The sequence below is a fragment of the Cellulosimicrobium sp. BMG9.23 genome (assembly GCF_059159985.1).
The window spans coordinates 226861-283194 of sequence record NZ_JBZGBZ010000004.1; the positions used below are offsets into that span (position 1 = coordinate 226861).

At 72.9% G+C, this 56334-nt stretch carries 53 protein-coding genes and 2 pseudogenes (2 of these 55 cut by a window edge); 24 read left to right on the forward strand and 31 right to left on the reverse strand.

The genetic code is table 11. The annotated features are described in order from the left end of the window. The 5 genes from AC4H2G_RS07665 to AC4H2G_RS07685 form a co-directional block, all read right to left on the reverse strand. A protein-coding gene (locus AC4H2G_RS07665; protein ID WP_494365164.1) for an MFS transporter crosses the window boundary here: on the reverse strand, nt 1–871 show its 5' portion. 374 nt of this gene lie to the left of the window's left edge; the window shows 871 of its 1245 coding nt (coding positions 1–871); the start codon lies at nt 869–871; the stop codon falls past the left edge of the window. A gap of 113 nt (nt 872–984) precedes the next feature. Next, entirely contained in the window at nt 985–1701 is a 717-nt protein-coding gene (locus AC4H2G_RS07670; protein ID WP_494365165.1) for a metal-dependent transcriptional regulator, read from the reverse strand. A gap of 33 nt (nt 1702–1734) precedes the next feature. Then, nucleotides 1735–2436, reverse strand: coding sequence for a YceI family protein (locus tag AC4H2G_RS07675; protein ID WP_494365166.1), 702 nt, complete (start codon nt 2434–2436; stop codon nt 1735–1737). Between the two features lie 58 nt (nt 2437–2494). Further along, a complete protein-coding gene (locus AC4H2G_RS07680) occupies nt 2495–4273 on the reverse strand; it encodes a metallophosphoesterase (RefSeq protein ID WP_494365167.1) in 1779 nt (592 codons plus the stop codon). Nucleotides 4274–4325: 52 nt separating this feature from the next. Beyond that, entirely contained in the window at nt 4326–5843 is a 1518-nt protein-coding gene (locus AC4H2G_RS07685; RefSeq protein ID WP_494365376.1) for an MFS transporter, read from the reverse strand. A 239-nt stretch (nt 5844–6082) separates the two neighbouring features. Here AC4H2G_RS07685 and AC4H2G_RS07690 point away from each other — a divergent pair, with 239 nt between their 5' ends. Genes AC4H2G_RS07690 through AC4H2G_RS07700 form a run of 3 tightly spaced genes read left to right on the forward strand, consistent with a single transcriptional unit; the run spans nt 6083 to nt 7411 of the window. Continuing rightward, complete coding sequence (locus AC4H2G_RS07690; RefSeq protein ID WP_494365168.1) at nt 6083–6727, forward strand: TetR/AcrR family transcriptional regulator; 645 nt, start codon at nt 6083–6085, stop codon at nt 6725–6727. 31 nt (nt 6728–6758) lie between these two features. Then, complete coding sequence (locus AC4H2G_RS07695) at nt 6759–7019, forward strand: hypothetical protein (RefSeq protein ID WP_494365169.1); 261 nt, start codon at nt 6759–6761, stop codon at nt 7017–7019. Next, nucleotides 7016–7411, forward strand: a complete 396-nt coding sequence (locus AC4H2G_RS07700) for a type II toxin-antitoxin system VapC family toxin (protein ID WP_494365170.1) — start codon at nt 7016–7018, stop codon at nt 7409–7411. The genes AC4H2G_RS07695 and AC4H2G_RS07700 overlap by 4 nt, the downstream gene beginning before the upstream one ends. A 272-nt stretch (nt 7412–7683) precedes the next feature. Here the strand turns inward: AC4H2G_RS07700 and AC4H2G_RS07705 are convergent, their stop codons facing one another. Both AC4H2G_RS07705 and AC4H2G_RS07710 read right to left on the reverse strand, forming a co-directional pair. Next, nucleotides 7684–8196: a hypothetical protein gene (locus tag AC4H2G_RS07705; protein ID WP_494365171.1), complete on the reverse strand. Its 513-nt coding sequence runs from the start codon at nt 8194–8196 to the stop codon at nt 7684–7686. A 206-nt stretch (nt 8197–8402) separates the two neighbouring features. Then, nucleotides 8403–9314: pseudogene (locus AC4H2G_RS07710) on the reverse strand (IS5 family transposase). Between the two features lie 98 nt (nt 9315–9412). On the opposite strand from AC4H2G_RS07710, the pseudogene AC4H2G_RS07715 reads away from it, so the two are divergent. Further along, nucleotides 9413–10308, forward strand: a pseudogene (locus AC4H2G_RS07715) (IS5 family transposase). Here AC4H2G_RS07715 and AC4H2G_RS07720 read toward each other — a convergent pair. From AC4H2G_RS07720 to ku, 5 genes are all read right to left on the reverse strand, one after another. After that, nucleotides 10305–10796, reverse strand: coding sequence for a GNAT family N-acetyltransferase (locus AC4H2G_RS07720; protein ID WP_494365172.1), 492 nt, complete (start codon nt 10794–10796; stop codon nt 10305–10307). The pseudogene AC4H2G_RS07715 and the gene AC4H2G_RS07720 sit on opposite strands and share 4 nt — an antisense overlap. Before the next feature lie 189 nt (nt 10797–10985). Then, on the reverse strand, nt 10986–11405 hold the full coding sequence (locus AC4H2G_RS07725; protein ID WP_494365173.1) for a hypothetical protein: 420 nt from the start codon (nt 11403–11405) through the stop codon (nt 10986–10988). Nucleotides 11406–11880: 475 nt separating this feature from the next. Continuing rightward, nucleotides 11881–13734 carry a hypothetical protein gene (locus AC4H2G_RS07730; RefSeq protein WP_494365174.1) on the reverse strand — a complete coding sequence of 618 codons (1854 nt, stop codon included), beginning with the start codon at nt 13732–13734 and terminating at the stop codon, nt 11881–11883. Nucleotides 13735–13878: 144 nt separating this feature from the next. Next, a complete protein-coding gene (locus AC4H2G_RS07735) occupies nt 13879–14334 on the reverse strand; it encodes a VOC family protein (protein ID WP_494365175.1) in 456 nt (151 codons plus the stop codon). A gap of 111 nt (nt 14335–14445) precedes the next feature. After that, nucleotides 14446–15534 (reverse strand): non-homologous end joining protein Ku, encoded by a 1089-nt coding sequence (gene ku, locus AC4H2G_RS07740; RefSeq protein WP_494365176.1) that lies wholly within the window; start codon nt 15532–15534, stop codon nt 14446–14448. 111 nt (nt 15535–15645) lie between these two features. On the opposite strand from ku, the gene AC4H2G_RS07745 reads away from it, so the two are divergent. Further along, on the forward strand, nt 15646–15966 hold the full coding sequence (locus tag AC4H2G_RS07745) for a DUF1905 domain-containing protein (RefSeq protein WP_494365177.1): 321 nt from the start codon (nt 15646–15648) through the stop codon (nt 15964–15966). Between the two features lie 6 nt (nt 15967–15972). On the opposite strand, the gene AC4H2G_RS07750 is transcribed toward AC4H2G_RS07745, so the two are convergent. After that, complete coding sequence (locus tag AC4H2G_RS07750; RefSeq protein WP_494365178.1) at nt 15973–16623, reverse strand: response regulator; 651 nt, start codon at nt 16621–16623, stop codon at nt 15973–15975. Continuing rightward, nucleotides 16620–17759, reverse strand: coding sequence for a sensor histidine kinase (locus tag AC4H2G_RS07755; protein WP_494365179.1), 1140 nt, complete (start codon nt 17757–17759; stop codon nt 16620–16622). The genes AC4H2G_RS07750 and AC4H2G_RS07755 overlap by 4 nt, the downstream gene beginning before the upstream one ends. A gap of 167 nt (nt 17760–17926) precedes the next feature. Between AC4H2G_RS07755 and AC4H2G_RS07760 the strand changes: the two genes are divergently transcribed. Then, on the forward strand, nt 17927–18880 hold the full coding sequence (locus AC4H2G_RS07760) for an ABC transporter ATP-binding protein (protein WP_494365180.1): 954 nt from the start codon (nt 17927–17929) through the stop codon (nt 18878–18880). Beyond that, nucleotides 18880–19680: an ABC transporter permease gene (locus tag AC4H2G_RS07765; protein WP_494365181.1), complete on the forward strand. Its 801-nt coding sequence runs from the start codon at nt 18880–18882 to the stop codon at nt 19678–19680. Before AC4H2G_RS07760 ends, AC4H2G_RS07765 begins: the two co-directional genes overlap by 1 nt. 45 nt (nt 19681–19725) lie before the next feature. On the opposite strand, the gene AC4H2G_RS07770 is transcribed toward AC4H2G_RS07765, so the two are convergent. Together AC4H2G_RS07770 and AC4H2G_RS07775 are read right to left on the reverse strand one after the other, a co-directional pair. Beyond that, nucleotides 19726–20385 carry a response regulator gene (locus AC4H2G_RS07770; protein ID WP_494365182.1) on the reverse strand — a complete coding sequence of 220 codons (660 nt, stop codon included), beginning with the start codon at nt 20383–20385 and terminating at the stop codon, nt 19726–19728. After that, nucleotides 20382–21593 carry a sensor histidine kinase gene (locus AC4H2G_RS07775; protein WP_494365183.1) on the reverse strand — a complete coding sequence of 404 codons (1212 nt, stop codon included), beginning with the start codon at nt 21591–21593 and terminating at the stop codon, nt 20382–20384. Before AC4H2G_RS07775 ends, AC4H2G_RS07770 begins: the two co-directional genes overlap by 4 nt. 164 nt (nt 21594–21757) lie before the next feature. Here AC4H2G_RS07775 and AC4H2G_RS07780 point away from each other — a divergent pair, with 164 nt between their 5' ends. After that, nucleotides 21758–22177, forward strand: coding sequence for a hypothetical protein (locus tag AC4H2G_RS07780; RefSeq protein WP_494365184.1), 420 nt, complete (start codon nt 21758–21760; stop codon nt 22175–22177). Next, complete coding sequence (locus tag AC4H2G_RS07785; protein ID WP_494365185.1) at nt 22174–23820, forward strand: multicopper oxidase family protein; 1647 nt, start codon at nt 22174–22176, stop codon at nt 23818–23820. The genes AC4H2G_RS07780 and AC4H2G_RS07785 overlap by 4 nt, the downstream gene beginning before the upstream one ends. Nucleotides 23821–23840: 20 nt before the next feature. On the opposite strand, the gene AC4H2G_RS07790 is transcribed toward AC4H2G_RS07785, so the two are convergent. Beyond that, nucleotides 23841–24614, reverse strand: coding sequence for a GTP pyrophosphokinase (locus AC4H2G_RS07790; protein WP_494365186.1), 774 nt, complete (start codon nt 24612–24614; stop codon nt 23841–23843). Between the two features lie 126 nt (nt 24615–24740). Here AC4H2G_RS07790 and AC4H2G_RS07795 point away from each other — a divergent pair, with 126 nt between their 5' ends. Next, a complete protein-coding gene (locus AC4H2G_RS07795; RefSeq protein WP_494365187.1) occupies nt 24741–27383 on the forward strand; it encodes an ATP-dependent DNA ligase in 2643 nt (880 codons plus the stop codon). A gap of 66 nt (nt 27384–27449) precedes the next feature. Here AC4H2G_RS07795 and AC4H2G_RS07800 read toward each other — a convergent pair whose 3' ends face one another. Beyond that, a complete protein-coding gene (locus AC4H2G_RS07800) occupies nt 27450–28142 on the reverse strand; it encodes a GntR family transcriptional regulator (protein ID WP_494365188.1) in 693 nt (230 codons plus the stop codon). A gap of 100 nt (nt 28143–28242) precedes the next feature. On the opposite strand from AC4H2G_RS07800, the gene AC4H2G_RS07805 reads away from it, so the two are divergent. Together AC4H2G_RS07805 and AC4H2G_RS07810 are read left to right on the forward strand one after the other, a co-directional pair. Continuing rightward, on the forward strand, nt 28243–29541 hold the full coding sequence (locus AC4H2G_RS07805; protein ID WP_494365189.1) for a YncE family protein: 1299 nt from the start codon (nt 28243–28245) through the stop codon (nt 29539–29541). Next, nucleotides 29538–30809: an amidohydrolase gene (locus AC4H2G_RS07810; RefSeq protein ID WP_494365190.1), complete on the forward strand. Its 1272-nt coding sequence runs from the start codon at nt 29538–29540 to the stop codon at nt 30807–30809. The genes AC4H2G_RS07805 and AC4H2G_RS07810 overlap by 4 nt, the downstream gene beginning before the upstream one ends. Before the next feature lie 96 nt (nt 30810–30905). Here the strand turns inward: AC4H2G_RS07810 and AC4H2G_RS07815 are convergent, their stop codons facing one another. The 3 genes from AC4H2G_RS07815 to AC4H2G_RS07825 all read right to left on the reverse strand — a co-directional run bounded on the left by AC4H2G_RS07815 (nt 30906) and on the right by AC4H2G_RS07825 (nt 35462). Continuing rightward, nucleotides 30906–31766: an alpha/beta hydrolase gene (locus AC4H2G_RS07815; RefSeq protein ID WP_494365191.1), complete on the reverse strand. Its 861-nt coding sequence runs from the start codon at nt 31764–31766 to the stop codon at nt 30906–30908. 11 nt (nt 31767–31777) lie between these two features. Continuing rightward, entirely contained in the window at nt 31778–32602 is an 825-nt protein-coding gene (locus AC4H2G_RS07820; RefSeq protein WP_494365192.1) for an alpha/beta fold hydrolase, read from the reverse strand. Nucleotides 32603–32726: 124 nt separating this feature from the next. After that, nucleotides 32727–35462, reverse strand: coding sequence for a helix-turn-helix transcriptional regulator (locus tag AC4H2G_RS07825; protein WP_494365193.1), 2736 nt, complete (start codon nt 35460–35462; stop codon nt 32727–32729). A gap of 197 nt (nt 35463–35659) precedes the next feature. Here AC4H2G_RS07825 and AC4H2G_RS07830 point away from each other — a divergent pair, with 197 nt between their 5' ends. Together AC4H2G_RS07830 and AC4H2G_RS07835 are read left to right on the forward strand one after the other, a co-directional pair. Then, nucleotides 35660–36067: a VOC family protein gene (locus AC4H2G_RS07830; protein ID WP_494365194.1), complete on the forward strand. Its 408-nt coding sequence runs from the start codon at nt 35660–35662 to the stop codon at nt 36065–36067. 45 nt (nt 36068–36112) lie between these two features. Then, entirely contained in the window at nt 36113–37048 is a 936-nt protein-coding gene (locus tag AC4H2G_RS07835; protein WP_494365195.1) for an NADP-dependent oxidoreductase, read from the forward strand. 106 nt (nt 37049–37154) lie between these two features. Here AC4H2G_RS07835 and AC4H2G_RS07840 read toward each other — a convergent pair whose 3' ends face one another. Next, complete coding sequence (locus AC4H2G_RS07840) at nt 37155–37535, reverse strand: cupin domain-containing protein (protein ID WP_494365196.1); 381 nt, start codon at nt 37533–37535, stop codon at nt 37155–37157. A gap of 138 nt (nt 37536–37673) precedes the next feature. Here AC4H2G_RS07840 and AC4H2G_RS07845 point away from each other — a divergent pair, with 138 nt between their 5' ends. Next, nucleotides 37674–38846, forward strand: a complete 1173-nt coding sequence (locus AC4H2G_RS07845) for an aminopeptidase P family protein (protein WP_494365197.1) — start codon at nt 37674–37676, stop codon at nt 38844–38846. Between the two features lie 51 nt (nt 38847–38897). Here AC4H2G_RS07845 and AC4H2G_RS07850 read toward each other — a convergent pair whose 3' ends face one another. Beyond that, nucleotides 38898–40331, reverse strand: coding sequence for an MFS transporter (locus AC4H2G_RS07850; RefSeq protein WP_494365198.1), 1434 nt, complete (start codon nt 40329–40331; stop codon nt 38898–38900). 120 nt (nt 40332–40451) lie between these two features. Between AC4H2G_RS07850 and AC4H2G_RS07855 the strand changes: the two genes are divergently transcribed. The 4 genes from AC4H2G_RS07855 to mqo all read left to right on the forward strand — a co-directional run bounded on the left by AC4H2G_RS07855 (nt 40452) and on the right by mqo (nt 44273). Beyond that, nucleotides 40452–41108 carry a TetR/AcrR family transcriptional regulator gene (locus AC4H2G_RS07855; RefSeq protein ID WP_494365199.1) on the forward strand — a complete coding sequence of 219 codons (657 nt, stop codon included), beginning with the start codon at nt 40452–40454 and terminating at the stop codon, nt 41106–41108. After that, nucleotides 41105–41869: a pyridoxine/pyridoxamine 5'-phosphate oxidase gene (locus AC4H2G_RS07860; protein ID WP_494365200.1), complete on the forward strand. Its 765-nt coding sequence runs from the start codon at nt 41105–41107 to the stop codon at nt 41867–41869. Before AC4H2G_RS07855 ends, AC4H2G_RS07860 begins: the two co-directional genes overlap by 4 nt. Then, the gene (locus AC4H2G_RS07865; protein ID WP_494365201.1) at nt 41860–42657 is read left to right on the forward strand and encodes a maleylpyruvate isomerase family mycothiol-dependent enzyme; all 798 of its coding nucleotides are present in this window, start codon (nt 41860–41862) and stop codon (nt 42655–42657) included. Before AC4H2G_RS07860 ends, AC4H2G_RS07865 begins: the two co-directional genes overlap by 10 nt. A 98-nt stretch (nt 42658–42755) precedes the next feature. Continuing rightward, nucleotides 42756–44273: a malate dehydrogenase (quinone) gene (gene mqo / locus AC4H2G_RS07870; protein ID WP_494365202.1), complete on the forward strand. Its 1518-nt coding sequence runs from the start codon at nt 42756–42758 to the stop codon at nt 44271–44273. A gap of 136 nt (nt 44274–44409) precedes the next feature. On the opposite strand, the gene AC4H2G_RS07875 is transcribed toward mqo, so the two are convergent. Further along, on the reverse strand, nt 44410–44559 hold the full coding sequence (locus AC4H2G_RS07875; protein WP_494365203.1) for a hypothetical protein: 150 nt from the start codon (nt 44557–44559) through the stop codon (nt 44410–44412). 89 nt (nt 44560–44648) lie between these two features. Here AC4H2G_RS07875 and AC4H2G_RS07880 point away from each other — a divergent pair, with 89 nt between their 5' ends. Together AC4H2G_RS07880 and AC4H2G_RS07885 are read left to right on the forward strand one after the other, a co-directional pair. Next, the gene (locus AC4H2G_RS07880; RefSeq protein ID WP_494365204.1) at nt 44649–45602 is read left to right on the forward strand and encodes a helix-turn-helix domain-containing protein; all 954 of its coding nucleotides are present in this window, start codon (nt 44649–44651) and stop codon (nt 45600–45602) included. A 135-nt stretch (nt 45603–45737) separates the two neighbouring features. Beyond that, complete coding sequence (locus AC4H2G_RS07885) at nt 45738–46847, forward strand: fatty acid desaturase family protein (RefSeq protein WP_494365205.1); 1110 nt, start codon at nt 45738–45740, stop codon at nt 46845–46847. A gap of 7 nt (nt 46848–46854) precedes the next feature. Here the strand turns inward: AC4H2G_RS07885 and AC4H2G_RS07890 are convergent, their stop codons facing one another. The 6 genes from AC4H2G_RS07890 to AC4H2G_RS07915 all read right to left on the reverse strand — a co-directional run bounded on the left by AC4H2G_RS07890 (nt 46855) and on the right by AC4H2G_RS07915 (nt 52037). Then, on the reverse strand, nt 46855–47697 hold the full coding sequence (locus AC4H2G_RS07890; protein ID WP_494365206.1) for a siderophore-interacting protein: 843 nt from the start codon (nt 47695–47697) through the stop codon (nt 46855–46857). A gap of 183 nt (nt 47698–47880) precedes the next feature. Further along, complete coding sequence (locus tag AC4H2G_RS07895; RefSeq protein ID WP_494365207.1) at nt 47881–48792, reverse strand: RNA polymerase sigma-70 factor; 912 nt, start codon at nt 48790–48792, stop codon at nt 47881–47883. Further along, nucleotides 48789–49397 (reverse strand): carboxymuconolactone decarboxylase family protein, encoded by a 609-nt coding sequence (locus tag AC4H2G_RS07900; protein WP_494365208.1) that lies wholly within the window; start codon nt 49395–49397, stop codon nt 48789–48791. Before AC4H2G_RS07900 ends, AC4H2G_RS07895 begins: the two co-directional genes overlap by 4 nt. A 160-nt stretch (nt 49398–49557) precedes the next feature. Next, on the reverse strand, nt 49558–49794 hold the full coding sequence (locus tag AC4H2G_RS07905; protein WP_494365209.1) for a hypothetical protein: 237 nt from the start codon (nt 49792–49794) through the stop codon (nt 49558–49560). Between the two features lie 51 nt (nt 49795–49845). Further along, nucleotides 49846–51105, reverse strand: a complete 1260-nt coding sequence (locus AC4H2G_RS07910; RefSeq protein ID WP_494365210.1) for an MFS transporter — start codon at nt 51103–51105, stop codon at nt 49846–49848. Between the two features lie 11 nt (nt 51106–51116). Continuing rightward, on the reverse strand, nt 51117–52037 hold the full coding sequence (locus tag AC4H2G_RS07915; protein WP_494365211.1) for a LysR family transcriptional regulator: 921 nt from the start codon (nt 52035–52037) through the stop codon (nt 51117–51119). 136 nt (nt 52038–52173) lie between these two features. Here AC4H2G_RS07915 and AC4H2G_RS07920 point away from each other — a divergent pair, with 136 nt between their 5' ends. From AC4H2G_RS07920 to AC4H2G_RS07930, 3 genes are all read left to right on the forward strand, one after another. Next, nucleotides 52174–53034: an aldo/keto reductase gene (locus tag AC4H2G_RS07920; protein WP_494365212.1), complete on the forward strand. Its 861-nt coding sequence runs from the start codon at nt 52174–52176 to the stop codon at nt 53032–53034. A gap of 23 nt (nt 53035–53057) precedes the next feature. Further along, nucleotides 53058–53990 carry an aldo/keto reductase gene (locus tag AC4H2G_RS07925; protein ID WP_494365213.1) on the forward strand — a complete coding sequence of 311 codons (933 nt, stop codon included), beginning with the start codon at nt 53058–53060 and terminating at the stop codon, nt 53988–53990. Nucleotides 53991–54115: 125 nt separating this feature from the next. Beyond that, nucleotides 54116–54565, forward strand: a complete 450-nt coding sequence (locus AC4H2G_RS07930; RefSeq protein WP_494365214.1) for an iron chaperone — start codon at nt 54116–54118, stop codon at nt 54563–54565. Between the two features lie 51 nt (nt 54566–54616). Here AC4H2G_RS07930 and AC4H2G_RS07935 read toward each other — a convergent pair whose 3' ends face one another. Beyond that, on the reverse strand, nt 54617–56334 hold the 3' end of the coding sequence (locus tag AC4H2G_RS07935; protein WP_494365215.1) for a right-handed parallel beta-helix repeat-containing protein. The gene runs 2005 nt beyond the window's last position; the window shows 1718 of its 3723 coding nt (coding positions 2006–3723); its start codon lies off the right edge, out of view; the stop codon is at nt 54617–54619.

Consider the following 56334-nt stretch of genomic DNA (forward strand, 5'->3'; position numbering starts at 1 on the left):
CGCCGGTGAGCGCGAAGAGCACGAGCGCGGCCGCGGTCGACACGAACCCGAGATAGACGGTGCGCATCACCGAACGGTCGGCGAGCCTGCCGCCGACCAGCGTGCCGACCGTCATCCCGACGCCGAAGACCGCGAGGACGACCGGGACCGCCCCCGTCGCGAGACCCGTCACCCGGGTGATCGTCGGCTCGACGTACGAGTAGACGGCGAACATGCCGCCGAACCCGATCGACGCGGCGACGAAGCCGATCCACAGCGGTGCGTTGCGCAGCGCGGCGAGCTCGCGGCGCGCGCTCGACGCCTCGTGCCCCGCGCCGGCGGGGACGAGCCGCCAGAGCGCTCCGAGCGTGGCCAGGCCCAGGACGCCCACCAGGACGAACGCGGCGCGCCACCCGAGCTGCTGCCCGACGTAGGTCGACAGCGGCACGCCGACGACGTTCGCGACGGTGAGGCCCGTCATCATCATCGCGACCGCGTGGCCCCGCCGCCCCGGGCCCACGACCGCCGCCCCGACGGCCGCCCCCACGCCGAAGAACGCGCCGTGAGGCATCCCGGCGAGGAACCGCCCCGCGACGAGCGTCTCGATGCTGCCCGCGGTCGCGGACAGCACGTTCGCGACGGCGTAGAAGCCCATGAGCGCGAGGAGCAGCGTCTTGCGCGGCATGCGGGCCGCGAGGACCGTGAGCAGCGGCGCCCCGACGACGACGCCGACTGCGTACGCCGTGATCGCGTGCCCTGCGGTGGGGATCGACACGTCGAGGTCGGTCGCGATGTCGGAGAGCAGGCCCATCGTGGCGAACTCGGTGGTGCCGATGGTGAAGCCGCCCAGGGCGAGCGCGAGGAGCGCGGGCCCGGTCCGCGATGCGGTCATGGTTCTCCCGGGGTCGTCGAGGTGGTCGGGTGGATGCGGTCGGGTAGGGCGGTCGAATCGATTCGATCGCTGTCGGCGACATCGACGACGAGGAGGGTGGTGAGGTGGTCAGTCTAGGCGGAGACGGCCGTCTCGCGCACGACCCACACGTGCCCGGCCGCGCGCAGACCGAGCTGCGACGGCGCCGTCGAACCGGCGCCCGCACCCGCACCCGCACCCGACCAGGCGAGCGTCAGCGTGCCCGCGTACTCGCGGCGCTCGGTGACCGCGACGCGCGTGTCCAGCCCGACACCCAGCTCGGCGAGGTAGCGCAGGACGTCCGGGTCGGCGTCGGAGATCCGCACGACGACGCCCTCGTCCCCCGCGACGAGATCCCCGAGCGGCACGGCGGGCGGGCGCACGACCACGCCGTCGGCGCTCGGGATCGGGTCGCCGTGCGGGTCCCGCGTGGGCCGGCCGAGACGGGCGTCGATGCGCTCGACGAGGAGGTCCGAGACGGCGTGCTCGAGCACCTCGGCCTCGTCGTGGACCTCGTCCCACCCGTACCCGAGCTCCGAGACGAGGTAGGTCTCGAGCAGCCGGTGCCGGCGCACCATCGCGAGCGCGAGCAGCCGCCCCCGCTCGGTGAGGGCGATCGCCCCGTACGGCGCGTGCTCGAGCAGCCCTTGGGCGCTCAGGCGCCGCACGGTCTCCGAGACGGTCGACGCCCCGACGCCCATCCGCTCGGCGAGGAGCTTGGTGGTGACGCGCTCGTCGGACCACTCCTGGGCGGACCAGACGACCTTGAGATAGTCCTGGGCCACGGGTGTGAGGTCGTCGGGGCGGTCCACGCGACCACCCTAGGCCACGGCGACCGGCCGCGGTCAGCCCGAGGAGCGGGACAGGGCGAGGCTGACCTCGACCGTGCCCTCGTCGCGCACCTCGACCGGCGCGAGCTGCGGGGCGCCGATGCCGTAGTCGGAGAACCGGACGGCGATCGCGCCGTCGACCTGCAGCCCGTCGCCCGAGCGCTGGACCTCGAGGGCGACGGTCACGGGCTCGGTGACGTCGCGCAGGGTCAGGGTCCCGCTCGCCTCGAGCAGCACGGGCCCGGGCGCGTCCTCGACCGCGGTCACGTCGAGGGGTGTCGTGAGGGCGAAGACCGATGTCGGGTAGACGTCGACCTCGAGCACGCGCCGCAGGAGCGCGTCCTCGACGGCGTCCCCGGTCGTGAGGGTCGCGGTCGCGACCTCGATGCGCGACGACGTCGCCTCGCCCGACACGACGTCCACCGCACCGGTCACGTCCTGCGTGCTGCCGACGACCGTCTCCTCGTCCCGCGGGACGCCGAGGCGCTCGGCGCGGAACCCCGCCGCCGAGCCCGGACCGACGACCCAACGCCCGTCGACGTCGAACGGCCCCGGCGCCGGAGACTCGACGGCGGGCGACGTCTCCCCCGGCGTCTGCAGTCCCAGCGGCGGCGGCGTGCGGCCCTCGGTGAGCTCGCTGTAGACGAACGGGGCGAGCAGGAGCACGACGAGCGCCAGGACGACGGTGACGACGACCCAGCGCGTGGACCTGCTCATGAGCCCCATCCTGCCGCGACTCGTGTCGGCCCGGCGCCAGCGACGCGCACGTGCGGTCTCACTCCTCCGCGGCCGGGGCGGGCTCCGCGGGGGCCGGCCACGCGAGGCGCGGCCAGACCGTCGCCGACGCGTCCGTGCCGACCCGCACGAGCTGCCAGTCGAGGATCCGGCGCTGCTGCGGGTCGAAGCGCAGCACGGTCATCTCCGCCGTCCCCTTGAGCGGTCCCACGCGCAGCTGGTCCTTCACGGCTCCGGCGGTGCTCCCGCTCACGTACCGCACCCCGCCGCCCATCCGCTCCGGCCCGGACCGCGTGTGCATGTGCCCGGAGATCTGGTTCGGCACGCAGCCCGACTCGATCGCGTCGTTGCCCATGCGCGGCGTGTGGATCATGAGCAGGTCGATCCCGTCGCCGTCCTCCTGCTCCGCGCACGCGGTCTCGGCGAGCCGTGCCGCGTACTCCTCGGGCGTCTCCTCGCGCGCGGGCTGCGCGGCGGCGGCGAGCCGGGTCTCGAGCGGGTCGCGGTCCCCGAGGATGCGGATCCCCTCGACCTCGACGACCTCTCCGTCGAGCACGACCTGGCCGCGGCCACGCTCCTGCGCGGACGTCTCGACGCTGTCGTGGTTGCCGTCCGCGACGACCGTCGTCACGCCGTTCGGGATGGCGTCCGCGAAGGCGTCGACGCAGAACGACTCCACCGCGGTCCCGTTCATCGTCGTGTCCCCGGCGTTGAGCACGACGCTCGCGCCCGAGCCCTCGACGACCGTGCGGATCAGCGGCGCCATCCCGACGTTGCAGTGCAGGTCGGAGATGACGACGAGGGTGACGAGGTCCTCCTCGGCCGCCGGCTCCGGCGACGTCGTGGTCCCCGCCGACGGCGCGTCGTCGGCCGGGGCGTCCGTCGCCTCGTCGGTCGGCTCGTCCGCCGGGGAGTCGGTCGGCTCGTCGGCCGGGGAGTCGGTCGGCTCGTCGGCCGGGGAGTCGGTCGGCTCGCTGTCCGGCGCGATCGTCGCGACGGCACGCTCGCCGTCGGCCCGCGCGCTGCGCTCGGTTGCGGCGGCGTTGAGCCGCTGGACGGTCTGCCGCCGGTCCCAGGCGGTGACGAGGTTGTCGTCCGCCTCGGCGTAGAAGTCCTCGTTCTCGCGGTAGAAGTCGAGGACGAGCGAGCCGTAGGTGTCGACGACGCCGGCGAGGCGTCCCGTGATGCGCGCGCCCTCGAGCGGCGTGCCCGCGAACACCGCGGACGCGGGCCGACCCTCGCTGCCCGACGCAGCCGGGTCGCTCGACGACAGGGACGCGGCGACGAGGCCCACCAGGACGACGCTCGCGGTGATCTCGAACGTCCGGGGCGCGGTGACCGCCGTGAGCTCCCGACGCCGCGCCGCACCGAGCAGCGCGTACAGGCCTGCGCCGCCCGCGGCCACGACGAGGATCGCGAAGCCGGTGCGGCGCAGCGCGTCGACGACGAGCGCCCGCGCGACCGAGCCGATGGTCTCCTGGGGTCCGCCGAAGAACCGCAGGTAGTCCTCGAGGTCCTGCGACAGCCCTTCGAGCGTGTCGGCCTGCCCGACGGCGGTGAGGTCCGCCGGGATCTCCTGGACCGTGACGTCGGCGCCGAGGCCCAGCGGCAGCGGCGACTCGATCTGCAGCGTCCCGAGGGGACCGAGGTCGACGACGACGAGCCCGTCGGTCGTCACCTCGTACGTCGCCTCGTGCGGGCCGAGGCTGCGCTCGGCGGTCGCCGTCGTGACCCCCCAGACGACGCACGGCACGAGAGCGGCGACGATGCCCAGGGTCCAGCGGACCCAGCGGGGTGGGGTGCGGTGCGGGGTGCTCATCACCGCCCACCCTTCCGGATCCGCCGCCGCCTCGCCAACGCGTCGAGCCCGATCAGGCCCGTGCGCCGCGCAACGTGACGAGCGCCACACCCGCAGCGACGAGCATGAGCACGACGCCGATGAGCGACGTCACGCCGACGCCGCTGCCGAACGCGGCGTGCGCCGAGTCGAGCAGGGCCTGGGCCTGCCCGGCGGGCAGCGTGCCGGCCACCTGCGTCGCTCCCCCGAGGGTCTCGGCCGCAGCGGCCGCGTCCGCCGCGGGCACTCCCGCGGGGACGACCACGTTCGCGTGGTACGACGCGGTGAGGATGCTGCCGAGCACCGCCGTGCCCAGCACGGCGCCGACCTCGTAGGCCGTCTCGGAGATCGCGGACGCCGCGCCCGCCTTCTCGGCGGGCACCGAGGACACGATGAGGTCGTTGGACACGGTCTCGGCCGCGCCGACGCCGAACGACAGCACGACGAACGCGACGACGAGCAGCGCGAGCGTGCTCTCCCCCGCCCCTGCCGCGACGATCGCGTAGCCCGCCGCGGAGAACAGCAGCGCGACGGCGACGACCCGCGCCGGGCGCACGCGTCGGACGACCTTCACCACGCCGAGCCCGGCGACGACCATGAGCACGAGCCCCGGCAGCAGCGCGATCCCCGCCTGCATGGGCGACAGCCCGAGCACGAGCTGCACGTCCTGCGACACGAAGAACAGGAAGCCGACGAGCGAGAACACCGAGAGCAGGTTGACCAGCACGGCGCCGCTGAACGCGCCGCGCGTGAACAGGCGCACGTCGAGCATCGGGTCCGGACGACGCAGCTGACGCCGCACGAACAAGGTCCCAGCCACGAGCCCGACGGCGACGCTCGCCAGCGCGAGCCCGCTCACCCCGGACTTCGCGAGCGTCTTGATCCCGTAGACGATCGGGGTCATCGTCGCCATGACGAGGAGGATCGACCACGCGTCGACCCGACCGGGGGCCGGGTCGCGCGACTCGGGCACGAAGAGCGGCGCGAGGACGAGGAGCAGGGCGAGGACGGGGACGGCGAGGAGGAAGACCGAGCCCCACCAGAAGTGCTCGAGGAGGAACCCGCCGACGATCGGGCCGAGCGCCGAGCCCGCGGCGAACCCGGCGGCCCAGATCGCGATGGCGAGACGCCGTTCCTCGCGGTCGGTGAAGACGTTGCGCAGGAGCGAGAGCGTCGACGGCATGAGCATCGCGCCGAAGAACCCGAGGCCCGCACGCGTCGCGATGAGCGCCTCCGCGCTCGGGGCGTAGGCCGCGACGACGGACACCGCGGCGAAGCCCACCGCACCGGCGAGCAGGAGGCGGCGCCGTCCGATGCGGTCGGCGAAGGAGCCCATCGGCACGAGCAGGCCGGCGAGCACGAGCGGGTAGATGTCGATGATCCACAGCAGCTGCGTCCCCGTGGGACGCAGCGCCTCGGAGATCTGGGGCAGCGCGAAGCTGAGCACCGTGTTGTCGATCGACACGAGCAGCACGGGGAGCATGAGCACCGCGAGCGCGAGCCACCGGCGCGCCGCGCCGGGCGCGGGTGCAGTGGGGGCGTCCGGGCGGATCGCGGGGCGGTTGAGCTGGGTCGCCGTCACGACGAGGTCCTTCCACGACAGCGGACGGCCGGGGCGGCGCGATGGCGCCGAACTTCCGAACCGTCCAGACGGTACAGTAACGCGCTCGCACCTCCTCCGTCATCCCGGGACGGCTGTGACGCTCCGCACCACCCGCCGTCCGACGACCGCTCGCCCGCCTGCCCGCCCGACGAGGACGTCGTCGACCTGCCGCGACTACCCTCGACGACATGCCACCCCCTCCCGCCGCCCGTGCCAAGGTCCTGCGCGCGTTCGCCGCTCTCCTCGTCGAGCACGGCGAGCGCGCCGCGACGCTCGAGGCCGTGGCCGAGCGCGCCGGTGTCTCCAAGGGCGGCCTGCTCTACCACTTCGGGTCGAAGGACGCGCTCGTCGACGGTCTGGTCGACCACCTGCAGGAGCTCACCGACGCCGACGTCGCCGTGATGCGTGCGGCACCCGCCGGCCCGGTCGACTACCTGCTGCGCACGTCGACCGTCGTCGACGGCGAGTTCGAGCTCGTCTACCTCGCCGTCTCACGGCTCGCGCAGGGCGCCTATCCCCGTGCCCGCGCCGCGCTCGACGGCGCGCACGACGCCTGGACGCGAGCCGTTCTCGACGAGGTCGGCGACCCGGTCGTCGCGCGCGCCGTCGTCCTCATCAGCGACGGCCTCTACGCGCACGCGGCCTTCGACGGCGCGGTCCTGGACCCGAGCGCGACCGACGACGCGTCGGCGGGCGGCCCGACGTCGGGTGGCGACGACGCGGAGGGACTCACCTTCCGGGCGCCGCGCCGGGGCGACGACGTGGACGACCTGCTCGCGCTCGTCACCGAGATCGTCGCGATGCGACAGAGCGGGACGGCACCGTCGGTGTGACACCCTGCCCTCCGGTGTTACTCTCGATGGCATGCCCACTGTCAAGCCACGGCACGCGATCACGGAGACCGAGTCCGTCGCGCACGCCCTGGCCGTCGCGCGCCGTCGATGGCCCGGCCAGCCGGCCACCAGACTGCTCACGCGACTGATCGAAGAGGGAGCCTCGGCCGTCGAGCGTGAGGAGGCCGTCGATCACGACGAGCACCGGCGGGCCGTGGAGGCACTGCCCACGCTCGCCGACTACTACCCCGACGGATATCTCAAGGACGTCCGCTCGGGGTGGGACGAGTGATCGTCGCTGACGCGAACCTCGTGATCGCCGCGTCGAACCCTGGACACGTCCATCACCGGGACGCCACCCGCATCATCCTCGAGCACGGCCTCGACGGCATCGTCCTGCACTCCCTGACGATGGCTGAAGTTCTCGTCGGACCCGCGAGGGAGGGTGCGCACGCCCAGGTGCGGGAGCGGCTCACCGCCGCCGGCTTCCAGCTCTCTCCCGCGGGCGAGCCCTCCCCGGAGGCCCTCGCACTCGTCCGGGCGACCACCTCGCTCAAGATGCCCGATGCCTGCGTCCTGGCCACTGCCGAACACCTCGCCGTGGCGCTCGCCACCTTCGACGCGCGCCTCGCACGGGATGCCCGCGCGCGGGAGTTGACGGTTCACGGGCTGCCGCCCAGGTAGAAGGAGACCGAAGTCCGCCGGTTCTCTGCCGACAACCTCGTTCGCCTCCAGCTCCTCGGAGGCAACGCCGGGTCGGTACCCGACATCGACCGCGCCCTGCGAGACATCGCCGCGCCGTCACCCGGCTCGCCCGAGCTGGATGGCCGCTGCGGCCGACATTCCCGGCGGCGACAACGAGGGAGGGTATTTTGGCTGGCAAACACCCGCACAGACCGGAATGAACCGCCACGCCTCCTCTAGGTCATGTCTCCCAACGAGGTTCCGCAATGGCCTCATCGCGGGGACGCACGAACCCTCGAGCGAAGCCTCTCGGGCCGAGACCGGCCACCGCGAACGTCGAGCCGGTGTCGTCGCGACCACCGGTGCATCTTCCAGGCGAAGTATCCGGACGCTCCGAGCAGGGCAGCGGTGACCGCCGGGGCCAGGAGCCAGGTGCGATCACCTGGCCGGTAGACGATTTGAGGATCTGAGTAGGCGTCGTGGTGGAGCACCGGATGGACCGGATCAGGTGGCGGATCGCCTTCTACCGTGCCGAGGTCTTCGTCTAGGAGGACGTCCTTGACGACGCGGTCCCCAGCGTCGGACTCCCACGTGCCGGTCCAGTTGCAGAGCGTGGCACCGCGGATCAGATTGCAGTGCTGCTCGACCGGCGTGAACGTGCCGACCTCGCCGTCGTGCTGGGCTCGCCAGCTGTTGACCGTCCCGGAGAGCCCGGACCCCACGGCAACGACCGCCACGCTTGCCAAGAGCACGTGCACGAGCACTTCGAGCGAAGTGACGATCACGCGTCGAGCCTTACCGGAACCCATGGCGGAAACCTAGCGCCGATCGCGTCGACCTCGAACCGGTGCACCCGAGCGGTTCGATGAGCGCCGGCCCTTGTGTCGAGACGTGCTGCCTATCGACCTGCCTCCAATGCCTGACGTGGCAGAGTTGCGCCAGCGATTTGCACCATTCATACCGACGTGCCGGATGTCGACGGCTTCCTTGCTTAGGACTTGCGCAGCCAGGTGAGGATCGCGGCCAGGACGGCGCCGGCGCGGTAGACGATGGCGTGCTTGTCGTAGCGGGTGGCCAGGCCGCGCCATTGCTTGAGCAGGTTGAAGGATCGCTCGACGACGTTGCGCCGCTTGTAGGTCTCCCGGTCGAGCTTCGGCGGGCGACCGCCTCGTGCGCCTCGTCGCTTCCGGTTCGCTTGCTGGTCGGACGGCTCTGGGATCACAACCTTGATCCCGCGCCGCCGAAGCATCGCTCGATTGCCGCGCGACGAGTACCCCTTGTCCCCGAGCACCGTGTCCGGTGTCGTTCGAGGACGCCCTGCGCCCAGTCGCGGTACCCAGATGCCGGCGAGCACCAGCTCGAGCGCACGCCCGTCATGCGACTGCCCGGGCGTCACCACGACGGCGAGAGGGCGGCCGCGCCCGTCGACTGCATGGTGGATCTTGCTCGTCAGCCCGCCGCGTGATCGGCCGATGCCGTGACCTGCGGGTTCACTGTTGACGACGCGGTCCCCGCGGTTCTTGTGATTCGACGTCGCCCCCTGTGTCTTGCTCCGGGCGAGTCGTGTTCGTCGCGTGCTGGTGAGCCCGGTTGATCGTCGAGTCCACCGACACGGTCCAGTCGATCTCGCCGGACGCGTCCGCCTCGGCCACCAGCTGGGCCAGGACCCGGTCCCAGGTGCCGTCGTCGGCAAACTTCTTGTGCCGCTTCCACACCGTCTGCCACGGCCCGAACGCCTCACGAGGCAGGTCCCGCCACGGGATCCCAGTCCGATACCGGTAGGCGATCCCCTCCACGACCGCACGGTGCCTCCGAACGGGCGCCCGACCTTGCCCGCGTTCGACGGCAGCAAGGGCTCGATCAGCTCCCACTGCTCGTGCGTAAGGACCCGGAAACGACTCACGGCCGCGAGTCTGCCGCCCAGCTCACCGCTGGGTTAGGAGACCGCCCTAGGGCCTGTCCTGTGAATGGCCTGGTCACAGCGTTGGTAATGTCTGGTTTGTGGGTGTTGGGCGTGGTGAGCTGACGGATACGGCCTGGGCGCGGATCGAGCCTCTGCTCCCCTCGGCGGAGGGGCGTCGGGGTGGTCGGTGGCGTGATCACCGGCAGGTGATCAACGGGATCCTGTGGCGGCTACGCACCGGGGCGCCGTGGCGGGACGTGCCCGAGAAGTACGGGCCGTGGAAGACGCTGCACGAACGCCTGCGGATCTGGACCAAGGACGGCACCTGGGAGCAGATCCTGGACCACGTGATCGTCAAGGACGACTCGATCGGCACCCTGGAGTGGACCTTCTCGATCGACTCCACCAACGTCCGGGCCCACCAGCACGCCGCTGGTGCCCGGAAAAAAGGGGCTGCACGACCGGGTGGGTCGAACAGCTCGCGGTCGTTGATGAGGCGATCGGCCGGTCGCGGGGAGGTCTGACCTCCAAGATCCACCTCGCGACCGACGGCCGTGGGCTGCCGATGAGCGTGATCCTTACCCCCGGGCAGGCCGGCGACAACCCGCAGCTGCTGCCCTTGCTGGACCAGGTCAGCGTGAAACGCGACGGGCCCGGCCGGCCCCGCAAGCGACCCGACCGGGTGCTGGCGGACAAGGCCTACTCCAGTCCCTCGACCCGCCGCGCTCTGCGGGCCCGCGGCATCCGGCTGATCAGCCCGGAGAAGAAGGACCACGCCGCCAACCGGCTCCGCAAGGGATCGGCGGGCGGGCGGCCACCGGTCTTCGACTCGGAGGCATACAAGGGCCGCAACGTGGTGGAGCGTTGCTTCAACCGGCTCAAGCAGTTCCGTGCCCTGGCCACGCGTTTCACCAAACGAGCCGCCTACTACCGCACCGAGCTCACGCTCGCCGCGATCGTCCTCTGGCTCCGCAATTCACCAGATACGGACTAGAGAGCTTTCCAATACACGACCTTGTCGTCCCCGGGGCCGTAGTACTCACGGATCCTGGCCTCTTCGTCGAATCCTCGCGCAAGGTAGAAGGCACGGGCTCGAACATACTGGTCGGTGCTGGACGTCTCGACGATGAGAATCCGCGCCTCATTCTCGCCACGCGCACGCAGCTCGTCCTCGATGTGTGTGATCAGCGTGGTTCCAGCACCTGCAGCTTGCCGCGCGGGGTCGACGGCGATGAAATACAGGTTCCACACTCGGTCCGCGAAGGGCTCGGGCGCGAAGTAGGCCGCCGCGAGCACATCTCCGCCGGCGTCGACGAGTATGCGCCAGTGGTGGTCGACCAACGTGCCGTCGAGCGACCCAGCGAACACCTCCAGCACGGCGTCCCACTCGTCGGCCTCGAACATGCCGCTGTCCAGGGCAAGGCGCGTGATCGCGCCACTGTCACCCAGCTGGGCGTGGCGGACGGTCGGTTCAAGCGGCATGGCTGGCTCCTCGTTTTCAAAGGAGGCAAGCCTACGCGATCTGGTACCCGCTCAGGCCGCATCGGTCCGGTTCGCCGCGCCCAACACTCACTAACCAGACATTACCAATCCTGTGGCCAGGCTATTCACAGGACAGGTCCTAGAGCACACTTCGGCAACTACCGGCCGAGCACCCGCCGGCACGCGCACTTATCCAACAACCTCGCCGCCACCGAGCACGGCATCAAGCTCTCGGTAGATTCGCAGGAATTCATCCGGTTCGATCGACGGCGGCGTCCAGTCCTGCCCTTCGAAGTGGCGGATCGCATCGCTGGGAACGGGAATGCCGTACTCCTTGATGTACTGGATGCCGTCGAGCCGCCAGTAGTAGCTCCCGTCAGACGCGATCGCTGAACCGCCCGGGACTTCGAATCGCCCCCCGATCTCGTCACGCGTGTGTTCCATCCAGGCCAAGAACACGGGGCAGCCCTGCAGGTACGCGGCGACGCGACTGCGAAGATCCGTCGTCATTTCCGTGGAGCGGTCGAGCATGGTGGCTGACCACGCCTGGTCGCCGCTGGTCGGTGCGATCGCGCCCAGCGGCCTCAGGTGTTCGTCGTAGGATTTCATCAGAAGCTCCACTGCAGAAGTCGGCCGGTGAACGGGTCAAGTTGCACTTGCCGGGTAGTCGCGAGCGCAACGACGTAGAGCGTCTTCGAGAGCACCCTGGGATCGACCAACCTACAGTCGATCATTGCCGAAAACAGTGGTGTTCGCAGAACGGCGTGAGGATCATCTGCATATCCTCGTGGTCTATTCCTGTCGTCTTCATTCCAGATCGTATAGACATGTCCGGTGCCGTACCGCTGAGCAACCGTGGCCCCAGCCTCTCGCGCATCATGTGCCATCAGCATCAGGCGAACGCCCGGCTTGTCGCCCGCATGGTCACCCTCGACCCAACCGCACCACCGACATCACCGCAGCAGCCCTGGTCCTACTCCATCTTCAACGAGGAATCCGCTCATCGGGTTGATGAGAACACCTCAGAGAACCTAAGACGCTCCACCTGCCCGTGCCGCAGACCCAAGAATCACGAGAACGGCCGTCAAAGATGTCGTTGTCGTTCTCTTCCACTCCGGACGGCCCGACGTCGGGCGGCAGCGCCGTCGACGACCTGCTCGCGCTCGTCACCGAGATCGTCGCGATGCGTCGATGACGGGGCGGTGTCCCGTGACTCGGCCCACGCCGTCGTGGTCCGCTCCCTGGTCACCCTCTGACCGTCTACCTCGGTCGTGAAAGTGACGGTGACCGGGATGCCCGCAACCTCTGAACGGACAGCGAAGGACTGGTACGCGCTTGCCCCCGGAGCGACGTCACGGAACGTGCGGCTGCCGATCGGCGTCACGATCGAGACGTCCGCGGCGGTGTCGTCCTCGTTGAACACCCTCACTGCGAGGTACGGCTTTCCGGCGAGCCAGCGCTCACGGGCGTCCACGCTGAAGTGCGGCCCGGAGTCGTCGATGCACGGGTCGGAGGTCGGGGCGTCCTCCCACACGGCGCGGTAGTAGCGGGAGTAGGTCCACCCGTCCTCCCACACCGACGCCCCGAACGCCAGGTCGACGTCGTCGAGCCGCCAGTCGGGCGTGTGGTGGGGCGAGACCGTCCCGTCCTCGTTCGAGATCCACGCCGGCCACGGCTGGCGGCTCTCGAAGGGTTGACCGAAGCCTCCGCCCCCGTAGACGACGTCGTCGTAGCCGCCGTTCGGGCCGACCCACTCCATCATGAGCGAGTCGTCGCCTGCACCGGGCGGAGGTGTCACGACGACATCGACGGAGGGCACACCGTCGTCGCAGACCGGGGTCACGGAGACGACGTCGAGGTCGCACCGGGGTCGGACGACAGATTGCCACTCGAGGAGCAGCTGGCCCTCACCGTGGTTGCGCCACTGGTCGAACCAGAAGGGGAACTCGTAGCCGGGGGACGCCGTCGCGACGACACCGCTCTCCGTCCGGACGTAGGTGATCGACTCCGAGTCCTCCGGCAGCACGACGTCGTCCGGCGTGGCCGAGCAGTCCGTCACCGCCGCAGGGGTCACCGGCTCGACCGTCGTCGGCGGCACCCAGCACGGCTGGGAGACGCCCGACTCGGTCCGGTCGAACGCGTCGTCGGCGGCGTCGAGCGTCACGGTCCAGTCGTGCGTTGCGCTCCCGTCGAGCGGCCACGAACCCCAGTAGTAGCCGCCCTCGTCGGTGCTCCCCTCCGCGACGCTCTCGCCGGCGAGTGACACCACGACCGCCGTATCGGCCGGATAGCCGCTCACGTTCACCGACAGCTGGTCGCAGTAGGCGAAGACTTCCAGCCGCAGGTTCGGGTCGGAGTCGCACGGTTCTGTCACTCCTTCCCAGGAGAGGTCGAGCGCGTCGTCCTCGGCGTCCAGGGTGACGGACCAGGTGTGCGCAACGGTCCAGTCGAGCGGCCAGACGTTCCAATAGTTGCCGTCGACCGGATCGTCGGCGACGGTCTTCCCGTCGAGCGAGAACAGGACCCGAGAACCCTCGGGGTAGGACGACACGTTCGCCGTGACCTCCCCGCACGAGGCCGAGGCGTCGGCGTTCCGGTACGGATCGGTGTCGCACGGCGTCGTCGTGCCGCCGTCCGAGAAGTCTCCCTCCGCACCGTCGGGCGCATCGACGACGACGCTCCATTCGTGCGGCGTCGACCAGTCGACCTCGTACCAGGAGGAGAACCACCCGTCCTCGAGGGTCGCGTTCTCGACGGTGTTCCCGTCGATCACGATCGACACCGTGGTGCCGGCCGGGAACTCCTGAAAGCTGACGTAGACGGTGGAGCAGGAGGTCTGGACCTCCTGCGTGGCTGCGGAGGCGGGGGCCGCGGTGGCGACGCCCAACCCGCCGAGGGCCAGCACCGTCCCGACGGCGCTGGCGATGAGCTTCTTCACTCGGTTCGTGGTCCTTCACGAAAGGACGGCGCGGGCCGTCGTGGGACTGACTCGCGCATTCAACCAGACCCCGGACGCTCTGGACATACCTCGCTCGTGTCCGATTGCGGACGCCCCGGCTGGTTCTCACGAACCGCGCTGCGGTCAGCCCTCGTACGCGGCCCGCAACGGCCCGAGGTCCAGCTTGGCCTGCGTCATCATGACGTCGACGACGCGCTGGACCTTGGCGCCGTCCGGGTCCTGCAGCATCTCGAGGAACTCGGTGGGCACGATCTGCCACGAGAGCCCGAACCTGTCCTTGAGCCACCCGCACTGCGACTCCTGACCACCGTCCGCGGTGAGCACGTCCCAGTACCGGTCCACCTCGTCCTGGGAGTCGCACTCGACGACGAACGAGACCGCCTCCGTGAAGGGGAACTGCGGCCCGCCGTTGATGGCGGCGAACCGCTGCCCGGCGAGCTCGAAGTCGGCCGACACGGCCGTCCCGTCGGGCTGGCGGAACATCTCGCCGACCTTCGCGTCGGGGAACACGCCCGTGTAGAACTCCACGGCCTCCTCGAGGTTCATGTCGAACCACAGGCTCGGGACGATCGCTCGCATGGTGCCTCCTCGTGTCGGGCACGGCCCGCCCGGGCCGTCACGAGGTACGACGGCGCCCGGCCCCCGAACTCATCGCCTCGACGTCGTGCCCCGTCCGGCCCGAGGGGTACCTCAGGCGGACGCCTTCTTGCGCGTGCTGGTCGCCGCCTTCTTGGTCGTCGAGCCCGACGAGCTCTTCGCGCCTGACGCGCTCTTGGTCCCCGAGGCGCTCTTCGTGCCCGACTTCGCCGTCGTCTTCGAGCCCGAGGACGCGGTCTTCCTCGACGTCGAGGCGGAGGAAGACGAGGACGAGGACGAGGACGACGAGCGTGAGCCGCCCTCCCCGGAGGTGCCGCCCTTCGCCGTCGTGCCCGACCCGCCGGACGACCGGGACGACGACCCCGACGAACCGGAGGAGCCCGACGAGCCCTTGCCGCTCTTCGACGACGCGACGGACTTGCGCAGCGCCTCCATGAGGTCGATGACCTCGGCGCCCTCGCCCTCCTCGGCCTGCTCCCCGAACGTCTCGGCGACGTCGAGCGCGTCACCCTGCTCGAGCTTGGCGTCGATGAGCTGGCGGAGCTGGACCTGGTAGTCGTCCTCGTACTCCTCGGGGGCGAAGTCGGCCTCGAAGCTCGCCACGAGCTGCGAGGACATAGCGAGCTCCTTCTCGGTGACCTTCGCCTCGTCGTCGAGCGAGGGGAACGCGGCGTCGCGCACCTCGTCGGCCCACAGGAGCGTCTGGATGACGAGCACGTCGTCGCGCACGCGCAGCGCCGCGAGCCGCGTGCGCTGCCGCAGCGCGAACTTCACGATCGCGGTCCGGTCGGTCTCCTCGAGCGTGCGGCGCATGAGCACGTACGCCTTGTTGGACTTCGAGTCGGGCTCGAGGTAGTAGCTCCGGTCGAGCAGCAGCGGGTCGATCTGGTCGCTCGGGACGAACTCGACGACCTCGATCTCGCGGCTGCGCTCAGCGGGCAGGGCGTCGAGGTCCTCCCCCGTGAGCACGACGGTCTGCTCGCCGTCGGTGTACGCCTTCGCGATGTTCTCGTAGGGCACGACCTCGCCGTCGATCTCGCACACGCGCCGGTAGCGGATCCGACCGCCGTCCTTGTCGTGCACCTGGTGCAGCGGCACGTCGTGATCCTCCGTCGCGGAGTACACCTTGACGGGGACGTTGACGAGACCGAACGTGATGGCGCCCTTCCAGATGGCCCTCATCCGTCCATGGTGGCGTGCGACGCGCCCGAACGCGACCCCTCGGGAGCTTGTCCGCGTGTGGGTGGCCCGCGGCAGCATGGTGGGGTGGCGACGACGACCGGGGGACGACAGATGGCTGGGACACGTGCCGGCGGCGGGACCCGCTTCGAGTTCGAGGCCGAGCTGTGGCGCTGGGAGGCGCGCACGGACAGCTGGGTCTTCGCCGCGCTGCCGGAGGACGTGAGCGACGAGATCTCCGAGCTGCCGCTGCCGCCCGCCGGGTTCGGCTCGGTCAAGGTCCAGGTGACGATCGGCGCCACGCGCTGGTCGACGTCCGTCTTCCCGGACGCGGGCCGCAAGACGTACGTGCTCCCCGTCAAGGCCGCCGTGCGCCGGGCGGAGCAGGTGGACGTGGGCGACGTTGTCCGGATCGGCGTCGAGACCCTCTTCTGAGCCGCTTCAGCCGAGGAGCCCGAGGTGCAGCGCGCGCAGCACGGCGCGCGTACGGTCCCGCGCTCCGAGCTTGAGCAGCACGGTCGAGACGTGGTTCTTCACCGTCCCCTCCGCGAGGAACATGCCGTGCGCGATCTCGCGGTTGGAGTACCCGGCGGCCACCAGACGCAGCACCTCCAGCTCGCGCTCGGTGAGGTCCTGGACGGGCACGCCGTCGTCCTCCCCCGGGTCCGCCGCCCCGGACCGCACCGCGCGCAGGAGCTGGTCCGTGATCGACGGCTGGACGAGGGTGCCGCCGTCGGCGAGCGTGCGCACGGCGCCCGTGAGCTGCTCGAGCGTGACGTCCTTGAGGAGATATCCCCGCGCCCCGGCGCGCAGCGCGCGCAGCACGAGCTCGTCGTCGTCGAACGTGGTGAGGACGAGCGCCGGGGACTCGATGCCGCTCTCGCGCATCGCCTCGAGCGCCCAGATCCCGTCGTGGCGCGGCATGCGCAGGTCGAGCAGCACGACGTCGGGCGCGTGCTCGCGCACGGCGGCGAGCGCCGACATGCCGTCCTCGGCCTCCGCGACGACCTCGATGTCGGGCGCGATCTCCAGGAGGCTCCGGATGCCCCGACGCACGAGCGTCTGGTCGTCGACGAGCAGGACCCGGATCACCGCACGACCTCGCGCGGCAGGACCCTCGCGGAGGCGTCGGCGAGCGTGACCTCGACGCGGAAGCCCGACGCGCCGTCGACGTGCACGGTCCCGCCGAGGGCCTCGACGCGCTCGGTGATCCCCCGCAGCCCGTTCCCCGCCTCGACCCGCCGGGCCCCTCGACCGTCGTCCTGGGCGACGAGACGGATGCGGCCGTCGGTGACGGCGACCTCGATGCTCAGCTCGGTGGCGTCGGCGTGCCGGATAGTGTTCGTCACGACCTCCTGCGCCGCGCGCACGAGCACGACGGTCTGCCCCTCGTCGACCGTGACGTCGTCGGCGACGACCACGCGCACGCGCGGCGCGAGCACGCGCTCGACCATGGACTCGATCGCCTCCTGCAGGCTCGGTGCCCGCCGCCGCAGCTCCCCCACGGTGGCCCGCACGTCGCCCAGGAGCTCGCGCGCGACGGTCTTGGCGCGCAGCACGTGCTCGCGCGCGCTCTCCCCTTCCTGGTGGCTCGCGGTCTCGAGCTCGAGCGCGAGCACCGTGAGCTGGTGGCCGAGCACGTCGTGCAGCTCGCGCGCGATGCGCAGGCGCTCGTCGGACCGGGTGGACACGTCGCGCAGCACCGCGGCCGCACGCAGCTCGACGTGCGCGGCGGCGAGCTGCTCGCGCATCGTCCGCTCCCGCCGCAGCGCGAGCGTCGACCCGACGCTGGCGACCTGGAGGAGCAGGTAGATCGCCCCGCCGAGCACGGCGTCGGTGGCGGTCCCGCGGACTCCTGCGGAGACCGCGACGACGACGACGTTCACGACCACCACGACAGCCGTCACGCGCACCGGAACCACGTACACGCTCACGGCCGCGACGGCGACGAGCAGGATCGGCAGCCACCCTGCCCCCGGCGCGGTGAGCACCAGTGCGGCGACCAGCACGACCTGCACGGCGAGCAGCAGGTAGGCGCGCACCGTGGCGAACCCCGCGCCGAGCACGAGCCACACCGTGACGACGAGGAACGCCGCGAACACCACGAGCCAGGCGCCCACGGGCACCAGCATCGCCCCGGGTGCCGCGATCGGGACGAGCGCGCCGATCCCGAGCACCACGACGAGCATCGCGATGCCCGCCCACACCTCCGGGTCGATGCGTCGCATCCCCTCACCCTACGGACCCATCGGCGAGCCGCCACGTGCCGGAAGTCATGGTCGGAGCCCGTGACGACCGGCACGCGCGCCCCGCTGCGTCCGCTCCGTAGCGTCGAGGAACCGCCCGCGGACCGGCCGCGGGACAGGACAACGGACGACCGGAAGGACGGGACGGGATGCACGCCGTCGACGCACGGGACCTCACCAAGCGCTACCGCCGCAAGCACGGGACGACGATGGCGGTCGACGGCGTGAGTCTCGTCGCCACCGAGGGCGAGATCCTGGGGATCCTCGGACCCAACGGCGCGGGCAAGACCACGACCGTCGAGATGATCGCCGGGGTTCGCCGACCCGACGGCGGCTCGGTACGCGTCGCCGGCCTCGATCCCTTCACCGAGCGCGCCGCGGTGCGCCAGGTGCTGGGCGTCCAGCTCCAGTCCGGCTCCCTGCACGGCGCGCTCATGGTGCGCGAGCTCGCGCACCTGTACCGCTCGTTCTACGGGGCGGGGCGCGACCCGGACCGCCTGATCGAGACGCTCGGGCTCGGCGAGCAGCGCGAAGTGCGGTACGAGAAGCTCTCGGGCGGCCAGCAGCAGCGGGTCGCCATCGTCCTCGCGCTCGTCGGCGACCCGCGCGTCGTGATCCTCGACGAGCTGACCACGGGACTGGACCCGCAGGCGCGTCGCCAGGTGTGGGGCGTCGTCGAGCGTCTGCGCGACGACGGGGTCACGGTCCTGCTCGTCTCCCACCTCATGGAGGAGGTCGAGCGCCTGTGCGACCGGGTGACGCTGCTCGACGCCGGTCGCGGCGTCGCGCACGACACGCCCGCCGGCCTCGTCGCCGGAGCCGGGCTGGACCAGCGCGTGCGCTTCCGCGTCGCCGCGCCGCTCCCGCCTGGCCTCCTGGACCGCGTGCCCGGCGTCGACGGTGTGGAGGTGCGCGGCGAGCAGGTCGTCGTGACCGGGCACGGTGACCTGCTCCAGAAGGTCAGCACCGCGCTCGTGCACGCACAGGTCGTCGCGACCGAGACACGTCTCGAGCGCGCGACGCTCGACGACGCGTTCCTCGCCCTCACCGGTCGCTCGCTGGGCGACGACACCACCCGCGCAACGGTCGAGGAGGCCGCCTGATGTCCACCACCGCTCCCACCGTCCTGACCGCCGCCCGCCCGACGAATCGGCCGGGCCCGCGCGCGTGGGCCGCGCTCGTCGGCGCCGAGGCCAAGATGGTCGTGCGCGACACGGCGGGGCTCGTCATGCCGTTCGGCATGCCGGTCCTCATCCTCGTCATGTACGGGATCAGCGACGCGACACGGATCGTCATCCCGGACTCGGGCGGCCGCACCGCGTTCGACGTGTTCGTCGTGCCGGTCGTGCTCGCGATCGTCGTCGGGATCATCGGCGTGATCAACATGCCGAGCTTCCTCGCCTCCTACCGTCGCGCCGGGGTTCTCAAGCGCCTGTCCGTGACCCCGGCGTCCCCCGCGATGGTGCTCGTCGCGCAGGTCGTGGTGAGCGCGGCCCAGACGGCGTTGGGCGTCGCGATGGCGCTCGTCGTCGCGACCCTGGCGTTCGACGCCACGAGGCCGGCCTCGCCCGCGGCCGCGCTGGGCGTGCTCGCGCTGTGCGCGACCGCGATGTACGCCGTCGGGATGCTCGTCGCCGCCGTCTCCCCGACGCCGAACGCGGCGCTCGCGATCGGCCTCGTCGTGTTCTTCGCCTTCGGCGCGACGGGCGGCATGTTCGGCGACGTGTCGAACCTGCCGGAGCCTGTGGCCCGCGTCGGGGAGGCGTTGCCGTTCGGGGCGTCCGTCCGGGCGCTCGGCGACGCGTGGGCCGGGCAGCCGGTGGAGGCCGCGCACCTCGTCGCCCTCGGCGGGACGGTCGTCGTGTGCTCGCTCGTGGCTGCGCGGTTCTTCCGCTGGACCTGAGCCGACCACTCCCGTGCGCCCGGAGACCTCGGCCGCCGAGCGGCGTCAGTCCCCCGGGCGCACGAGGCCCGTCTCGTAGGCGAGGACGACGAGCGCGGCGCGGTCGCGCGCGTCGAGCTTCGTGAGGAGACGGCTCACGTAGGTCCGCGCGGTCGCGGGGCTGAGGAACAGAGCGCGGGCGATCTCGTCGTTCGTCAGGCCCCGTCCGACCTGCTCCAGGACCTCGCGCTCGCGTGCCGTGAGGGACTCCAGGCGCCCGACGTCGAGGGCTCGCGGGCTGCCCTCGACCGCGGCGCGCATGACGGAGGCCGTGATCGCCGGCGACAGGAGCGAGCCGCCGTCCGCGACGACCCGGATCGCCGACCGCAGGTCCCCCGGCGACACGTCCTTGAGCAGGTACCCGACGGCGCCCGACCGGATCGCCTCGACGACGTGCTCGTCCTCGTCGAACGTCGTGAGGACGAGCACCCGGACCTTCTCGAGCGCGGGGTCGGCGACGATCGCCCGCGTCGCCTCGAGGCCGTCCGTCCCGGGCATGCGGATGTCCATGAGCACGACGTCCGGGAGGTGCTCGCGCACTCTGGCCACGCCCTCGCGCCCGGTGCCGGCCTCGGCGACGACCTCGACGTCGCCGTCGTGCACGGCGAGCGCCCGCAGCCCGGCGCGCACGAGCTCCTGGTCGTCGACGATCACGACGCGGATCACGGCGCCAGCCTCGCCGGGAGGTCGGCGCTCACGACGAACCCGCCGCGCGCGCCGTCCCCCGCCTCGAGCCGGCCTCCCAGGAGCGCCGCGCGCTCGACCATCCCCGCGATCCCCTGCCCCGCCTCCACGTCCGTGCCGTGGAGGCGGAACCCCGTGCCGTCGTCGGCGACGCGCACCAGCAGGCGCCCGTCGACGACGCGTGCGCTCACCGTCGCGCGTCGAGCGTCCGCGTGCCGCAGGACGTTGGTCAGGGACTCCTGGACGATCCGGAACGCCGCGGCGTCGATCGCGCCGTCGAGCGCATCCGGCGCGACGTCGACGTCGAGCATGACGTCGAGGCCCGTGGCCTGCGCGGGCCGGACGAGCACGTCGAGCCCGGCGAGCGACGTCGAGCTGCGCGGGGCGGCGCCGGGCAGCGGCGCGCGCAGGACCTTGACGGTTGCGCGCAGCTCGCGCAGCGCCGCCGACGCCGCGTGCCCGACCTGGCCGAGCGCGGACCGTGCCGCGTCGTCGTCCCTCCCGACGGCCTCGCCGGCGACGTTCGCGTGCAGCGCGACGACCGCGAGGTGGTGACCGAGGACGTCGTGCAGGTCGCGCGCGATGCGTACGCGCTCCGCCTCGAGCCGACGGTCGGCGGCCTGCGCCTGCTCCGCCGCGGTGAGGAGGCGCACCCGTTCGGACTGCTCGCGCGCGGCCCGCGTGAGCCGGACCGCGACCCCGAGCGCGATCGCCGCCGCGACGAGCGCGACGTTCGTCACGAGGTCGTAGCCGTAGAGGTAGGTGACCGGCTGACCCTCCGCGACGCGGAAGTACGCGGCGACGGCCACGAGGACCACGCCCGACCCGACGGCCCACCACGTCCGCCCGAGCTCGGCCGCGGAGTACAGCGCCGCGACGGCGGGCAGGGCCATCCCGATCACGGGCAACCCCAGCGCGTAGTAGGCGAAGATCCCGAGCACCGTGAGCACGAGCATCGTGCGCGGCGCCACGCGCCGGATCGCGACGAGCGCCCCGAACCCCACCGCGAAGACGTACGCGACCGGCCCCGACCGTCCTGCCCCGTCGAAGTCCGCCGCGATGACGACGGCGATCGCGAGCGTCATCGCGAGCGCGAGCAGGCCGTCGGTGAGGCGCGGGTCGACGCCGGGCCGCGCACCCGCGGCGGCGACCCCCGGTCTGCGCACCGAGGCGGGACGTGGCGCACTCATGCCGTCAGCGTACGGAGCCGGGCACCCCGAGGCATCAGCCCCCGGACTCAGGGTCGTGTCGCCTCCGAGCGACACCGGTCGTCGCCGGGCTGCGACGCGCCGCCGCGGCAACAGCCGACCGGGGGCCGATGTGACGGGTCGGGTGCCCCCGGCATCGTCGAGACATGACCACTTCGCACCCTTCTCCCCACCCCGCACACCCCGTCGACGACGCCCCGACGACCGGTCGGCTCTCGTGGCCCACCGTGCTCGGCCTCGGCTCGATGGCCCTCCTGTGGCCCCTCACCGGCCTGCTCGGCCTCGGCAGCGGCGCGCCGCGCGCGCTGACCATCCTCGGCCTGACGGCCCTCGTGTGGATCGGCGTCGTCGGCCTCGGCCGCGTCGCGCGCCCGGTCCTGACCCTCACCCTCGCGGGACTGACCTTCGGGGTGGTCGCGGCGGCCGTGTCCGCGCTCGTCGGGCTCGACGGCGACCGGGCGGCCTGGACGCTCGTGCCCGCGCTCGTCCTGGACACGTTCTGGGGCTTCGTGGCCGGCGCGGTCGCGGCGGCCGTGCAGCGCGCGCGAGCCAGGGTGGCCCGATGAGACGGGTGCGCCGCCACGTGCCACTGCATGGCCGACGGGGGGTCGTGCTCGCGACGGCGGCCGTGGTCGCCGCGTCGGGCCTGCTCGCCGGGTGCGCGCTCGCGCCGTCGGTCCACCCGGTCCAGGAGCAGGAGTTCACGACCGAGCTCGCCATCCCGCCGCTCGCCCCGTCGCGCGTCGTCGACGGGACGCGCGTGTTCTCCCTCACGGCCCAGGAGGGCACGACGTCGTTCCTGCCCGGCGTCGAGACCCCCACCTGGGGCTTCGACGGCCCCTACCTCGGTCCGACGCTGCGGGCCGCGCGCGGCGAGCGCGTCGCGGTCGAGGTGACGAACGGCCTCGACGAGCCGACGAGCGTCCACTGGCACGGCATGCACCTGCCCGCCGCGATGGACGGCGGCCCGCACCAAGAGGTCGCGCCCGGCGCGACGTGGCGGCCGACGTGGACGATCGACCAGCCCGCCGCGACGCTCTGGTACCACCCGCACCCCCACGGCGCGACGGAGGAGCACGTCTACCGCGGGCTCGCGGGGCTGTTCCTCCTGGACGACGACGCGTCCGCGGCCGCGTCGCTGCCGTCGGCGTACGGCGTCGACGACGTCCCGGTCGTCGTGCAGGACAAGGTGCTCGACGACGACGGCCGGCTGGAGCTCGACGGCGCCGGCGAACCGGGGATCCTGGGCGACGTCGTCATGACGAACGGGACGGTGGGCGCGTACCACGACGTGACGACGGAGCGCGTGCGGCTGCGCCTGCTCAACGGCTCGACGGCCCGGACGTACCAGCTCGGGTTCCCCGACCGCGAGCTGGACCTCGTCGCGACCGACGGCGGACTGCTCGACGCGCCCGTCCGGCTCGACCGCGTGCGGCTCTCACCCGGGGAGCGCGCGGAGGTGGTCGTCACGATGGCACCCGGGGAGACGACACGGCTGCACTCCTTCGCGGCCGACCTGGGCGGTGTCGCCGCGTCGTTCGCGATGGGCGGCAAGGAGTCGTTCGACGTGCTCGAGCTGCGCGCCGCGGACGAGCTCGCCCCGTCGCCCGAGCCGGCGTGGGAGCCCTCGCGCCACGCCCACGCCGACGCCCTGCACAGCGAGGACGCCGCGGTCGAGCGCTCCTTCGAGCTCGCCGACCGGGAGATCAACGGCCGCCGCATGGACATGGGCCGGATCGACGAGACGGTCACCGTGGGCGACACCGAGGTCTGGACGGTGCGCAACGCGCACCCCGTTCCGCACAGCTTCCACGTGCACGACGTGCAGTTCCGCGTCCTCGACGTCGACGGCGACCCGCCCCCGGCGGCGCTCGCGGGGCCCAAGGACACCATCTACCTGGAGCCGAGCCGGACCTACCGACTGCTCCTGCGCTTCGACGACTACACCGACCCCGACGTGCCGTACATGTACCACTGCCACATGCTGCGCCACGAGGACGAGGGCATGATGGGCCAGCTCGTCGTCGTGGAGCCGGGCGGGTCGGCGGGCGAGGTCCCGGCGCACGACGGGATCGCGCACGACGATACGGCCGACGAGACGGCCGACGAGATGGCACACGACGACGCCGTCCCGGAGCCCGGGAGCGGTCCTCGCCGGGTGCCGGGTGCCGGCCTGGGCGACGACGCGCACGGGCGCCACGGCGGCTGACCGCCGACGCACCGACGAGCTCAGCCGTCGCGACGTCGCTCGTGGAACGCCTCGTCCGCGACCTGCGCCGTCCGCATGATCGACTCGAGCATCTCGCGCGGCGAGACCAGCGCGTCGGTCGTCTCCGACGGCTCCGGCACGCCGTCGAGCTCGCGGACCTCCTCGTGGATGCGCTCCATCGTGGTGTCGAGCGTCGCGGCGACGTCCGCGGCGAGCTTGAGAGCGTCCGTGAGGTGGCTCGGGACCTCGCGCTGGTACTTGTAGTAGATCTTGTGCTCCAGGCTCGCCCAGAAGTCCATGGCGATCGTCCGCAGCTGGATCTCGACGACCACCTCCTCGACCCGGTCCGAGAGGAACACCGGGATCTTGACGATGAGGTGCAGGCTCTTGTAGCCGTTCGCCTTCGGGTGGGCGATGTAGTCGCGCTCCTCCAGCACGGTGAGGTCGCGCTGCCCGACGAGCAGGTCCCGCACCCGGTAGATGTCGGAGACGAAGCTGCACGTCACGCGAACGCCCGCGACGTCGAACATGTTCTCCCGCACGCCGTCGGGCGTGAGCGGGATGCCCTTGCGTCGGGCCTTCGCGAGGATCGAGTCGATCGACTTCAGGCGCGACCCGAGGTGCTCGATGGGGTTGTCGTCGTGGATGTGACGGAACTCGTCCCGCAGCACGGTGATCTTCGTCATCACCTCGTCGATGCCGAACTTGTACGTCATCAGGAGGCGCCGGAACTCCTGCACGCGCGGTGTCAGGTCCGCGGGGAGCGGTACGTCGGCGGTCGTCGTCTGGATCACGCCGTCCCTCTCGTCGTCGTGGGCGGCCGGGACGACCACCATCCAGGACCACGCGCGAGGCGGTCGTGGAGTTCCCGGACCCGCTCCGCTGAGCGCGAACGTGCCGCCCGCGTCACGATGGGCGACATGGCGGGTACAGCAGGCCAGACGGTCACCGTGGACGGTCACCGCCTCAAGGTCACCAACCTCGACAAGGTCCTCTACCCGGCGACCGGGACGACGAAGGCCGACGTCCTCGCCTACCTCGCGGCCGTCGCCGACGTGATGCTCCCCCACTGCGCGAACCGCGCCGCGACGCGCAAGCGCTGGCCCGACGGCGTCGACGGCCAGGTGTTCTTCCAGAAGAACGCCGGGCAGGGCGTCCCGTCGTGGGTGCGCACGCGGCGCATCGAGCACAAGCACAGCGTCAACGACTACGTGCTCGTCAACGACCTCGCGACGCTCACGTGGCTCGGCCAGACCGGGTCCCTCGAGCTGCACGTGCCGCAGTGGCAGTTCGGCCGCACCGGCGCCCACCTCGACCCGGACCGGCTCGTGCTCGACCTCGACCCCGGTCCGGGTGCGGGGCTGCCCGAGTGCGCCGAGGTCGCACGCCTCGCACGACAGATCCTCCAGGGCATGGGCCTCGACCCGCACCCGGTGACGAGCGGCTCGAAGGGCATCCACCTCTATGCCGCCCTCGACGGCAAGCAGGACGCCGCCGCCGTCTCCGCCGTCGCGCACGAGCTCGCGCGCTACCTCGAGGCCGAGCACCCCGACCTCGTCGTGAGCGACATGAAGAAGTCGCTGCGCGGCGGCAAGGTGCTCGTCGACTGGAGCCAGAACAACGGCAACAAGACGACCATCGCGCCCTACTCGCTGCGCGGACGCGAGCGCCCGACGGTCGCCGCGCCCCGCACGTGGGACGAGCTCGACGACCCGGACCTGCGCCACCTCGACGCCGACGAGGTCGTCGAACGCGTCCGCACGATCGGCGACCCGCTCGCCGCGCTGACCTCCGGCCACCTCTCGGCGCTCGAACCCACGCCCGAGCGCATGGCGACGTTCGAGCGCAAGGGCGCCGCGGCGTCGGGCAGCACGGACCGGGCCGACCGGCTGGAGAAGTACCGCTCGATGCGCGACGCGGGAAAGACGCCCGAACCGGTCCCGGCAGACGCTCCCCCGACGAGCGAGGGCATGAGCTTCGTCATCCAGGAGCACCACGCGCGCCGACTGCACTGGGACTTCCGCCTCGAGCACGACGGCGTCCTCGTCAGCTGGGCGCTGCCGCGCGGAGAGCCGACGGACCCGAAGAAGAACCACCTCGCCGTCCAGACGGAGGACCACCCCCTCGCCTACGGATCGTTCGAGGGATCCATCCCGAAGGGCGAGTACGGCGCGGGCGAGGTGACCATCTGGGACGCCGGGACCTACGAGCTCGAGAAGTGGCGCGACGGCGAGGAGGTCATCGTCACGCTCCACAGCTCGAAGCGCGGGACGCGCCGGCTGGCGCTGATCCACACCGGGGGGCGCGGCGGCAAGGACGAGCAGAACAGCTGGCTCATCCACCTCATGGCTCCCGCGGGGTCCCGTGGTTCGCGGCGTGGCCGGGGCGCGGAGGACGGGGAGGAGGCGCCGGGTCTTCCATCCGCGGCTCGTTCCTCGCCGCTCCCGCCAGACCCGCCACGACCCGGCGCCTCCTCCCCGTCCTCCGCTTCGTCGTCGTCCGCGGTTCCGGCGTCCGCGGCGCCCTCGCGGGCGCGGACCGACTGGCGGCCGATGCTCGCGTCGCCCGGGATCCCGTCGGACTTCTCCGACGGCGCCGACGCGTGGGCGTTCGAGATGAAGTGGGACGGCTTCCGCACGCTCGCCGAGGTCTCGGCGGGTTCGGTGCGGCTGATCAGCCGGTCCGGAAAGGACATGACCGTCACGTACCCCGAGCTGCAGGCGGTCGCGGAGCAGGTGCCGGCCGAGGCACTGCCCGTCGTGCTCGACGGTGAGATCGTCGCGCTCGATGCCCAGGGGCGACCGAGCTTCCGGCGGCTGCAGCAGCGCGCGAACATCGCCAAGCCCGGCGACGTCGCGGTCGCGCGGCGCCGGGTCCAGGTCGACCTCATGGTGTTCGACGTGCTCGAGACCGGCGGGCGGTCCCTCGCCAAGGTCCCGTACGACGAGCGGCGCCAGATCCTCGAGGAGCTGCTGGCGGGGGCGCGCGCGCCGGTGCACGTGCCGCCCGCGTTCGACGGCGACCTCGACGCCGCGATGGGCACCTCGAAACAGCTCGGTCTCGAGGGGGTCGTCGCGAAGCGGCGCGACAGCACGTACGTCGTGGGGCGGCGCTCGCAGCAGTGGCTCAAGCTCAAGCACGCCCGCTCGCAGGAGGTCGTCGTGGTGGGCTGGCGGCCGGGCCACGGGGAGCGCACGCACCTCATGGGCTCGCTCCTGCTCGCCGTGCCCGACGACGGTCGGCTGGTCTACGTCGGACGCGTCGGCTCGGGCTTCACGGACGGCGAGCGCCGCGAGCTCGTCACGGAGCTCGGGAAGATCGAGCGGACGACGCCCGCGGCGGTCGGCGTGCCGCGCGAGGACGCGCGCGATGCCCGGTGGGTGTCGCCGCGGCGGGTGGCGGAGGTCGTCTACGGGGACTGGACGGGGCGCCCCGAGGGGCCCGACGCGGACGTGGCGGACGGCGACACGCCCCTCGGCAAGCTGCGGCACCCCGTGTGGAAGGGCTGGCGGCGCGACAAGTCGCCGGACGACGTCGTGGTGGAGCTGCCTCCGCCCGGCTGATCGGACCGTGAGATGCGACTCGTGGTCGCACGCGACAAGCGTTCAGCGACCACAGGTCGCATCTCGTCACCGCGGCGCGTCGTGGCGCAGGCGGCGGGCCGCCGCCTCGCGCGACGTCCGCAGGTGCGCGGCGGCACGCTCCGCGGCGGCGTCGGCATTCCGCGCGCGGACGGCGTCGAGGAGCGCGCGGTGCTCGTCGACCATCGCGGCGAGGTCCTCGTGCTGGCCGAGGAGCCAGCGCACGCGGCTCGCGGTGACGGCGGTGATCTCGTCGAGCATGGGGTTGCCCGCAGCGGCGAGCAGGGCCTCGTGGAAGTCGGCGGCGGCGCGGCGAGCGGCCGTCGCGTCGCCGCGCGCCGCGGCCTCGGACTGGCGGTCGAGGGCGGCGTCGAGCGCGGCCATCGCAACGGGATCGTGCCGCTCCGCCGCACGACGCGCGGCGAGCTGCTCGAGCGCGGACCGGACCTCGAGGAGGTGCTCGACGTCGTCGTCGGTGAAGGTCCGCACGACGGCCCACGTGCGCGGCCGAGGCGTGACGAGCCCTTCCGCGACGAGGACGCGCAGCGCCTCGCGCACCGGGACACGGCTGACGCCGAGCTCCGCGGCGAGGTCGCGCTCGACGAGGCGGCTGCCGGGAGCGCGCGCGCCGTCGACGATCTGGTCACGCAGCACCCGCTCGACGCGTCGCGCCTCCGGCTCGAACGGCCCGTCCGACGGCACGCCTCCCTCGTCGGGACGTCCCACGCTCTCGGCAGTCATGGACCTCATCCTCCCGGAGGACTGCCCGTGCGTGCGCCCGCGATCCCGTGGAACTTTCCGCACCAGCACTCTCCCGTCGTAAATGGTATACCATTTGGGGATGCTCTCGCTTTGCCCGTCCGCACCGAGCACCGCCCGCCGTCTCGCCAGGCGCACCGGTCTCGCCACGTCGATCGGCACGTTCGTCGCCGTCCTGGCGCTCACGGTGCTCGCGGCCTGCTCGCCGGGAAGCACGACCGGCGGCGCGACCGACCCGTCCGGAGCAACCTCCACGTCCCCGCCCGCGACCACGCCTGCCGAGCCCACCGGCGAGCCCACCGACAAGCCCACCGACAAGCCCACCGACGAGCCCACGACCACGACCGCCGAACCGACGGAGGCGACGGACCCGGCGGAGCCGCGCCTCCTGCTCGTGACCGAGGCGGAGTCCGACGGGCTCGCGGTCGTCGACCCGACAGTGCGTGAGGGCAGCGCCGTCGTGGCGCGCGTGGTCGTCGGCCCGGCGCCGTGGGGCATCGCGACGCACGGCCGCACGGCGTACGTCGCGACCGCGCAGGGCGTCGCCGTCGTCGACCTCGACGCGCTCGTGCGCACGGACCTCATCCCGTATCGCGACGCCCCGTCCCGCGTCGGCTACGGCGAGTACCGCCGCGGCGGCATGGGCATCGCGGTCTCTCCCGACGGCACGCGCGTCCACGTCGCGGTGCACCGCGGCGACGACTCGACGCTCGAGACCCTCGACGTCGCGACGCGCGAGGTGGTCGCGAGCACGCCCGTCGGGCTGCGGCCGTTCGACGTGCTCGTCTCGGCCGACGGCAGCGAGGTCTACACGGTCGACCACGACGAGTTCTCGGTGCACGTCGTCGACACCACGACGTTCGAGGCGCGGCGCATCGAGGTCGCGCCGTTCGGCACGGAGGACGGGCTCGCGTCGTTCGAGAAGCCGCACTACGCCGTGCTCGACGACGACGGGACCCTCCTCCTGCCCTACCAGGGCAAGGTCTTGGTCCGGCTCGACCCGGCGACCGGCACGACGACGACCGTCGCGTCCGCCGCCGACAGCCACCAGCACGGCGTCGCCCGCACGCCCGACGGTCGCGTCGTCGTGGTCGGCAACGGCCCGTTCGGGAACGCGACGGGCGGTCCCAACGTCACGATGCTCGACCCCGCGACGGGCGAGGAGCGCGTCGCACCGCTCTCGCGCCGCCACGAGACCGTGACGACGTGGGCCGACCCGGCCACGGGCACGCTCCACGCCGTCCTCGCCGGCGGGTACACCCAGGCCGAGGCGTGGGACGGCGCGACCGTCGTCGACCTCACGACCCTCGAGACGTACGAGATCCAGATCCCCGGGCGACCCCAGGTCGTCGTCCCCCTGCCGGAAGGAACCATCCGATGAGCACCCCCGACCGCGTCACGCCCACGGCGCACGCCGCGAGCTCCGTGACCGTGCTGCGCGACGTCCGTCCGTGGGGCGGCGAGCGCGTCGACCTGCACGTCGCGGACGGCCGGATCGCCGCGGTGACGCCGCACGACCCGGCCGGGCCCGCGACGTCGGGCACCGCGCGGCCTGGCGGCGACCCGGGCGCTGGCGACGGCGTCGTGGACGGGAGGGGCCTGCTCGCGCTGCCCGGCCTCGTCAACGCGCACGCCCACGTCGACAAGAGCTGGTGGGGCAAGCCGTGGGTGAGCTACGGCGGCGAGGCGACGACGCAGGGCCGCATCGCGCACGAGCGTGCCCATCGTGACGAGCTCGGCATCCCCGGCGTGGACGTCACGCTCGCGGTCCTGCGTGAGTTCGTCCGCCACGGCACGACGGCGATCCGTACCCACGTCGACGTCGACCTCGGGCTCGGGCTGCACGGCATCGAGGTCGTGCGCGAGGCGCTCGCCGAGCTCGGCGGCGCGGTGCACGCCGAGATCGTCGCCTTCCCGCAGGACGGCGTGCTGCGCCGGCCCGGCGTCCTCGACCTGCTGGACGCCGCCGCGGCGGCCGGGGCGGAGCACGTCGGCGGGCTCGACCCGGCGTCGATCGACCGCGACCCGGTCGGTCAGCTCGACGGGCTCTTCGCGATCGCGGAGCGCCGCGGTGTCGGGATCGACGTGCACCTGCACGACGGCGGCGAGCTCGGCGCGTTCCAGGTCGAGCTGATGATCGACCGCACGCTGCGCGCGGGCCTGCAGGGCAAGGTCAACGTCGCGCACGGGTTCGCGGTCGGGCAGCTGCCCGCGGCGCGGCAGGCGGACCTCGTCGCCGCGATGGGCGAGGCGGGCATCACCATGACCACGGTCGCCCCGATCGGTGCCGCTCCCCTGCCGCTGCACGCGCTGCGCGAGGCCGGGGTCGCCGTCGGGCTCGGGACCGACGGCATCCGCGACCTGTGGTCGCCCTACGGCACGGGCGACCTCCTCGCGCTGACCACCCAGCTCGCGCGGCTCTCCCGCTTCCGCCACGACGACGAGCTCGTCACCGCGGCCCGGATCGCCACCGCGGACGCCGCGCGCTTCGTCGGGCGCGACGTGCACGACCTCGTCGTGGGCGCCCCCGCGGACGTCGTGCTCGTCGACGCCGAGAACGTCCCCGACGCCGTCGTGCGCGCCCCGCGGCGTGCGCTCGTCGTGGCCGGCGGCCGCGTCGTCGCGCGCCACGGCGACGTGCTGGTCTGAGCCGGACCGTCCGGACGCTTCCGGACCGCCGGACACGCGGGTGCGGGCGGCGCCCGTCACCGGGACGCCGCCCGCGCCGTCGGGCGCGGCCGGGCGTCAGGCGAGCGGCGCCGTCGTCCGGGCGTGTGCGAGCGCCCACTCGAGCGCGTGGTCGGCGACGGCCTCCCACCCCGGGGCGGCGCACGTCCAGTGGTCGCGACCGGCGAACTCGTAGTACTCGGTGACGGCCGGGGACTTCTCCCAGTGCTTGGCGTTCGACCGGTTCACCGAGGGCGGCATGATGTGGTCCTTCTCGCCGCCGATGAACAGCAGCGGCGCACGGTCCGCGGAGTAGTCCACCCAGGTTTCCTGGTGCCCGGGCTTGAAGTTGGCGATGAGGCCGTACTCCCACACCCACGACCCCGGTGCCGGGATCGCGTACCGCTCCCAGACCGCCCGCGACTCCTCCGCCGAGAGCGTGTTGGTGAACGCGTAGTGGAATTCCTCGGGCGTGAAGCCGACGGCGCGGTGCCTGTTCGCCGGGTTGCGCAGCGCGGGGAAGAGCGAGCGCGCCTGCGACGGCGGGTTGACGCGCACGCCCTCGGTGGGCGCGGAGTCCACGACGACGGCGGCCGCACCGAGCCCGCGTGCGAGCAGGAGCTGCGTGAGCGTCCCGCCGAACGAGTGGCCCATGATGATCGGCGGCTCGTCGAGCGCCTCGATCACCCCGGCGAGCTGGTCGACGGTCTCGGGGACGGTGAGGTCGGCGATGACCTGCGGGTTCTCGCGCAGCGCCTCGACCTCGATCTCGAATCCCGGGTAGCCCGGCGTCACGACGCGCAAGCCCTTCGCCTCGTAGTGCTCGACCCAGCCCTCCCAGCTGCGCGGGGTCATCCAGAGCCCGTGGACGAGGACGACGGTGCTCGGTCCGGGCGCAGCGCCCTCGGGTGCTGCGCCGGACGTGGTGCTCTCGGTCATGGTGCTTCTCCTCACGAGTCGATGAAGTCGAGCAGGTCGGTGTGCAGCCGGGCACGGTCGGTGTCCGGGAGGGCGTGCGGGCTGCCCTCGTAGACGACGAGTCGTGCCCCGTCGACGAGCTCGGCGGACCGCTTGCCGCCGACCTCGAAGGGCACGATCTGGTCGTCGTCGCCGTGGATCACGAGCGTGGGGACGTCGACCGCCGCGAGGTCGTCGCGGAAGTCGGTGGCCGAGAACGCCGCGATGCACTCGTACGCGCCCCGGTGGCCCGTCGTCATGCCCTGGAGCCAGAACGCGTCGCGGAAGCCCTGGTCGACGTCGTTGTTGCGGTTGTGACCGAAGAACGGGCCGTCGGCGAGGTCGCGGTAGAGCTGCGCCCGGTCGGCGGCCTCGCCGGCACGGATCTGGTCGAAGACCTCGACGGGCAGGCCCTCGGGGTTGTCGTCGGTGCGGAGCATGAACGGCGGCACGGCCGAGACGAGCACGAGCCGGGCGACGCGCTCGGTGCCGTGCCGCCCGACGTACCGGACGATCTCGCCGCCGCCCGTCGAGTGCCCGACGAGCGTCACGTCGCGCAGGTCGAGCGTCTCGATCAGCGTGGCGAGGTCGTCGGCGTAGGTGTCCATCTCGTTCCCGTGCCACGTCTGCGTGGAGCGACCGTGGCCCCGCCGGTCGTGGGCGATCACGCGGTGCCCGTGCTCGGCGAGGAACAGCGCGGCGGCGTCCCAGGCGTCCGCGTCGAGCGGCCAGCCGTGGCTGAGGACGACCGGCGACCCGCCGTCACCCCAGTCCTTGTAGAAGATCCGTGCTCCGTCCTCGGTGGTGACGTACGGCATGCTGCCTCCTCGGGGTGGGTGCCGACGACCCGAGCCTCGCGTGCCACGGCGCCCCGCGGACCACGTGCGGCACGTAGTCCCCGGTGATGTCCCGGCGGCCTCACCGCGCGCCCACCCCCTCGGCTCAGAGGGTCGTCCCGTGCGGGAAGCGCTCCCGCAGCTGCCGCCGGGACGAGACGCCGAGCTTCTGGAACACCTTGCGCAAGTGGTAGTCGACCGTGTTCGCGCTGATGAACAGCGTCGCCCCGATCTCGGCGTTCGTCTCCCCCTGCGCGGCGAGCCGGGCGACCGTCTCCTCCCGCGGTGTGAGCAGCGACGGCGTCTCCGCCCGCCCTCGTCCCCGCGCCTCGCCGGTCGCCTCCAGCTCGGTCCGCGCCCGCTCGGCGAACGCGGCCGCACCGGCGTCCTCGAAGACCGCGAGGGCGGAGCCCAGCCGTGCGCGCGCCTCGGCGCGACGCCGGTCCCGGCGGAGGCTCTCCCCCAGCAGGAGCCTCGACCGCGCCGCCTCGACCACCGCACCCGCCTCGTCGAGCGCCTCGGCAGAGGCGTCGAGGAGGTCCGTCGACGCCGTCCCGGGCGCCACCAGGGCTCGGCACCGCAGGGCGGCGCCTCGCGCCCAGGGTGACCCGGTCGCGTCCGCGATCCGTCCCATCCGCGCGACGTGCGGCGCCGCCTCGTCGACGTGGCCGCTGCGGACCGCGGCCTCGACGAAGTCCGGGAGCTGCAAGGGGGTGACCTGGAGGAACGGGTCGTCCACGAGCGGCCGCAGCGCGACGTAGGCGTCGCGGTAGTGTCCCTGCGCGAGGTCGCGCACCGCGAGCGCCGCCCGCCCGCTCGACCCCACGCCGCCGTACCCGCTCGCCTCGGCTGCCGCCGACACCGCCTCCACCTGTTCACGCGGCGCACCGGTCCAGGCGAGATAGGCGACATTGACCACGTGCTCGCCGTCGTAGCCGATGGCGCGACGCAGCTCGCGCACCTGCTCGACGTACTGACCGGCACGGCGCGGGGTGCCGCCCGTGAGCTCGGCGAGGGAGGAGATCCACAGTCCCGTGTCGACCATCTGGAGCGACCCGGCGTCCCGCGCGGCCTGGGTCACCTGCTCGAGCCATGCCGTACGTGCTGCCAGGTCCCAGAGCGCCGTCGCGAGCGCCACGCCCGCGGACGCGTACGGCAGGACCCCGGGCCCCTCGAGCGCGCGCAACGCGTCCAGGCCCCGCCGGAGCGCCGGCACCGCGTCCTCGGTCCCGTCGAGCACCAGCGCGCCGAGCGCGCGCAGCACCTTGGCCGCCGCGTCGTCGGAACCTGCCGCGCCCTCGCGCAGGCGCCGGCCGAGCGCCGTCAGGGTCACCCCCCGACGGGAGCGTTCGGCGACCAGCGCGTACTCGAACGCGCGGACCAGTGCTTGGCGCTCGCGCTCCGGTTCGAGACCTCGCAGCTGTCCCGCGGCGGCGAGGAGGTCGGACGTGGAGTGGGCGAGGACGTCCGGGTCACCGGTGAAGAGGCCGAGCGACACGCGGACCGCCGTGACCTGCGCCCGCTCGACCGGTGGGAGGCGTGCGTCCGGCAGCCCGTCGAGCAGCGTGGCGCCCACCCGCGCGGCACCGGCAGCGACCGCAGCCTCGGCGGCCGCGACGACGCGACGGTCGCGCGACGGGCCGGGCGGCGTCAGCTCGGCCGCGCGGCCGAGCACGCGTGCCCGGGAGACGAAGCCACCCCGGGCGCCTGCGGCGTCCGCGACGGCCTCGAGCCGGTCGGCGACGGCGGCGTCCTCGCCCACCGTCGCCTTCGACGCGTGCCACGCCGCGAGCTCCGGCAGGGCGCACGCGTCGGCGGCGTCGGAGAGCGCGCGATGGGCGCGGCGTCGGTCCGGGCCGGAAGCCGCTCCGTAGGCCGCGGCCCGCACGAGCGGGTGGCGGAACCGCACGGTGGCGCCGAGAGCGACGAGACCGTGCTCCTCCGCCTCGTCGGCGGCGCGCGGGTCGATGCCGAGCCGGGCGCACGCCTCCGACACCAGGCGCACCGTGCCGGTCGCCTCGGCGGCGGCGACGAGCAGCCACTCCTGCACTGCCGGCGACGTCCGCCGGACCCGCGCGAGGTAGTGCGCCTCGAGGTGCCGGCCGACGGGAACCGGCTCCTCGCCGACGGCCGACTCGCTGAGCTCCTGGGTCGTGAGCTCGCGCGCGAGGTCGACGAGCGCGAGGGGGTTCCCGCCTGTCGCCCGGACGACGCGCGCGACGACGAGCGGGTCGACGTCGTCGTCCAGGCTCGCGACGAGAAGCTGCGCTCCGGCTGCAGGGTCGAGCCCCGTGAGCGGCAGCACGGGGACGCCGGCGAGGGCCTCGTCGAGACGGCCGTCGTCGCGGCACGCCATGAGCAGCGCCACCGCCTCGGCGCCGAGCCGGCGCGCGACGAACGCGAGCACCGCCACGGTCTCGGCGTCGAGCCAGTGCAGGTCGTCGACGACGCACACGAGCGGGCGCTCGCGTGCGGCCGCCGAGAGGAGCTCCAGCACGCCGAGGCCGACGAGGAAGCGGTCGGGCGCCGTCCCGTCAGGCCCGCCGAGCACCGACCGCAGCGCGCCGCGGTAGGGCGGGGCAAGACCGTCGACGAGGGCGCGCCACGGGCCGATCAGGCGGTGGAGACCTGCGTAGGCGATGCCGGACTCCGCCTCGTACCCGTCGGCGCGCACGACACCGAGGCCGTCGAGCGCGGCGGTCGACGCCGCGAGGAGCGCGGACTTGCCGATGCCCGCCTCGCCGCGGACGACCAGCGCGCCCGCGATACCGTTCCGCGCGTCGCGCACGAGCGTCGCGACCCGGTGCAGCTCGTCGTCGCGCCCGAGCAGGTCGTCCGGCATGCGGCGTCCTTCCGTCGGCGCGCGGACGCGCGTCCCGGTCCTGCCGGGAGCGTAGCGAGCCACGGACCTGGCGCGACACCCCGACCCTCCGAAAACCTGCGGCGGCCTGGGGCGATGAGTTCCTCACCGACGTGCCGTCTACCCCCCTCGAGACGACCGAACGGGCGCACCACGCGCCACGACGACCGGAGGAACCCATGAGCACCCAGATCTTCGTCAACCTGCCCGTCAAGGACCTCGACGCCTCGAAGGCGTTCTACACCGCGCTCGGCTACTCGGTGAACGAGCAGTTCACGGACGAGAACGCGTCGTCGATCGTCATCAGCGACACGATCTACGTGATGCTCCTCTCCGAGGAGTTCGCGAAGCAGTTCACGAACAAGTCGGTCGCCGACGCGACCGCGACGACCGAGGTCATCAACGCGCTGGGCGTGGAGAGCCGGGAGGACGTCGACCGCATCGCCGACGCCGCGTTCGCCGCGGGCGCGACGGCGGTCAAGGACCCGCAGGAGGAGGGCGGGTTCATGTACTCCCGGAGCTTCGCGGACCTCGACGGTCACCAGTGGGAGGTCCTGTACATGGACCCGAGCGCGCTCGAGGGCTGACACCTCCCGGGAATGCGGGCGTGGTGGCTCGCCGTTGCCGCCCGTATGCGAGCCATCACGTACTCCCGCTACGGCGGTCCCGAGGTCCTCGAGCTCACCGAGCTCCCCACCCCCAAGGTCGGCCCCGACTCCGTCCTCGTGCGCGTCCGCGCCGCGAGCGTCAACCCGGTCGACTGGAAGGTGCGCCAGGGCTACCTCGACCCGGTCATGGACGTGGCGTTCCCCGTCGTCCCGGGGTGGGACGTCGCGGGCGTGGTCGAGCAGGTCGGCCTCGACACCCCGGAGCTCCAGGTCGGCGACGAGGTGTACGGGTACGTGCGCAAGGACGTCGTCGGCGGGCAGGTCTCGGGCGGTACGTTCGCCGAGCTCGTCGCCGCGCCCGTGCGCACCCTCGCGCGCAAGCCCGCCGCGTGGTCGTTCGAGGAGGCGGCAGCGGTGCCGCTCGCCGGCCTGACTGCGTACCAGACGATCCGCCGCACGGGGGTGCAGCCCGGGCAGACCGTGCTCGTGCACGCCGCGGCCGGCGGCGTCGGGTCGTTCGCCGTGCAGGTCGCGCGCTCGGTGGGTGCCCGTGTGATCGGTACGGCGTCCGAGAAGAACCACGACTTCCTGCGCTCGCTGGGCGCGGAGCCGGTGACGTACGGGGAGGGCCTCGCGGACCGCGTGCGCGCGCTCGCGCCCGAGGGCGTCGACGTCGTCCTCGACTACGTGGGCGGTGACGCGCTCGACTCCGTCCCGGACGTCCTGCGCGACGGCGGCACGGTCGCCTCGATCACCGACGCCCGGGCGCGCGACGAGCTCGGCGGGCACTACGTGTGGGTCCGGCCCGACGCCGCGGACCTCGCCGAGCTCGCACGGCTCGGCGACGCGGGCGTGCTGCGTCCCGAGGTCGCCGAGGTCTTCGACCTCACCGACGCCCCCGCGGCGCACGAGCTCAGCGCGTCCGGGCACGTGCGCGGGAAGGTCGTCGTCCGCGTCTGAGCCGGCGAGGTGACTCCACGTCCCGGGGTGGAGCCCAGGGGGCTGGGAGCGGTGAGACGGGCCGCCGAGGGTCGTGACCAGTGTTCTCCCTCGGCGGACCACGGATCTACCTCGGCGCGAGCTCGCGCAGCGGTGACGTCAGATCGCCTCCGGCGTCGCCCGTGTTGACGGTCCCCTGCGGCTCGACGAGCACGGCAGCGGTCTCGACGTCGGCGCGGGGGCGGTGCTCGACGCCCCGCGGCACGACGAACACGTCGCTCGGACCGAGCACGACCTCGCGCTCGACGCCGTCCTCGCGCAGGCCGATCGTCAGCTCGCCCGACAGCACGAGGAACAGCTCGTCGGTCTCCGGATGGGTGTGCCAGACGAACTCGCCGAGCACCTTGACGACCTTGACGTCGTAGTCGTTGAGGCTCGTCACGCGGTGGGGCTGCCAGTGCCCGTCGAACGCGTCGAGGGCGGCGAAGAGGTTGCGTACGTCGGTCATCCGCCCACCCTGCCACGCGGAGCCGACGCCGCGGCCACCCGCGCGAGACCCAGCCCGTGAGGTCGCGATCGGCCCTCGGGAGACCGGCGTCGCGACGCTCGGGTCGATCTCCGAGCCCAGCGGTGCCAGGCTGACGACATGACGAGCACCGACGCACGCACGGGGGCCGTGTTCGGCCCCGAGGTCTACGCCGCCCGCCGCACACGCGCCGCCGAGCAGGCGCGAGCGGCCGGGCTCGCCGGTCTCCTCGTGTCCCCCGGCCCCGAGCTCGCCTACTTCACCGGGTACAAGCCGACCGCGGTCACCGAGCGGCTCACCCTCCTGTCGATCCCGGCGACGCTCCCGGACGCCGGGGCGGCCGTCGTCGTGCCGCTCCTGGAGCGCGGCGACCTGCTGCGCGGCGCGGGGACCGACGGCCTGGAGGTCGTGCCGTGGCGCGACGGCGAGGACGAGCACGCGACGGCCGCGCGGCTCCTGGACGGCGACGGGTCGTACGCGGTGTCCGACTCGACGTGGGCGCTGCACGTGCTCGGCCTCCAGCGCACGCTCCCGGCCGCGCGGTTCGTCGCGTTCACGCACGCGCTGCCGATGCTGCGCGCCGTCAAGGACCCCGCCGAGGTCGAGCGGCTCGCCGCGGCGGGAGCCGCCGCCGACGCCGCGTTCGCCGACGTCCTGCAGGTGCCGTTCGCGGGCCGGCGCGAGACCGAGGTCGCCGCGGACCTCGACCGCTTCCTGCGCGGCCACGGCCACGAGCAGGTCGACTTCACGCTCGTCTGCTCGGGACCGAACGGCGCCGACCCCCACCACGAGGCCGACGACCGGGTGATCGAGCCGGGCGACCTCGTCGTGCTGGACTTCGGCGGCCTGCGCGACGGGTACGGGTCGGACACGAGCCGCACCGTGCTGGTCGAGGGCGGGACCGACGGCACGCTCGCCGCCCAGCAGCGCGAGGTGTACGACGTCGTACGCCGGGCCCAGCAGGCGGGCGTGGACGCCGTCCGCCCGGGAGCGACGTGCCAGGACGTCGACCGGGCCGCGCGCGCGGTCATCACGGAGGCCGGGTACGGCGAGCAGTTCGTCCACCGCACGGGCCACGGCATCGGCACGACGACGCACGAGCCGCCGTACATGGTCGAGGGCGAGGAGCGGCCGATCGAGCCCGGCATGTGCTTCTCCGTCGAGCCGGGCATCTACCTGCCGGGACGGTTCGGCGTGCGGATCGAGGACATCGTCGTCGCGTTCCCGCCGGACGTGCCCGACGGCGCCCGCCGCCTCAACACGTCGACGCACGACCTGCAGACGGTCCGCTGACCGACGTCGCCACCGGCCGGCCCGGCGGTCGTGCCAGCGGCCGGGGCGTGGTCATCGGCTGGGCTCGGCCTCCGGGTGATCCGGGGCGGCGCGCTCGACGTCTGCCCCGTCGGACGCCCGGACGCGCTCGTTCCGGATCCCGACCCAGCTGAGAACCCCGCCGAGCACCAGCAGGGCGGCGGTGACGAGGAGCGAGCGGTGGAACCCGTCGAGGTCAAGCACGCCGCCCACGATCACGCCCGCCATCGCGATGACGACCAGGCCCGCGACGCGCGACACCGCGTTGTTGACCGCGGAGCCGATGCCCGCGTCGGCCGCGGGGATGGAGCCGAGGATCGCGGACGTGAGCGGCGCGACGGTCATCGCGAGGCCGAGCCCGAAGAGCACGAGGCCGGGGAGGACCTGGGTGACGTAGACGGCGTCCTCGGTGGTGGTGAGCAGGAGCAGGTAGCCGGCCCCGCCGACGATCGGGCCCAGCGTCATGAACAGCCGCGGGCCGTAGCGGCCCGCGAGCGCCCCGAACCGCGTCGACAGCGCGAGGAGCACGAGCGTCACGGGGAGCTGCGCGAGCCCCGCGGCGGTGGCGCTGTACCCGGCGACCTGCTGGAGGAACAGCGTGACGACGAACCCGCCGAAGTACAGCGCGCCGTAGATCGCCGCGGTCGCGAGGTTGCCCCACGCGAAGTTCCGCACGGTGAACAGGCGTGGCGGGAGCATGGGGTCGGGGGCGCGCCGCTCCCACCAGACGAACGCGACGAGGCACGCCACACCGACGACGCACGGCCCCCAGACGACCGGGCTCGACCACCCGAACCGTCCTTGCTCGATGAGCGCGAACACCGTGCCCGCGAGCCCGACGGCGGCGAGGGTGGCGCCCGCGACGTCGATCCTGCGCGTGGCGATCGCGCCGACCTCCTCCGCGGCCGAGCGCGGGACGCCGCGCAGCAGCCACAGCGTGACGGCGACGGGCAGCACGTTGATCCAGAACACCCATCGCCACGAGATCGCGTCGATGAGGATCCCGCCGAGCAGCGGCCCGGCGAGCGACGCCGTGCTCGTCCACGCGGTCCAGGAGCCGATCGCCCGGGACTGCCGCTCGCCGTCGAACGTGGAGATGATCATGGCGAGCGAGCTCGGCACGAGCAGTGCGCCCGCGACGCCCTGCAGGCCACGCGCCACGACGAGGACCAGCCCGTCGGGGGCGACCGCGCACGCGACGGAGGTCACCGCGAAGCCCACGAGGCCGATCGCCATGACCCGGCGGCGGCCGTGCACGTCGGACAGCGACCCGGCGAGGAGGATGAACGCGCCGAGCGTGATCATGTAGGCGTCGACGACCCACTGCTGCAGCGCCAGCCCTGTGACCGGGCCGGTGGTGAGCTCGTCCGAGATGGCGGGCAGCGCGACGTTGACCACCGAGCCGTCGAGGAACGAGACGAACGACGCGAGGACCGCCACCACCAGCACGCGCTGCTGCACCGTCACCGACCCACCGTACGACTCGACCGCGCTACGGTGCCGACCGCGCGCGGACGGAGCGTGACAGTAGTGGCGGCGAACCCTGCCGGGCTCGCCACCATACCTGGAGGTAGGTATGGTGAGCGCATGATGTCGACCGACTCGCGCGAGCGCCTCGTCGCCGCCGCTCAGGAGCTCTTCTGGGCCCAGGGCGTCGGCGCGACGAGCCCGCGCCAGGTCCTCACCGCGAGTGGCGTGGGTCAGGGCAGCCTCTACCACCACTTCCCCTCCAAGCACGACCTCGCCGTGGCCGCGGTGCGCTCGACGACCACCGCCGCGCTCGACGCCGCGCACCGCGAACTCGACGCCGACGGGACCGCCGTCGAGCGCCTCGTGCGCTACCTGGAGCGGCCGCGCCCCGCGCTGGCCGGGTGCAAGGTCGGCCGTCTCGTGAGCGACCAGGCCGTCATGGACGACGCGGCGCTCACCGCCGAGATCCGGGACTACTTCCGCGGGCTGGTCGACGTCGCGGCCGCCGTCCTCGTGGCGGACGGCCTGCCCGACGACGCGGCCCGCGACCGCGCGCTCGCCGCGGTCGCGATCGTGCAGGGCGGGTACGTCCTCGCCCGCGCGCTCGACGACCCCGACGCCATGGCGGGCGCGGTCCGCGGGTTCGTCGCGCTGCTCGACGCCGGGGCCACGGACCGCACCGGGCGCACCGGGCGCGCCGCCCGAGACCACCTCGTCGCTCCGACCGGCCGCGACGCCGTGGACGCCGTGCCCGACACCCGGGAGGACGCATGACCGACACCACGGACAGCACGAACAGGACGGACAGCCGCGACACGGCCCACAGGGGCGACGGCGCCGACAGCGTGGACAGCCCGACGCTGCGCGAACGGCTGCGCGCCCTGCCCGTCTTCGGCGCCGACGTGCCCGGTCTCGACGTGGACGCGGCACCCGACGATCCCGTGACGCTGTTCGTCGACTGGCTCGAGGACGCGATCGGGGCCGGTGTCGCCGCCCCGCACGCCGCGACCCTGTCGACCGCCGACGCGGGAGGACGTGTCGACGCCCGGACCCTCCTCCTCAAGGACGTCGGCCCGGCCGGCTGGTCCTTCGCCGCACGCTCCGACTCTCCCAAGGGCGTCGCGCTCGCGGAGAACCCGAACGCGGCGCTGACGTTCCTGTGGCGCGAGCGCGGCCGGCAGGTGCGCGTGCGCGGCCCGGTCGCGCCGCTCGGGGCAGAGGCGTCGGCCACCGACTTCCTCGCCCGGTCCGAGCTCTCGCGCGCGACCGCGCTCGCGGGGCAGCAGAGCGCAACCCTCGCCTCCCGGGCGCAGTACCGCGCGGCCTGGGACACGGCGCTCGCCCGCGTGCGCGCCGAGCCGCAGACCGTGCTGGACACCTGGACCGCGTACGCCCTCGAGGCCACGACGGTCGAGTTCTGGGCGTCGTCGCAGGGCGAAGGCCAGACGCGCCTGCGCTACACCACGTCGGCGACGCCACCGTCACCCGACGACGCACCCTCCCCCGGCTGGACGAAGGAGCTCCTGTGGCCCTGACCGACTCTCCCGACAGGCGTGCTGCGGTCCTCGACGTCGAGGCCGTCCGCGACGACGCGCGAGCGGCGCTCGCCGCCGTCACGCGCTCCGCGGACTCTCTCGACGCCTCCGCGCTGGCCGCGCCTTCGCTCCTGCCGGGCTGGTCGCGCAGCCACGTCCTCGCGCACGTCACGGCGATCGGCGAGGCGATGGCACGCCAGGCCGAGCGCGCGGCGGCAGGCGAGCTGGTCGAGGTGTACGACGGCGGCGCGGAAGGCCGCGAGGCGGGCATCCAGACCGGGGCCCGCCGGACCGTCGTCGAGCACGTCGCAGCGCTCACGGCGCTCGCCGAGCGGCTGGAGGCCGCGTGGCCCGCCCCCGGCTCGGTCCGTTGGGCCGCGCCGGTGTCCTACCGCGACGGCACCGTCGTCGACGCGCTCGTCGCGTGGTGGCGCGAGGTCCGGCTCCACGCCGTCGACCTCGACGCAGGCATCGGGATCGGCACGTGGCCGCCGGCGCTCGCGCAGCACCTGCTCGACTTCCTCGCCGTCCGCCTGCCCCAGGGCATCGCCGTGGCGGTCGACCCGGCGGCAGCGCAGAACCAGGACCCGACGCAGGACGACACGCAGGACCCGACGCAGCACGGGGCCGAGACCGAGACCACGGTGACCGGCTCGCTCGTCGACGTCGCGGCATGGCTCGCGGGCCGCACACCCGACGACGAGCCGCGCGCGTGGCGCGCAGGGACGCGCGTCGGCCTCCCGGAGATCGGCCCGTGGCCGTCGCCCTACTCCCCACCCGCGAGGTAGTGCCTCGGCGTTCAGGACCTTGGTCCCGGACGAATGTGACGCACGCCCGTGACGCACCGCACACTTTGTGCACTCTGTCACAAGCGTAGAATCGCAGCGTGTCGAGTCGAGCGAGCAACCCCGCAAGCACTGCAGACCAGATCGACGTAGCCCTCATCGGCGGTGGCATCATGAGTGCCACCCTGGGCGCCCTCATCAACGTCCTGGAGCCCTCCTGGACGGTGCGCATCTACGAGCGTCTGGACGCCGTCGCGCAGGAGTCGTCGAACCCCTGGAACAACGCCGGTACCGGCCACGCCGCCCTGTGCGAGCTCAACTACACGCCCGAGCGGCCGGACGGCTCGATCGACATCACCAAGGCGGTGACGATCAACGAGCAGTTCGAGGTCTCGCGCGAGTTCTGGCACCACCTCCTCACGACCGGCGCCCTCCCGCAGCCCGCGAGCTTCATCTCCCGCACGCCGCACATGACATTCGTCCGCGGCGCGGAGAACGTCGACTACCTGCGCCGCCGGTTCGAGACGCTGCGCCAGCACCCGCTGTTCAGCGAGCTCGAGTTCTCGGACGACCCCGCCGTCGTCGCGCAGTGGGCACCTCTCCTCGTCGCGGAGCGCGACGGCGACGAGCCGATCGCCGCGACCCGCGCCACGAGCGGCACCGACGTCGACTTCGGCGCCCTCACGCAGCAGCTCGTCGACCACCTCGTCGACAGCGGCACGCAGCTCTTCCTCGAGCACGAGGTGAAGAACCTCAAGAAGACCAAGGACGGCCGCTGGCGCCTCACGGTCAAGGACCGGTCGTGGAACGCGCCCGTGCGTCGTTCGACCGTCGAGGCGCGGTTCGTCTTCGTCGGTGCCGGCGGCGGCGCCCTCCCGCTCCTGCAGAAGGCCGGTATCCCCGAGGCGAAGGGCTACGGCGGCTTCCCGATCAGCGGCGAGTTCCTGCGCACCGACGACCCCGAGCTCGTCGCGCAGCACCAGGCGAAGGTCTACGGCAAGGCCGACGTCGGCTCCCCGCCGATGTCCGTGCCGCACCTCGACACGCGCGTCGTCGACGGCAAGAGCTACCTCATGTTCGGCCCGTACGCCGGGTTCAGCCCCAAGTACCTCAAGAAGGGCCAGTACCTGGGCCTGTTCACGTCGCTGCGCCTGCACAACCTGGGCTCGATGGTCGGTGCGGGCGTCAAGAACCTCGACCTCACGCAGTACCTCGTCGGGCAGCTCCTCGCGAGCCCCGAGACGAAGTTCACGGCGCTCCAGGGCTTCATGCCGACGGCCCACCCCAAGGACTGGGAGACCATCACCGCGGGCCAGCGCGTCCAGGTGATCAAGCGCGACAAGGACGGCAAGGGCGTCCTCGAGTTCGGCACCGAGGTCATCGCGGCTGCCGACGGCTCGATCGCGGGCCTGCTCGGCGCCTCGCCGGGCGCCTCGACCGCCGTCCCGGCGATGATCGACCTGCTCGAGCGCTGCTTCCCGAACCGCTTCACGAAGTGGCGCCCCGAGCTCGCGACGATGATCCCGAGCCTCGGCCAGGCGCCGTGGGAGGCGGAGGAGCTGGAGGGCCTCGACCAGCTCACCGGCGACGCCGACCTCGACGTCTCGACGCGCGCCTGACGCGACAGCGTCCCGACGACGACGACGACGGCCCGGCCCTCCACGAGGTCCGGGCCGTCGCACGTCCACGACCTTCCGCACCCGATGCGCGTCACCGCACGTCGCATCACCGCACGTCGCGTCACCGCACGTCGTGTTACCGCACGTCGAGCTCCCGGGCACCCGGCACCTCACGCGAACCGGCGGGGAACCACGGGCGCGCCGGGTCCTCGCGGCGCGCCGCGAGCGCCGCGATCGTCGAGCCGACGACGACGAGGAGGGCGATCGCGCCCCAGAGGATGTCCATGCCTCGAGCATCGTCGTGGGCTCCGCGTCGGACGAGTGGCAGGACCGACGGGTGTCGACAAGATCCTGCCAGGGGCGTACGGTCGGGCCATGATCCGCACCGTCGCGGCCGTCGTGAGCGACGGCCTGGCCCCGTTCGAGTTCGGTGTCGTGTGCGAGGTCTTCGGCCTCGACCGCAGCGACCAAGGAGTGCCGCGCTTCGACTTCCGGGTCTGCGGACCCGTCGCCGGTGAGCCCGTGCGCACGTCGGTGGGCGCCCTGGTCGTCCCCGCACTGGGACTCGACGCGGTCGACGACGCCGATCTCGTGATCGTCCCCGCGATCCGCATCGGCAGCCACTACCCCGAGTCGGTGCTCGACGCCCTCCGCCGGGCGTCGGCGCGAGGTGCCACTCTGCTCAGCGTCTGCTCGGGCGTGTTCGTCCTGGCGGCTGCGGGCGTCATCGACGGACGCCGCGTCACGACCCACTGGATGCACGCCGAGGAGCTCCGGCGGCTGCACCCGACGCTCGACATCGACCCCGACGTGCTCTTCGTGGACGACGGCGACCTCATCACGAGCGCGGGGACCGCCGCGGGGATCGACGCGTGCCTGCACCTCGTCCGACGCGAGCTCGGGTCCCGGGTCGCGAACGTCATCGCGCGCCGCATGGTCGTCCCGCCCCAGCGTGAGGGCGGGCAGCGACAGTTCGTCCAGCGCCCCGTCCCGGAAGCCGAGGAGGACTCGTTCGCCGAGCTCCTGGACTGGATGACCGAGCACCTCGACGAGCCGCTGACCGTCCGCGACCTCGCCCGGCGCGCCCACACGTCGGAGCGGACGTTCGCCCGAACCTTCGTCGCCCAGACGGGCACGACGCCGCTCGCCTGGCTCACCGCCCAGCGGGTCGCCCACGCGCAGACGCTCCTCGAGGAGACGCGGACGGACCTGGAGGACGTCGCGCGCCGGTGCGGCTTCGGGTCCGCCGCGCTGCTGCGCCACCACTTCCGCCGCGCCGTCGGGGTCACTCCCACGGAGTTCCGGCACACGTTCCGCCACGCCGCCTGACCAGCCTTCGCGGCTTCTTCACGCCGTGGACGATTGCGAACAACCTACGGTCCCGTAGGATCGGGCCATCTGCTCCACGAGCACCCGCTCAACGCCGCGGCTGGGAAGTCGATTCGATCCCCTGCAAGGATGCCCATGACTACTGCCGCCGTCCGTCCGGGTTTCCGGGCCACCCGACCCAAGACCGACGACGGCGCAGCCGTCACCAGCACCTACACCGCCCTCTCGCGCACCGTGCGCGACGCCGGTCTCCTCGAGCGCGCACAGGGCTACTACCTGTGGACGCTCGGTGCTCTGACCGTGGCTCTGGGCGGGGTGGTCACCGGCATCGTCCTGCTGGGCGACTCGTGGTTCCAGCTCCTCATGGCCGCAGCCCTCGGGCTGATCTTCACGCAGTTCGCGTTCGTGGCGCACGAGGCCTCGCACCGCCAGGTGTTCGCGTCCGGTCCCATCAACGACCGGGTCGGCAAGATCCTCGCCAACGCTGTCGTGGGCATCAGCTACTCGTGGTGGATGAACAAGCACAACCGCCACCACGCGAACCCGAACCGCCGGGGCAAGGACCCCGACATCAACCCCGACGTCATCGTCTTCCTCGGCGACGACGCCGCCCGGGCCACGGGGATCAAGGCGTTCATCAACCGCTACCAGGGCTGGCTGTTCTTCCCGCTCCTCACCCTCGAGGGCCTCAACCTCCACGTCACGGCGTTCCGCAGCCTCATCACCGGCGACGCGGTCCGCGCCTCGCTGCGCACGCGGATGCTCGAGCTCGCCGTCATCACCGTGCGCCTCGCGACCTACGTCGCCGTGATCTTCTGGGCGCTGCCCCTCGGCATGGCGTTCGCGTTCCTCGGGGTCCAGCTCGCCGTGTTCGGCGTGTACATGGGCGCGTCGTTCGCCCCGAACCACAAGGGCATGGCGATCATCCCCGAGGACAGCAAGATCGACTTCCTGTCGAAGCAGGTGCTCACGTCGCGGAACATCCGCGGTGGGTGGTTCATGAACATCCTCATGGGCGGTCTCAACTTCCAGATCGAGCACCACCTGTTCCCCAACATGCCCCGGCCCCACCTCGCGCGGGCGCGCGACATCGTGCGCGAGCACTGCCGCAACGTCGGCCTGCCCTACACCGAGACGAGCCTCGCCCAGTCCTACGCGATCGTCGTCCGGTACCTCAACGAGGTGGGCCTGTCCGCACGCGACCCCTTCGACTGCCCGATGTTCAAGCAGCTGCGCAAGGTCTGAGCCCCGGTCAGGACGAGGCGGCCTGGCCGTGGCGCCAGTAGCCGACGAAGTCGACTTGCGTCTTCGGCACTCCCCGGTCGTTGACGAGGTGCCGGCGGACACCCGTCACCAGGGACGACTCCCCGACGGCGTAGGCGTACACGGGCGCCGACGGGAGGTCGGCTGCACGTACGGCGTCGAGGGCGAGGCGCCCGGGGACGGTGTGGTCCCCGGCGGAGGACGGCGCGTCGGCTGACGCGGGACCGTCCGAGCGCGCGATCCAGCGCAGCTCGACCCCGGCAGGGACGCGGAAGTCCTGGACGTCGGCCAGGTCGGGCAGCTCGACGATCGCGAGGCCGCGCGCGTCGTCGGGCAGCGACTCGCAGATGCCCGCGACAGCGGGCAGCCCGGTCTCGTCCGCGACGACGAGCGTCCAGTCGTGCTCGACGCGCGGGTTGTACCCGACGCCCTGGTCCAGCAGCCCCACACGATCCCCTGGCTCGGCGGTCAGCGCGAAGCGCGACGCGGGCCCCTCGTCGCCGTGGACGACGAAGTCGACGTCCAGCTCGCGCAGGTCGGCACGCACCGCCCGGACGGTGTAGCTGCGGACGAACGGGCGCCGCGCCTTCGGCGTGGCGAGGTACTGGACGTACCACAGGCCCGACGAGCGCGTCGGCAGGCTCAGCGCGTCCTGGTCCGGTCGCGTGAGGAAGAGGCGGAACCACTGGTCGTACCCCATCGGCGTGAAGTGGTCCATGCCCTCGCCGCCGAGCGTCACGCGGACGACGTGCGGGCTGACACGCTTCGACCCGACGACCTCGAGCGTCAGGACGTGTGCATCGGCAGGCTTGACGATCTTGAAGTTCGCCACCGTCGGCTCCTCGTTCCTCCACGGGTCGGGACCGGCACGCTGCCGGACGACCGATCACCGCCGGGGCGATCGCAGGAGAGCCTAACCTCACCTCGACTCCGCCGTCGATGTGCTCGACGCCACACGGACCGCGTGCCGCCGATCGCTCTCGCCGCCGAAGCCCGCTCCCCTCGTGCCCCCGGGTCAGCGGCGGCGGAGCCCCGAGAGCCGCTCGGGGTTGCGGAACACGAGCACACGCGCCACGCGGTCGCCGTCGAACTCGACCGAGCCGGCCATGACAGCGGATCCGCCCGAGGACCAGACCGTGCCGATCGCGCCGTTGATCAGCGCCGGCTCGGCCTCGAGGTCCGCCATCTCCGGCTTCGCCACGAGCCCGACGAGCAGGCGAGCGACCTTCTCGACGCCGCGGACAGGGCGTCGCGCGGCTCGTACCCGGCCGCCGCCGTCCGTCACGACGACGACGTCTGGCGCGAGGGTCGCGACCACCGCGTCCAGGTCGCCCGAGACGCAGGCCTCGAGGAAGCGCTGCGTCGCCTCGCGCTGCTGCTCGTCCGGTGGCGTGAAGCGCGGACGTCGCGCGCGCACGTGCTCCCGCGCACGGTGCGCCGTCTGGCGCACCGCCTCGGGCGTCCGGTCGAGGACGCGCGCGACCTCGTCGTGGTCGAGCGCGAAGACCTCGCGCAGCACGAACACCGCGCGCTCGAGCGGGCTCAGCGTCTCGAGGACGACGAGCATCGCCATCGACACGTCGTCGGCGCGCTCGACCTGGAGAGCGGCGTCAGGGGTCGTCAGGAGCGGGTCCGGCAGCCACGGCCCGACGTACGTCTCGCGCTGCGTCCGTAGCGTCCGCAGCCGGTTGAGCGCGAGACGCGTGGTGATGCGCACGAGGTAGGCGCGCGCGTCGACCACGTCGTCGCGGTCGTCCGCGGACCAGCGCAGCCACGTCTCCTGGACCACGTCCTCGGCGTCCGCGGCGGCGCCGAGCAGCTCGTACGCGACCGTGAAGAGCAGCCGGCGGTGGCGGGTGAACGGCGCGACGAGCGCGTCGCTCTCGTCCTGCCCGGACCGTGCGCCGTGTGCGCCGTCGTCACTCACTCCCCCAGCCTGCCCGAGCCACCGGCCGCGCGACCACCAGCGGCGCCCAGAGCCCTGGCGGGCGGCACCGCGCACCGGTCGCTGAAACCCTGGCTCGTCAGTCCGAGCGCCGCGTTGACGCGGCTGCGCAGGTTCTCGACCGCGACGAGCGCGGTGAGCTCGACGAACGCCTCGTCGCCGAGGTCGGCCCGCAGGTCCGCCGCGAGCTCGTCGGTGACCGTCGGCGGCGTCGCGGTCATCGCCTGCGCGTACTCCAGGACCCGGCGCTGCGTCGTCGTGTAGACGTCGCTGTCGCGCCACGCCGGGACGTCGTGGAGCAGCTGAGGCTCGACGTCGCCGTGCTCGGACTCCCAGTAGCCGAAGTCGACGCACCACGAGCAGCCGATCTCCACGGCCGACACCATGACCGCGAGCGCGGCGTGCGTGGGGTCGAGCGCGCGCCACCGCCCGACCCCGGCCTCCAGCACGCAGTAGGTCGTCGCGACGCGGGGGTTGTGCCCGACGGCGGCCAGCGGGTCGAGCACCGCGCCGTACCGACGACGTGAGAGCGCGGCGAGCGTGCGGTTGAGCAGCGTCCGGGGCGGGTCGAGGGAGATGCGGGCCATGAGGTGCTCCTTCCGGTCCGACGCACGGGTCGCGCCGGTGCCATGAGGACACGCGGGCGCCTGCCGGCGTGACACGCTCCGCCCCGTCGTCGTCGTGGCGTGCGTCACACTCCGTCGCCGGCAGCGGTCGGCAGGTGGGCCGGAGCGCTCCCGGACCACGTCACGGACGGTGCGACCGCTTCTCGTTGCCCCTGCGATAGTTCCCGGTCGCGCGGGCGAGGAGGAGCTGCACCTCGCGCTCGTCCCCCCGGGCCTCGGCGCGACCGAGCGCGGCGACCAGACGGTCCGCCGCGGCCCCAGCGACGGTGACGACGACGCGGCCACCCCGGGCGACCCGCACGCGTCCGTCCTGGGTGACCTGGTGGTCGAACGGGTCGGGGAACGCGTCGTCGGGCATGCGGAGAACGCTAGGCGCCCGGACGTCGCGAGCGCACGTCCATTCCCGCGGTCACGCCCGCGCGGAGTCTGCGCCGCGGCGCCGCCTGCCGCGACCCGTGAGGTCAGCGAGCGGGGAGTACCGCGGGACCCAGCGCACCAGCGCCGCGGTCGAGGCGCCGCCGAGAGCGGCCGCGGCCCAGATCCCCGCGGCGAGCGACCCGAGCGCCGCGCCCGCCGCGAGCACGAGCGGGCCGAGCGCGTCGCCGGTGTCCTGGAACAGCCGCCACACGCTGAGGAAGGTCGGACGCACGTCGGCCGGGGCGACGTCGGCCCCGAGCGTCATGACGATGCCCGACCCCATGCCGTTCCCGATGCCGAGCAGCGCGGCGACGACCGCGAGCGCAGCGGGGGTGTGCGCGACGGGCACCAGGGCGAGGGCGAGGGCCATCGTGAGCATGGACGGGACCGCGACCCACAGCCGCCCGAACCGGTCCATGACCTTGCCCGCGGGGTAGAAGAGCAGCATGTCGAGGGCACCCGAGATCCCGAAGATCACCGACGTCACCTCGGCGTCGAGGCCGAGGTGCTCGCCCCACAGCGGGATCACCGTCTGGCGGGCGCCGCGCACCGCGGCGATGAGAAGGATGGCGACGCCGAGCGTCGTGAACAGGCGCCGGTGGTCGCGCGCGACCTGCGCGATGCTCGCCCGCGGGCGAGCCGTCCGCGCCGTCCGTCCGGGCGTGTCGCCACCGTCGCGCTCCGGCGGCACGACGGCGACGACGGTCACCGCCACGAGCGCCGAGACCGCCCCGAGCCAGAACGCGCCGCGCACGGAGGTCGCCGCGATCACCGCCGCGCCCGCGAACGGGCCGATGAACAGCCCGATGCGGTGCACGCCCGCGAGCGTGGACAGGACGCGCGCCCTGCGCAGCGGCGGCGTGATCTCCGTGAGGTACGACTGCCGCGCGAGGTTGAACACGGCCGAGGACGCCCCGAGGGCGAGCACGCCCGCCGCGAGGCCCCACAGCTCGCTCGTCAGCGCGACCGTCGAGAACGCGACGACCGCGACGCCGCCTGCGAGGAGCATCGCCGTGCGGTCGCCGAGCCGCGTCGCGAGCGATCCCGCGGGCAGGTCGAAGAGGATCTTGCCGAGCGGCAGGAGCGCCGTCACGAGACCCGCGACGGTGAGGCTCGCGCCGCGACCGGTCGCCGTGACGGCGACGACCGGGAGCATGGCGCCCACACCGATCTCCAGGACGAGGGTCGGGACGAACGCGCCGAGCACGACGCTGCGCAGAGGGAAGAGGGGCGCATCCCCGGCGCTGGTCACGGCTGGTCGCATCATGAGGCGTCGCCAACCGGGGCGTCGGCGCCGCGGCACACGGGCGCGTCCGCGAGGAGCTCGAGCAGCTGCGACGCGGCGGGCGCCCCCTGCCCGCGCTGCCCCGTCACGACCGACACGACCCAGCTCGGGCCGCCCGTCTCCGGCAGGGGCACCGTCACGAGGCGCGCCGCCTGCGGCTTCGCGGCGACGTGGCGCGGGACCATGGCGATCCCGAGACCGCGGTCGACGAGCTCCAGGAGCGTGTGGACGTCGTTCACCGTGAACCGCACCCGGCGGTGCGCGCCGTGCGCCGCGCAGGCCGCGTCGTTCACGGGGCGCGCCGCCCACGAGGGGTCGAGGTCGACGAAGTCCTCGCCCACGAGGTCGGTCCAGTCCACCCGTCCACGGCTCGCGAGGTGGTGCTCGGGCGGGCACACGAGCACGAGGGGCTCCCTGCCCAGCTCCGTCTGGGTCAGGGCGCCGAGGTGCTCGGTCGTCGCGACGAAGGCGACGTCCACGTCCCCGTCCCGCACGCGCGCGACCAGCTCGTGCGACCCCGCCTGGACGAAGTGGATCTCGACGAGCGGGAAACGTCGGTGGAAGCGCTCGAGGAGCGCGGCGACGTCGACGATCCCGAGGCACTGCTCGGCCCCGACCCGCAGCGAGCCCGAGAGCGCGTGCGTCGCCCGCACGACCGCGTCGCGAGCGGCGGCCGCCTGAGCGAGCATGGACCGGGCGAACGGCAGCAGCGCGAGCCCGGCCTCGGTCGGCTCCACGCGGCGCGTCGTGCGCGTGAACAGGCTGGAACCCAGCTCGTCCTCGAGGCTGCGGATCGCCGCGGAGAGGCCGGACTGGGAGACGCCCGTGAGCGCGGCGGCGCGCGTGAACTGCCGCTCGTCCGCGAGCGCCACGAGGTACTCCATCTGTCGCAGATCCATTGACCACTCATTCTTCTGGAATTGACGACCGACAATCGTTGGACTTCTAGGTTATCGGTTCCTACGCTCGACGAGCACGTGCCGGACGGGACGTCCCGCCCGCGCCACCCCTCCCCTCGACCCGTGAGGAAGCACCATGCACCAGCGCACGCTCGGATCCCGGACCGTCTCCGCGATCGGCCTCGGCGGCATGCCGATGTCGATCGAGGGCCGCCCGGACGAGGCCCGGTCCGTCGCGACGATCCACGCCGCGCTCGACGCGGGCGTCACCCTGATCGACACCGCCGACGCCTACCACCTGCACGCCGACGAGGTCGGCCACAACGAGGAGCTGATCGCCCGCGCGCTCCGGTCGTACGGCGGCGACACGTCCGGCGTGCTCGTCGCGACGAAGGGTGGCCACCTGCGTCCCGGCGACGGCACGTGGACGAAGAACGGGGACCCCGCCTACCTCAAGCAGGCGGCGAAGGAGTCGGCGCGCCGGCTCGGCGTCGAGGCGATCGGCCTCTACCAGTTCCACCGCCCGGACCCGGCCGTGCCCTACGCCGACTCCGTCGGCGCGCTCGCCGATCTCCTCGACGAGGGCGTCGTCGAGATGGCCGGCATCTCGAACGCCGACGTCGCGCAGATCGATCTCGCGAACGAGGTGCTCGGCGGCCGGCTGGTGTCCGTGCAGAACCAGTTCTCGCCGCGGTTCCGGTCCAGCCAGGGCGAGCTCGAGCACTGCGCGGCGCTCGGCGTCGCGTTCCTGCCCTGGAGCCCGCTGGGCGGGATCGCGAACGCCGGCGAGCTGGGCAGCACGCACGCGGCCTTCCAGGAGGTCGCCGACGCCCACGGCGTGAGCGTCTACCAGGTGACCCTCGCGTGGGAGCTCGCGCTCGCGCCCGTCGTGATCCCCATCCCGGGCGCGTCACGACCCGAGAGCATCCGCGACTCCGCAGGGGCCGTCGACCTCGTCCTGACCGACGACGAGGTCGCCCGGCTCTCCGCGGCCTGACCGACGACGGACGGAGCACCACCATGAAGACCTTCACCCTGCCCGGGACGGACCTCGTGGTCCCGAACGTCGCGCTCGGGCTCATGCGCATCCAGGACAAGTCCGACGACGAGGTGCGCACGCTGGTGCGCACCGCCCGCGACGCGGGCGTCACGTTCCTCGACCACGCCGACGTCTACGGCGACGACCTGCACGGCTGCGAGCGCCGCTTCGCGGAGGCGACGCGCCTGTCCCCCGCCGAGCGCGCGGAGTGGGTCCTCCAGTCGAAGGCCGGGATCGTGCCCGACGGGCCGTACTTCGACTTCTCGTACGACCACCTCGTCGAGTCGGTGCACGGGTCGCTCGACGCCCTGGGCACGGACTACCTCGACATCCTCCTGCTGCACCGCCCGGACGCCCTCGTGGAGCCCGAGGAGGTCGCGCGCGCGTTCTCCGACCTGCACGCGGCCGGCAAGGTCCGCGCGTTCGGCGTCTCGAACCACACCCCCGGTCAGATCGAGCTGCTGCGCCGGTACGTCGAGCAGCCGATCGTCGCGAACCAGCTGCAGCTCTCGATCACGCACGCGCCGCTCGTCGCCCAGGGCGTGGCCTCGAACATGGCCGCGCTCGACCAGTCGGTGAGCCGGGACGTGGGGACCATCGACTACTGCCGCCTGCACGACATCACCGTCCAGGCGTGGTCACCCTTCCAGGCCGGATTCTTCACGGGCGTGTTCCTCGGCTCGGACGAGTACCCCGAGCTCAACGCGGTGGTGGACCGCCTCGCCGAGCGGTACGACGTGCCGCCGATCGCGATCGCGACCGCGTGGATCACGCGCCACCCGGCCCGGATGCAGGTCGTCCTCGGCACGACGAGCCCCGACCGCGTCGCCGGTGCGGCCCAGGGGTCCGACGTGCCGTTGACGCGCGCCGAGTGGTACGAGCTGTTTCGCGCGGCGGGCCACACCGTGCCGTGATCGCCGGCGCAGCGGCGCGGGTGCGGCCGTCGGCGGACGAGGGCGATCGGTCAGGTTTCGAGAAGCGGACGGGCCCGGCGGCTTCCTAGCCTGGGGACATCGAACCGACCGAGAAGGAGCGACCGATGACGGGCACGCAGAAGGCTGCGACGACGAGCTACGAGGGGTTCACGGCCGAGGAGCGAGCGGCCATGAAGGAGCGGGCCAAGGAGCTCAAGGCGACGACCGACGGCGAGGCAGCGGTCCGCGCGAAGATCGCCGAGATGTCCGACGCGGACCGAGCCCTCGCCGAGGCCGTCCATGCGATCGTCCGGGCGGAGGCGCCCCACCTGGTTCCCCGCACCTGGTACGGGCAGCCGGCCTACGCCCGGCCGGGCACGGGGAAGAAGGCCGGCCCGATCGTGTGCTTCTTCCAGGCGGCCGAGAAGTTCGGCACCCGGTACGCGACGCTCGGGTTCAACGAGGACGCCCGCCTCGACGACGGCACGATGTGGCCGACGTCGTACGCGCTCACGGAGATGAACCCCGCGAACGAGAAGGAGGTCGCCCGGCTCGTGCGGACGGCAGCCGGCTGAGGAGTGCGAGCAGTGCGGGCCGAGACAGCGCCATGCTGCCTCGGCCCGCGCTCAGGCGCACGGCCCGACGGCCGACCACGAGCCCCAGACGTTCACGGCGGGCTCCTGCCCGCGGGTCCACCACTGCGCTCGGTGGTTGACCCCGTCGTGAGCCACGACCTCACCTCCGACATACACCGTGGACGCGTCCCACGGCTCCGCGCACTCGGCCACCGCAGGTGCCGCGGCGGCCGGGCCGACCTCGGCCCACGGGCCGAACCAGGGCGACGTACCGGGCTCCTGGTTCCGCGTCCACCACCGTGCTTCGTAGACCACGCCGTCGTGCTGCACCAGGTCACCGCGCTCGTACACGGTGCTCGCGTACCAGGGGTTCGGGCCGGGCTCGGGAGTCGAGACCTCGGGAAGCAGCTCGATCTGCGTCGGCTCGTCCACCGGCACGAGTCGCGCCCCGGCGTCCGACGGCGCGGCGTCCGTCAGCTCCAGCAGCCCGGACATGTCGACCGAGCCGTCGGCGGCGATCTCGGGACGGATGCCGTCGACGTCGAGCGAGACGAACCACGAGGCGTCCACCGCCGACGCCCCGCCCAGGTTCCAGTGGTTCGACGGGTCGGTCACCAGCGAGGTGTCGTCCTGCTTGAGGGCGAGCACGTCCACGGCCGGGTTCTGCCAGGAGACGACGCCGCTCGCCCGGTACGCGGTCGTGCTCGCGTTGGTCTCGAGGCGGACGCCGCGGTCGTTCGCGACCGAGGTCACGTCCTCGAGCCGGACGTCCGGGCCCGAGTTCGAGGTCACGCCCGTGGCGAGGTTCCCGAAGCTGACGGAGTTGCGCAGCAGGTGGTCGCCCGGGATCGACTCGCCGCCGAGCTTGAACCCGTTGCCCTCACCGGTCCGCGAGGGGTCCGCCTCGAGCCAGCCGTTGTCGTACGCGACGGAGTCCTCGACGATCACCGTCCCGATCGGGCCGGTGGTCGACTTCGCGTACAGGTCCCAGCCGTCGTCGATGTTGTGGTGCGCGATGTCGTTCCGGAACACGTTGCCCTCGCCGACGGTGAGCTTCGCGGCGAAGCCGTCCGCGTCGTTGCCGCCGGCGTCGGCGTTGTTGTGCGCGACCGACGACACCACGAGGTTGTGCGACGGCCACATCGACGGCGGCTCGGCGCTGCGGCCCGAGATCTGGATGCCCGTGTCGGCGTTGTGGTGGGACTCGACCCGCTCCACCACGTTGTGGTGGCCCTCGACGAGCATCGGCTTGGCCTTGTCGCGCGAGCCGGTGATCTCGAGGTCGTAGACGTGCCACCAGTCGCCGCGCAGGACCAGGCCGCCGTCGGGCGACTGCGACAGGTCGAGCGTCGCGCGGGTGCCGGGCTCCGAGAGGAGCGTGATCGGAGCGTCCTGCGTGCCGTCGCGGCCGCGCTCGGCGACGACCTTGCGGGTCGGGGTGTAGACGCCGTCCGTCAGGACGATCTGCTGCCCCGCCTGGGCGAACCCGACCGCCGTGTGCAGGTCCAGCGGGTCGGACCGGGTGCCGGCGCCGTCCGCCGAGCCGTCCGGAGCGACCCAGACCGACTGCCCCGGCTCGCCGAACCTCTTGACGGTGACGGTCAGCGGCACGTCCACCGGGTCGGTGGACTCGATCTCCTCGCGCTCCCCGAGGTGCGGCTGCTCGGCGTCGGGCAGCAGCCGGGCGGTGAGCTCGTTGACGCCGTCCTGCAGGGCGACGGGCACCAGGGCCCGCTCGCCGGGCGCGAGGCCGATGTCGTCGACGACGA

Bases quoted from the DNA above. Each gene is read 5' to 3' on its own strand.
- AC4H2G_RS07920 (WP_494365212.1), top strand. From the start codon at position 52,174: ATGCACCAGCGCACGCTCGGATCCCGGACCGTCTCCGCGATCGGCCTC.
- AC4H2G_RS07785 (WP_494365185.1), top strand. From the start codon at position 22,174: ATGAGACGGGTGCGCCGCCACGTGCCACTGCATGGCCGACGGGGGGTC.
- AC4H2G_RS07680 (WP_494365167.1), bottom strand. From the start codon at position 4,273: ATGAGCACCCCGCACCGCACCCCACCCCGCTGGGTCCGCTGGACCCTG.
- AC4H2G_RS07760 (WP_494365180.1), top strand. From the start codon at position 17,927: ATGCACGCCGTCGACGCACGGGACCTCACCAAGCGCTACCGCCGCAAG.
- AC4H2G_RS07820 (WP_494365192.1), bottom strand. From the start codon at position 32,602: ATGCCGTACGTCACCACCGAGGACGGAGCACGGATCTTCTACAAGGAC.
- AC4H2G_RS07925 (WP_494365213.1), top strand. From the start codon at position 53,058: ATGAAGACCTTCACCCTGCCCGGGACGGACCTCGTGGTCCCGAACGTC.
- AC4H2G_RS07880 (WP_494365204.1), top strand. From the start codon at position 44,649: ATGATCCGCACCGTCGCGGCCGTCGTGAGCGACGGCCTGGCCCCGTTC.
- AC4H2G_RS07835 (WP_494365195.1), top strand. From the start codon at position 36,113: ATGCGAGCCATCACGTACTCCCGCTACGGCGGTCCCGAGGTCCTCGAG.
- AC4H2G_RS07765 (WP_494365181.1), top strand. From the start codon at position 18,880: ATGTCCACCACCGCTCCCACCGTCCTGACCGCCGCCCGCCCGACGAAT.
- AC4H2G_RS07905 (WP_494365209.1), bottom strand. From the start codon at position 49,794: ATGCCCGACGACGCGTTCCCCGACCCGTTCGACCACCAGGTCACCCAG.
- AC4H2G_RS07815 (WP_494365191.1), bottom strand. From the start codon at position 31,766: ATGACCGAGAGCACCACGTCCGGCGCAGCACCCGAGGGCGCTGCGCCC.
- AC4H2G_RS07930 (WP_494365214.1), top strand. From the start codon at position 54,116: ATGACGGGCACGCAGAAGGCTGCGACGACGAGCTACGAGGGGTTCACG.
- AC4H2G_RS07840 (WP_494365196.1), bottom strand. From the start codon at position 37,535: ATGACCGACGTACGCAACCTCTTCGCCGCCCTCGACGCGTTCGACGGG.
- AC4H2G_RS07695 (WP_494365169.1), top strand. From the start codon at position 6,759: ATGCCCACTGTCAAGCCACGGCACGCGATCACGGAGACCGAGTCCGTC.
- AC4H2G_RS07745 (WP_494365177.1), top strand. From the start codon at position 15,646: ATGGCTGGGACACGTGCCGGCGGCGGGACCCGCTTCGAGTTCGAGGCC.
- AC4H2G_RS07755 (WP_494365179.1), bottom strand. From the start codon at position 17,759: ATGCGACGCATCGACCCGGAGGTGTGGGCGGGCATCGCGATGCTCGTC.
- AC4H2G_RS07805 (WP_494365189.1), top strand. From the start codon at position 28,243: ATGCTCTCGCTTTGCCCGTCCGCACCGAGCACCGCCCGCCGTCTCGCC.
- AC4H2G_RS07885 (WP_494365205.1), top strand. From the start codon at position 45,738: ATGACTACTGCCGCCGTCCGTCCGGGTTTCCGGGCCACCCGACCCAAG.
- AC4H2G_RS07915 (WP_494365211.1), bottom strand. From the start codon at position 52,037: ATGGATCTGCGACAGATGGAGTACCTCGTGGCGCTCGCGGACGAGCGG.
- AC4H2G_RS07855 (WP_494365199.1), top strand. From the start codon at position 40,452: ATGATGTCGACCGACTCGCGCGAGCGCCTCGTCGCCGCCGCTCAGGAG.
- AC4H2G_RS07735 (WP_494365175.1), bottom strand. From the start codon at position 14,334: ATGCGAGCGATCGTCCCGAGCCTGTGGTTCGACATGAACCTCGAGGAG.
- AC4H2G_RS07810 (WP_494365190.1), top strand. From the start codon at position 29,538: ATGAGCACCCCCGACCGCGTCACGCCCACGGCGCACGCCGCGAGCTCC.
- AC4H2G_RS07860 (WP_494365200.1), top strand. From the start codon at position 41,105: ATGACCGACACCACGGACAGCACGAACAGGACGGACAGCCGCGACACG.
- ku (WP_494365176.1), bottom strand. From the start codon at position 15,534: ATGAGGGCCATCTGGAAGGGCGCCATCACGTTCGGTCTCGTCAACGTC.
- AC4H2G_RS07775 (WP_494365183.1), bottom strand. From the start codon at position 21,593: ATGAGTGCGCCACGTCCCGCCTCGGTGCGCAGACCGGGGGTCGCCGCC.
- AC4H2G_RS07795 (WP_494365187.1), top strand. From the start codon at position 24,741: ATGGCGGGTACAGCAGGCCAGACGGTCACCGTGGACGGTCACCGCCTC.
- AC4H2G_RS07725 (WP_494365173.1), bottom strand. From the start codon at position 11,405: ATGAAATCCTACGACGAACACCTGAGGCCGCTGGGCGCGATCGCACCG.
- AC4H2G_RS07690 (WP_494365168.1), top strand. From the start codon at position 6,083: ATGCCACCCCCTCCCGCCGCCCGTGCCAAGGTCCTGCGCGCGTTCGCC.
- AC4H2G_RS07845 (WP_494365197.1), top strand. From the start codon at position 37,674: ATGACGAGCACCGACGCACGCACGGGGGCCGTGTTCGGCCCCGAGGTC.
- AC4H2G_RS07830 (WP_494365194.1), top strand. From the start codon at position 35,660: ATGAGCACCCAGATCTTCGTCAACCTGCCCGTCAAGGACCTCGACGCC.
- AC4H2G_RS07875 (WP_494365203.1), bottom strand. From the start codon at position 44,559: ATGGACATCCTCTGGGGCGCGATCGCCCTCCTCGTCGTCGTCGGCTCG.
- AC4H2G_RS07900 (WP_494365208.1), bottom strand. From the start codon at position 49,397: ATGGCCCGCATCTCCCTCGACCCGCCCCGGACGCTGCTCAACCGCACG.
- AC4H2G_RS07825 (WP_494365193.1), bottom strand. From the start codon at position 35,462: ATGCCGGACGACCTGCTCGGGCGCGACGACGAGCTGCACCGGGTCGCG.
- AC4H2G_RS07800 (WP_494365188.1), bottom strand. From the start codon at position 28,142: ATGACTGCCGAGAGCGTGGGACGTCCCGACGAGGGAGGCGTGCCGTCG.
- AC4H2G_RS07675 (WP_494365166.1), bottom strand. From the start codon at position 2,436: ATGAGCAGGTCCACGCGCTGGGTCGTCGTCACCGTCGTCCTGGCGCTC.
- AC4H2G_RS07720 (WP_494365172.1), bottom strand. From the start codon at position 10,796: ATGCCGCTTGAACCGACCGTCCGCCACGCCCAGCTGGGTGACAGTGGC.
- AC4H2G_RS07780 (WP_494365184.1), top strand. From the start codon at position 21,758: ATGACCACTTCGCACCCTTCTCCCCACCCCGCACACCCCGTCGACGAC.